A 57671-nucleotide genomic window follows, 5' to 3' on the forward strand; every position below is an offset into this window, starting at 1 on the left:
CTGCTTCCTGTAATTAGATACTGCTGATCTATAGTTGTGGTTACCTGGCTTAAAAAATCCTGTGTAGAGGATTTGATATCTTTTTGCCAAATTACCTCCTGAGCAGACATATTGAAGACTGTGCAAAGAAATAATGCACTTCCGAAGAGCTTTTGCATGTGTTAATAGTTTATATTTATCGGGATCGAAAATATTGGAATATTTTGTATTTTGTAATAACAGAATATTACATTAATAATAATAGATCCTTTAGTAGTGATAACTATGATTAAATACAAACTACTTTTGAATATTTAAGGTAATGATATAATTAAATGAACCAAAAGTAGAAGAGACTAAATTATTGACCCTATCTTAGAGATATTACACTGGACAAATCCTATCATAAAGCTCATCATTAAAGAAGGAATTCAGGGCATTAACGATACATCGTAAGTTCATTATAAAAGTAATCAATAAAGTTCTCACAGAGCGGATAATCTTCTTAAATCTTCCAATAAAGAGTTCGAGTTTTGTACCAGTGAGGTCACCAATCGCCCCTTAAATAGGGGCTTTTTGTTTTTTTTACCCCCGATTTATCCCCTAGGAATTTAAAATGGTAACGATATACTTAAATGTACCAATAGTAGAAGTAGATTAAATTAGAGGTTCTATCTTGGATATATTATGCCATATCTAAAACTCATTTTGTAATCTAGCTAACTGGTGCATTTAAGTATATCATTACCCTTTTTAATGAAGATCTCTTTTGGGGAGATACCAAAGTAGCCAATGAATGGGAAAATGAAGATTTCTCTTTGTTAGATAATATTTCATTTAATGAATATTTACAAAAATGTCTTGAAAAACTACCCCAAAGATGGCTTTTGCTTATTAAATTAACATATCTGGAAGAAAATAAGTTTAAAGAAATACGTCAAAAAGTAGATATATCCGCAGCTAATTATTGGAAAATTTTACAACGATGCCGTTTACAACTTAGGGAATGTATTGAATATAATTGGTTTGAAAATGAAAGATGAGAATCTATAAAAAATATTACACAAACTTATTCTGCCTTGCAATGAGATTACATTTCTAATTGAGAAAAAAATGTTTGAAAAAATTCCTAATCACAAACGAATACAGTTTTTTGTGCACATATTATTATGCAAATGGTGTTTTGTTTACAATAAAAAGGTTCTTTTTCTTGATAAAGCAATCCGGAATTTTGTTAAGAATAGAAAGTAAATATCAGTGTATAATATTGATATAGAAAGTGTTATTGATAGTGTGTCGAAACGGGTCGAAAAATAATTGTATATTTTTTGTCAGGTTTTTAAGTTTTTTAAGACTATACTTAAAAGGGGTTATCATATGATGTTAAGAATATAGTATGATCCAATTAAAGTATAAATAGTAATTAAAAAATAATACAATGAAAAAGCCATTTTTATTCACAATTATGCTAGGTATTTTAACATTGTTTACATCTTGCGATGATAATGATATGGTTGAAGACTCTAGTGAACAAAGATCAATTACGATAGAAAACGTAATAGCAGTGAAAGATTTTGTACAAAGTGGGACATTTCAAGGAACTGGCACTCCTCCGGTTATTCTTCCAGGACAAACTGTTAGTTTTAATTTTAACGCAGCTAAAGGGCAGAGTTTAATGTTTACAACAATGTATGGTGCATCCAAGGACTGGTTTTTTGCTCCTGAAAACCCTGGTCTTAAATTATATCAGGATAACGGAATGCCAATTACGGGCGATGTTTCTTCAAGTATTAAATTATGGGATAATGGATCTAAAAATGATGGAACAGGTACTGCCGAAAATAACCCAATTATGATGGTCCCGGGTGTGAATGCTTCTACATTAATGAAGTTGATTTTATCTTATAATGAAGCAAAATCTGAATTTACTTTAGCTATTACTAATACTTCCGGAGGTACTGCAAATGAAACCCCATTTTCCCCTGGTGTATGGGCAATATCGAATGTTTTGGGTGGCTCGTTAATAAATTCTACGCCTTTCTATAAAGCCGGATCTATAACTAATGCAGAAATTACTGCTGTAGCAGAGACTGGGAATAATGCACCTCTGGCTGCTAAAGTAATTAATAAAACGGGAATCATTACAGGACTTTCTCCCGTTCTCATAGTAGTTTATCGAGGAGATACTAATCCTATTTTTCAAATAGGAGCAAAGGATATGGGAAAGGGGTTGAAAGAACTTGCTCAAATGGGAGATGTATCGAAACTTAAAAGTTCATTAGAGGGAATGCAGGGTATAAGAGGTGTATATGTGGCTGGAAATGGACCAATAGCACCTGGGACAAAAGTAGAGATGAATATTGCTGTTGGATCAGAAGATAAGATTGCTTATGCAACAATGTTTGGTTATTCCAATGATTGGTTTTATGCAAATGAATCAACAATCACATCAGATATGAAAGGTGATTTAACTTCTAAGACCGACCTTTTTGATAATGGAACAGGTGTGGATCAGTATCCAGGTGCTGGGAATAAACAAGTTTTGTTTAACGGAGTTCCAGACCCAGAAAACAAAAATATAGAAAAAGTAGGTAGTCAGGTTCCAATTCCATCAGTATCCTCAGTGCTGAAAATCATATATCAATAAAAAGAGCAATTTTATATTTGAGAGAATTAAGATCTCCGTTCTTGAATAAACTTCAATTTTATAAAATAATATTTTTAGCATTATAAAGTTTTCAATTATATACATTTATTCAACAAAAAGCTCTGCCAGTTTAGTCAAATCCTTCAGCAAAGAGTTCGAGTTTTGTACTTCTGCGTCACTTAAGGAGACAACGTTATTAGTTGTCTTTTTTTTTTATGTGTGCATATTGTTGTTTTTTAAGTGTGTTAACTTTAAAACCTTATAGTTGGATTTTTAAAGCTATAGTCCTTAAAAGTCTAAACAAAATTTTTTGAAAAATGTCCTTATGACTTATCTCATGAGCTTCTTCAGAAGTTCGAATTCTCATTAAGGTTTTGAACCCTCCTTTCTATTGGGTTTCTTGTAGTTCCTTTACATTAGATATAATAATTCTGAATGCAGCTCTGAACAAGCCCTGTTAAACACCTATTACGTTTATATCGATATGAAAAAAGGGATTAAGCTTTCGTCTAATAGAAGGAACGGGAGCTTTATCATTAAAAGATCTAACTAGCTATTACTGATAGTTAGCTGGACAAAATTCCTCGCAGCTCTGGGGAAGGTGTTTATAGGAGAACCGGATAAAAAGATAAATAATTTTAATCAAACAACTTCTTACTGAATATCAGATGATATTATTACTATTTGCATTAGCCTTTTTCTTATTTTAGCACATAAAGAAATAATATTGTTTGATGGCTTACAGCTTCATAACTGTAAAGCTGGTTAGTTATTGTTCAATAATACACCATATTGTACAGCCGCAAAACTACACAGAAGAAATATCACTATCAATCATATACAGCCGAAGAAATGGTGAGAGGATATGAATTTAATTGAACAACTAATTGACTAAGTAGCAGTTCATCCCTATGTATTAGAAGCCTCAATCACTAGAGTTTGCCTGTTATAATCAAGTACAATGTAGAGGTTGCAGAAATTTATCCTGCTTTCAGATGATAACTGATTTTGGTGGGGAAGTCTTTGTTTTTATAAATAAAATTTTGTTATGCAATTACTGGAATACTTACAGAGAGGCGCAGGCCTTTCTACTGAAAAAGCACATATTGTTGATCAGGTTTTTGATTATATAGAATTACCAAAAGGGTATCAATTATTGAGCGAAGGTAAACAATCAAAAAAAATATTTTACGTTGAAAAAGGTATGATGCGCTTATATTACCTTAAAGACGGCAAGGATATTACACACGATTTCTTTGATGAAACTAAATTTTATGCTCCTATTGAAAACATATTTTTAAATCAGCCATACCCATATTATCTTGAAATGTTGGAAAATGGTATCATCAGAACAGCAGATTTTATGAAAGTTGAAAAAATTATGGATACTGACACTGCTCTGCAACGGTTTTCCAGACATGTTTTGGTTAGCACTATTAAACGGCTTGCCGAACAGCTTTATTCTATCCAGTTTCAATCTGCACAAGAGCGTTATCAATTATTAATTAAAAGGCATCCCAATATTCTTCTTCGCTCATCACTTGGGCATATTGCATCCTACCTGGGGATTACCCAATCTACATTAAGTGTAATCAGAGGCGAAAAGTCAAAATAGTTTTTAAGATCTCGTCATTTTTTTAGATATCGAAAAAGTTCCCCAAAAAATGTTGCTGAACTTTGCTATATAAAAAGCAAGGTAATGCAAGAAGATAAAATAGATGACACCAAAGCATATGATATTATAGTATGCGGTTTAGGTCCTGTTGGGTTGCTTACCTGCAACACATTAGGGTTGCGTGGATACCGGGTTTTAGGTGTTGACAGATTTGAAAAAGCATTTAGTTTCCCGAGAGCCATTCATATGGATGAAGAAATTGTTCGCATAGTACAGTCTGTTGGCTTACTGGATGAATTGCTGCCACAATTGAAACCTGCAGACGGTTTAGAACTGATTGATGAGAAATTCAATGTACTGTTTCGTGCCAAAAGCATTTTCCCGGGAGGCTTTTCTTCTGATCATTTTTTATTTCTGCAACCCGAACTGGAAACTATTTTACGAAACGGTTGCAAACGTTTTCCCAATGTGAATCTTGTTTATAAGGACATTACTGATTTTGAACAAAGTAACGAAGAGGTAACCGTTTTTTCAAATGCCGAAAGACTTGCATCTGCAAAATACATGATCGCTTGCGATGGTGCCAACAGTTTTACCCGAAATAAATTAGGCATTGGCTTGGAAAATTTGAAATTCGATAAAGACATTTTGAAAATAGATGCGTTGGAACTGGACCCTACACCAAATCAATATAATACTGTTCAAAAAATATGCAGCCACAAGAAACCCTGGGTAAGGATGAATGGTGTAGGCAACCACAAACGCTGGGAATTGAATTACACAAATGACCTGAGCAGAGAAGAAATTCAAAAGCCCGAAAAAATCAAACAGCTTTTGTCTGAAATAGGTGTGGATACCGCCAACCTGCAAATTCAGCACGGTGTATTATATTCTGTAAAAAGTGTTTTGGCAAAAGAGTGGCAACGTGGAAATATCATTTTGGCAGGTGATGCTGTACACACCACACCGCCTTATACCGGGCAGGGAATGGCAGCAGGTTTCAGGGATGTAATGAACTTCTCCTGGAAATTAGATGCTGTTCTTCAAAAGCAGTGGCCTGATACTATTCTCAAAACTTATCAGACAGAAAGGCATCCGCATGTAAAGTTTCATATCCGGTTGGCAATTTTGGTAGGCTGGATTTTTACTACACGGCTTTGGATGGTGTTGAAAGTGCTGTCAAAAATCCCATTGATCAATAATTGGCTGCTCAATTTTCATCTGCCGAAAAATCCACTGGGAAAAGGCTTCTGGGGTACAGGAAAGGGGAATCGTTACCTGTTTCCGCAAGTAAAAATTAACCAGAACAGTTATTCCGATATGCTTTTAGCGAATGAATGGGCATTGGTATCAATCGGTAAAAACAGAGAACCACATATTGCTGCCCTTTGCGAAAAATTAAAATTGAAATATGTAGTATTTGACAGCGAACCTTATACTGAAGAGTTACGGAAATGGGCAGAAAGAAAAGCACATTATTTCATTATACGCCCCGATCTGTATGTGTTCTCATCAGGTAACAATGCCAAAAAACTGTGCAGGGAATTTCAACTAAAAACGGAAAATATATAATCAACACCAATAAAAAAAGTATGATACCTTCAATCACATACAGCATTGCTTTCATTTTTGGTTTGGCAATGATCAGCAAGTTGGTGGGCAAATCAAAGTCCACTTTTCAAAAGGCAGGTTACAGCACGGCATCTATGTATGTAGTTGCTGTTTTGCAGGTCATGCTTACAGCAGGTTTATTTACGCAATACGCCTTGTGGTCGGCTATTGGTTTGTTGCTTATTATGGCAGGTGTCTTTTATACATTAATCAAAATAAAAAAAACCTGGCAGAGCTATATATTAGCGGTTTTGTCCATTGTTTTATTGGTTGTATTAGTCAGCTTATTAGTAATTAAACAGATTAATAAAATATGAATATAGCAAACAGAAAAGATGTTCAGGAATTTGAGCAGAAGCCATTGCCTGATTTGCCAGACAGCACTTACGAAGCGGTTGCCCGAAATGCCACGAAATATCCAAATCGTGTCGCATTAAAGTTTTTCCTGCAAGGCACTAAGTTCAAACATTCGGCAGAGTGGACATACAAAGAGTTACTCAAAAAAATTAATGCCACAGCCAATATGTTCCGTGATTTGGGCATTGGAGATACCGATGTTGTTTCCTACATTTTACCTAATTCTCCCGAAACCGTTTTTACACTTTTCGGTGCAGAAACCGCAGGCACTGTGAACGCTATAAATCCGTTGTTGCAACCCTCGCAAATGGCGGAGATTATGAATGCAGCAGGTACAAAAGTTTTGGTTACGCTGTCACCATTCCCTAAAACCGATATTTGGGAAAAAGTATCGGGCATTTTTGCCGATGTTCCCACTTTGCAGACAGTTATCACCGTAAACCTTGCCCAATACCTCGATTTCATTCCAAAACAAATTGTACAGCTCACAGTCAAAAAGACCAAAACGTCGCACAACATCCGCCTTTTGGATTTTCACAAAACGGTAAACCAGTATACGGAAGATAACCTTTCTTTTCAGCGTACTATTTCGCCCGATAATATTGCTTCTTACTTTCACACAGGTGGCACAACAGGTAAACCGAAAATAGCACAACATACGCACCGCAACGAGATTGCCAATGCGTGGTCGCTTATGAATTGGGCCGATTTAACCGGCTACAAAACACTTCTTTGTGGTTTACCCTGGTTTCACGTTAATGGCGTTATTGTTACAGGCATCGCGCCGCTTTTAAGTGGCGGCTGCATTTTGTTGGCAACACCGTCAGGCTATCGGGGCGAAGGCGTTATCAAAAACTTTTGGAAAATTGTAGCGCATTACAAAATTTCTTTTTTCAGTTCCGTGCCTACCGTCCTGCAGATGATACTGGAGACACCAATGCAGCGGGAAGACATTCGCAGCCTGGAGTATGCTTTGTGCGGTGCGGCTCTTTTGCCGGTTAAATTGTTCAACGGCTTTGAAGCAAGCACCGGCGTAAAGATCATAGAAGGCTACGGGTTCACAGAAGGTGCCTGCGTTAATTCTGCCAATCCTGCTTTTGGCAAGCGCAAAGTAGGGTCCATTGGTCTGGCATTGCCACACCACCAAATGAAAATTGCAGTTCTGGAGGAAAAAACAGGACAATATATCCGTGATGCCGAAACAGGCGAAATCGGGATCATTATTTGCAAAGGCATTAACATTTTCCCCGGTTACAAAGAAGTCCAGCATAACGAAAATATATGGGTAAATGACGGAAAAGAGGTGTGGTATAACACAGGTGATACAGGCAAACAAGACACAGATGGCTATTTTTGGATAACAGGCCGTAAAAAAGAGCTGATTATTCGTGGAGGACACAACATTGACTCAAAAGCCATTGTCGCAACATCCGGCTGTTGCAATGGCAGCAGCTATCGGCAGTCCCGATAAGAGGGTGGGCGAAATGCCTGTTGTCTTTGTGCAACTCAGACCCAATCAGCAGGTTTCAGCTGAAGAACTGAAAACTTTTGCACAGGAAAATATTGCCGAAAAAGCAGCAATACCAAAAGAAATTTTTATTGTAGAAGCCATTCCGCTTACCGCAGTAGGTAAAATTTTCAAGCCCGAGCTTACACAAATTGAAATAAAAAGAGTGTTCAGCAACGAATTGAAATCTATCAGCGAAATCGAAAACTTTGAAATCAACGTAGACCAGACGCCTCAATGGGGTATGGTGGCACAAATTATCACAACGGGAAAAAATCCTGATATCATTGCCGAAAAGGTAAAGGAAGCGTTAGGAAATTATACTGTTAAATATCAATTAAAGTAAATTGTTATGGGAATATCAATCGTAAAATACAAAAAAAATGGCAACGCTCTGTGGGGTGTTTTATATGGCGAAAAAATTTCGCAACTTGTTCTTCAACCTCCTAATTTGGTGGCAATCATAGAGGCACCACATACTTATCTGATTGACGAAAATTTGGAAAAGGAAACATTTGATTTTCAACAGGTAGAAATCCTTGCACCGGTTTCGAGCCCATTGCGTGTACTTTGCCAGGGCGTAAATTATGCTTCGCACCGCAAAGAATCGGGTTTGAGCGACAAATCCAGCGGAAATGTTTTATTCACAAAAGATTCAAGTTCAATTACCGGAGCTTTCAGTCCTGTGATTAGACCAAAAGACTGCCAATGTTTGGATTATGAAGTGGAGTTAGGTTTAATCATCAGAAAAGATATTACTCAACCTGTAAAAATCACCGAAGCCAACTTACATGAGTACATTGCGGGTTTTGTACTGGCCAATGATTTTTCAGCAAGAGACCTGCAATACAAAGACGATTATGCACAGTGGTATAAAGGCAAAAGTTGCCGCACTCTGTTGCCTTTGGGACCTGTTTTTTATCTGCTGGACAAAGAAGATTTCAATTACCTGAACAATCTTACCATTCAGCTTTGGGTAAACGACCAGCTTCGACAAGAAGCCAATACTGCACAACTTATTTTCAAACCTGCCGAAACACTGACCGAAATTTCAGAATTTCAAGACTTGTCTGCAGGCGACGTTCTTTTAACTGGTACACCGGGCGGAGTTGTAATAAAAGCACCAAGTAAGTTTCTGCAGGGAGTTGCAACGTGGCTGCTGAGTAATGAGAAAAAAGTAAATGTGCTCCATAAAAAGAAAGCTAATTATCTGCAAGACAATGACATCGTAAAAACAAAGATTTATTCGGCTGATGGTAAAATTGATTTAGGCACGCAACTCAATAAAATAATTCCTTATGGTTTCTAAATTACAACACCATGTTTTTTATGTAGAAGATTTGAAGCGTTCAAAAGATTTCTACATGCAGTTATTCGACCTGCAGTTTTCAGCGTTGAATCACCCGGACAGCAGTGCCGCAATGAAAATATCGAAACAGGAAATGCACTTTTTCAGTTTCGGTTTTTACCACCACGATATTTGTATTGTGAAGCACCACAAACTAAAAATGGATAATCATTCTATGCTGCATTATTCAATGATGGTGCGTGATAAAAATGGCTTTGAAAAAATACAGCAACGGGCTGAAGCCATGGGCAGTGTACTTCGACAAGGCAGAATGTTGAAATCGGCGCAAATGCAGCCCGATTGGCAGGCGTTCTGTTTTCAGGATCCTGACAAACACTGGATAGAAATTTTATGGAAACCTTAAATATAAAGAAGATGAGACAAAATGCATACAAACCACCCAATGTTATTTCGCCATTTAAGCAAAAGATTGCGTTTCTGTTGCGTAGAAAATGGGTAAGAGAATTAGTGCTGTTGCCAGGCACTATTACCGGAAAACGGTTTTCCAATAAAACTGCCGATTATGGTGTGTTTAAACCGTCACTGATTTCACATCTAGACCAGCTTTCAATATATGTGCAAAGTATCGATGACAGCCGGAAATGGTACAGTGATCTTGTGGGGTTAAGCACAAGTCGGATAACCGAAACAGAACCGCATCCATTCAAAGAAGGATATACTATACGATGCTGTTATATGAGTGCTGATGAACATGAAGAATGTTTGGTGCTGATTGAGGAACGGAATGAGCAGGGGAAAATTACAATTCCTTCGGGAATGAGCTTTTTTCATTTTGCATTTGAAGTAAGTGGAAACCGCTTTGAAGATGTGATGAATTTTGAAAAACAAGGCAGGGCAAAAGGATATATACCTAATTACGGAACTGTAACTCACAATGATAAACCGCCCATGGGAGATGGTGAAACAGGTGGTAATACTGCTGTTTATTTCTATGATCCTGATTGGAACAATGTAGAGTTCTGCGGAACTATGGATACGATTGAGAATTATAAAAGTAAAAAATATTTTTCAGGTAAACGTGTTTTTTTAGATATCTAAAAAAGACACAGGAAATAAAGATTCATCTTTGCCTTATCAATTAAATTTAAAAAAATAAAAAATGAAAAAACTTATTGTATTAGTATTCTCCATGTTTTTTGCTGCCCTTGCTTTTGCTCAATCTGCAAAAGATGATTTTACAGGAAAATGGAAAACGGAAGATGGCGTTATGATCACTATTTCCAATAATAAAGGGAAATTCTCCGGTGTAGATCCCAAAGGTCGTCCCACACTCTATAATGTACATTTTGAAAAAAATGAATGGAAGGGAAATGTAGAAAATCATGAGACAGGACAGAAAGGAAACTGTGAAATTTACCTGGAAGGGAAAAAGCTGAAAATAGTAGCGCATAAAGGCATTTTTTCAAAAACCATGTACTGGGTAAAACAGTAAACACTAAAATCATTTATTTTAATTAAGTTTATTTATCTCTAATTCAATGGATATGAACATCAAACAACTCACACAAGATGCCGCAATAAAGCTGAAATTGTATTTAGCTACACTTGGCGAACCTTTAGAAAAATCACACGATGTAATTACCGATGCCGATGCCGGACTACGCAGTGGCAACCTTTCGGAACTTACCATTATCACTGACTTAAAACCCGAAGGAGCAAGAAACCTTAAGTTGATATTTGAAACATTAAAAGGCAATCTTACGGGAGCTAAAAAAGTGGGTACACTGCACGATATGCGTTTTGTGTTTCTGGATAATGATACAAAATTGCTTTTCTGCACTTGCTATGATGGCGATTGGGATACTTATATCAATGACTTTGCCACCAAAATACCGGAGATGATGGATTTGATTTTTGGAAATATTGAAGGGTGGCCTGGTATTAAGTCGCCCACAGTAAAAGAATTTATACTCAGCAAACAAATTACGGCTTCTGCCTGGTTTGTAAGCCACCCCAACCTTACCGTTGCCGATGTTACAAGATTAGAAAAAATTGGTGATGGGCTGAACAAACTTTTGGAATTGTAAGTTTCAAAAAAAACGCAATGAAATCAGAATATATTTTGTTTTCAGAAGAAGCCGAAGATTTACCAAAAGATTTTGAACAACACTTAGCCGTAATAAATGCTGATGTAAAAGCATTTGTAGAACGGTCTCGTTCGGTAAGCAATACTAATCACCACACAAGAGACGCCCACGCAAAAGGCTATGCCGCATTGAAAGCAGAGTTTACCATTCTTGATAATCTTCCGGATGAATTGGCGCAAGGTATTTACGCAAATCCCGGAAAGCACGAAGCTGTTGTTCGGTTTTCAAACGGAGCAGCCCGGGTTTCAACGGATAGATTTACTGGCAATGCCCAAGGTTTGGCGATAAAAGTGTTTGATGTACCCGGCAAAAAATTAGCACCCGAAGAAGAAGATTCAACCAATGTAGATTTCAACCTTATCAATCACCCTATTTTCTTTTGCAATTCTTCCAAAGACTATATGTTTATAGACAAACTGTTTCACAAGTTGCACGAATATTTTGGAAAAGGAACCTGGGGAAAAATTGAGTTGGCGTATATGTGGACGACCGAAATGGGAAAGGCATTTCCAAGTAGAAACACGTTGAACGAACTGAAAGCGTTGCTATCTTTTCAAGACATAAAATCACAGAACACTTTGCTTTATAATTTTTATAGTATGGGCGCAGTGCGGCACGGTGACTATATTGCAAAGATAAGAGTGCGTCCTGCCGATGAATCTGTAAAAAATGTAGCGCAAAAAGAGGTGGATATCAATAAGGATGATGAAGCCTATCGAAAATCTATTTTGGAAACCATTCGCAGGCAGGATTTCAAATTTGAATTTCAAATTCAGCTATGTAAAGATTTGAAAAAAATGCATGTAAATGACCTTACTGTGGAATGGCCCCGGGAATTGTCCCCCTTTCAAACGATTGCAGAATTGTATATTCCCCGGCAAGAAGTCGATGATGATGGAAATTTCGAAATAATGGAACATCTTTCCTTCACTCCCTTTCGCTGCTTGGAAGCCAATCGCCCAATGGGTGACCTTCAAATGGCAAGATTGAAGGCATATCAAATTTCATCGGAAACAAGGCATCGGCTCAATGGGAGAGAGCGGAAAGAACCCCAAACGCTGAAAGAACTTTTTGGTTAACATTTCAAATTCTCTAATTTTAATAATCTTATGTTCTTAAAAAATTTATTTAAACGCACTGTTGAAAAAATAGACCTGCAAGATATTCAAGCCATTATATTGCGTGAGAGACCTCTGCCATATCATGGTGTAAATGTTTTTTTAGAGATTCTAAATACTGCTTCTGCCAAAGCATTTTTGAAAGAAATAGTACCTTATGTTACCAATGCCAAAAATTGGTGGGATAATGATGACGCCTGGCTTTCAATTGCATTTACTTACGAAGGACTAAAAAGGTTTGACCTTCCGCAGTCCACTATTGAAAGTTTTCCGGAAGCCTTTAAAAAAGGAATGGCTGCCCGCAGCGAAAAACTAATGGATATTAATGAGAATGCCCCCGAAAAATGGGAGTCCGTTCTTAAAGCAGCCAGTAACCATATTGCCGTTTCCATCGTTGCAAAAAATATAGATGATCTGAACTCCAAAAAAGCACTTGCTCTTCAGGTATTGGAAAAATATCCGGGTGTTAAATTGTGTTTTCAAGCTGATTTTGATACCCCTATAGAAGGCAATTTCAACCATTTTGGTTTTCGTGATGGTATCAGTAACCCGGAAATTGAAGGCAGTGGGGCACAGCAATTAAATTCAAAAGAACGGCCCATAAAGGCAGGTGAATTTATATTAGGATACACTAATGAAGCTGGTAACCAGTATCCTACGCCACAACCAGCTGAATTTGCAAGGAATGGCACGTTTGTCATTTTTAGAAAATATCACAGCCATGTTGCTGCATTCAATAAATATCTAAGCGAACAAGCAAAATCGAAAGATGAGCAGGAATTGTTGGCAGCTAAAATGATAGGCAGATGGCGGAGTGGTGCCCCATTAAATATGTGTCCTTTTAAAGACAATGTCGCATTAGGGGCAGATGTCGCAAAAAATAACGATTTTGATTTCAGTAATGATCAAAATGGTAAGTTAGTACCTTACTCAAGCCACATGCGCCGTATGAACCCACGTAACAGTAAGATGGCTGTCATGTCGGATGTGAACCTGCATCGAATTATACGCAAAGGCGTAGGTTATGGGCCTGCTCTGCCGAATGGCAGCACTAAAGATGACGGGAAGAGTCGGGGACTATATTTTATAGCATTTAGTGCGAAAGCTATGGAAACCCTCGAATTTTTGCAAAAAGAATGGGTGAACAATGGTAACTTTGTCAGCCTCAAAAATGAAAGAGATCCTATGATAGGACTCAACGAAGGCAAAGGAACTTTTACGATGCTTAATGATCCTTTACCAAAACGTTTTATTGGAATGCCGACTTTCAATACATTAAAGGGAGGTATGTACCTTTTTATGCCAGGAATCAATGCCATAAAGTGGATGAGTGAGCTGTAGATGGATGTAAATTTAATTTTAATTGAAACTTTTTAAGTATCATTTATATCACCAAGCATAAATTGATCGATGAGATTTTTATGATGTTATAATAGAAATGAACAGCATAAGATGAAAGATGATAAAACCAAACATAATTACTATCTTAAAGTGAGAACGTTATGATAAAACCATTAAAAGTTTAATCATAGTCAAAATTCTTAACTTAATGAAAATAACTCTTGATTTCTATCTTTCTGAAGAAAGTTATTCCAAAAACATTCAGTTGTTTATAAGTTCTATTTTCTTCTATATTTCCATGTTCATAGCGTTTATCAAGGTTTATAATCCTTTTTAAGCCGGACTTTAGCAAATCTTTCTCATTGATGTATTTTATTAATGATGAATATATATTCATTGTAACTATTTTTCCATTAATTTTTTTAATAAGAGCTTTCTTTATACGATCTGTTATTGTAACATCGCAGATACTGGCTCCGGGATGATATGATATTATTGGAGAAAAACAATCAATAATTAAAAAAAACTCAGAAAGGAAACTTTGATTTTGGTAACAGTGCAGATCTTATCCAGACTTTCATCGAGTTAAAGGAAAATCAGTTATACATACATTAATCATTAATATTCTGGAAAAGCTACTAAGTGCAGGTGATTATTAATATGGGTACATCATAAAATATCATTACCTTAAATTTTAGAAAATATTTATAAAACTTCAGAATTTTTTTGATTTTACGTTTTAGTATCATCCTGTTCGAAGCCTGGTTGATTTTTTTAAGGCAATATTCTGCTGGAATACCCGATAGTTTGGAATATTCATCACTGATGATTTTCATTATTCCCAAATCCGTCGTTAATCTTGCAAAATTTCTGAGCCTTTTGTCAGTTGGAAAAATGGAATGAAAATTCATTCTGTTAAGGTCTACCAAATAGAATTTATAAGTATCATTTTCTTTTTTTAATAAGAAATTTCCGGGAGCATTATCAAGAAACTCTATTCCGTTTTCGTGCAAGTTATACATCAGTGAAGCATATTCTCTGAAAATACTTTCTCTATCAGAAAAATGAGGGTTATAAAGTACTTCCGTCAATGGAACGCAATTTTCCAATTGTTCACTAATATAATAACTGGAAGTTAATCCTATGAAGTCGTGAAACTCAACATATGCAGCTGGATTGGGTGTATGAAAATTTTTACTGAGTAGAAAATTGGCATATTCAAAAGAACGTCTGGCTTTAGATTTCCTATAAAATTTATATACGTGTCTGTTGATTATATTGTGTTGTTTGAAGGATTTGAAGTTATATCTCTTGCCATCAATTTCAAAAATTTTAACCACATTTCTACTTCCAGGACCGATAAGAAGCCCACTGGTTTTGAAGTTTTTTATAATTAATGAGACTTCATTTTTGTATTGAGAAAACAAATCTGAGAAAAACCACTTCATGATTACCAACTTTAAAGTTATTAGTTTAAAGACGTTTTAATTAGTTCTATTACTTTATTATTTTCAATATTATTAGTATTTACAGATAAGCTTTTGTGATTGTAAGGTCTGTACATATTTTCATCAGTCACAGAAAACAATCCAATTGTAGGTGTTTCAGAAGCACTTGCCAAGTGCATAACCCCATTGTCCGCCGCAATAAATACTGTTGTATTGGCAATGAAGCCACCCATCTCACGAACATCTTTGCTGTAAAAACTCTGAATCTTAAAATTTAGTTTTGAGATATTTTCTACAGGCAAAAGCTCAATGATATTGTAGTCTGGAAAAGCTGCGGCTAATTTATCATAAAAAGCTTCCCACCAGGTTTCAGAATAGCATTTGTCTCCAGTTGCGTTGGTAAAAAGACAAATAGTTTTCTTGTCATTTTTTACAAGATCATATAGTTTCATCTTACCATCTTCTATCTCTTCTTTGCTCAATTTCAGGTTTAGAAAAGGAACTTCGGATTTATTTTCTTCAAGACCGATTTGTGAAAGGTAATATCTGAGATTGTAAATGGTATTTTTTGCGATATGATTATAATCAGAATATTTTGATTTTAGCTCTTCAATATCTTCACCAAAAAATTTATAATTTGATTTGGAAAACAATATAGATAACCTCCCTGAAGAAGAGCCTTGAGTAGCATTGATGACCAAATCGTATTTTCTCCCTCTCAGAGAAAACCAGCCACTTATGTATTTCCATAAATTACTGAACGGCTTTTTCGGAAGCTGGATAATTTTATCAACACTTTTATAATTTTTAAAAATAATTGGTGATATACCTCCTTTTACAAACAAATCGATTTTACTATCCGGAAAAGTATTTTCAATCTCCTGAACCAAAGGCGTTAACAAAAGAAGATTTCCAAGCCTGTGATTCGGACGGGAAATCAAAACCCTTTTTACGACAAAATCTCTATTAATTTTTTCTTCAGCGTGAGATCTACCAATGTTTTTGGTTAATCTTTTCATAATAGATCTTCTAACGGCGTTTATTTTTTTCTTCATGCTAATTTATACTTACAAATTTATCGAAAAAATAAACATCTGATTGACTTTAGCAAGTGAATCAATCTATTGTTTTTATTTCATCTAAGGTTGTAAAATTTGGGGATTATTCTTTCCTGTTCAAATAATAATTTCCATTTTGTTTTCAAACTTGCCTTTTTGAGTTAGGTTTATATATCTTTTTAGAAAATTAGCCTCTAAAGCTGAACTAGTTGTAAATTTAAAGTAACGGAATGCACAAGTGGCAGATCATATGGGATGGAAAGTAACCCAATCTTGAACGATCGTTCAAGATTGGGCTAAAAAAATTATAACCTCGCACCTCCGGTCGCATCAATAACCTGACCGGTGATCCAATGAGCCTGTGGAGAGCTTATTAAAGCTACGGCATCAGCCACATCTTCAGGTGAGCCAATTTTATTGAAAACAGATTGGCTTTTGGCAAAAGCTGCGGTTTTTTCATCCTGAAACATTTCCCTGGTCATATCGGTAAGCGTAAAGCCGGGAACAACACTGTTTACGCTGATATTCCTTGTTCCGAAATGCGGAGCCAGTGCCAAGGTAACGTTTTCGAGTGCTGCTTTTGATGCGGCATACGCTACGTGTGAGGGAGCTGCTATTCTTGTAAAACCGGTAGTGATATTCACTATTCTTCCATTTTCTCTAAATAAGTCGTCCAAATTTTGGATCAGAAAAAAAGGTGATTTCAGATTAACATCAATCATGTCCTCAAAATCAGTTTCAGTTGTTTTATCCAATGATAATGCCGATGCAATTCCAGCATTATTAACCAATATATCCAGACCGGGATCTTCTACTTTTTCTTCTAATGCCTTTCTGAATTCCGTGCCGATTTTATCGGTAGACTTTTTGCCTTCTTTCAAATCAGCCTGAATGATAACACCATCACTTCCAAGCTTCCTGATATCGTTCAGTACTTTCTCGGCTGCAGCCTGATTGTTGCTGTAATGGATACCAATAAATGCTACACCCTGCGCTGCAAGTTTGTTTACAATTGCCGCACCAATTCCGCGGCTTCCGCCTGTTACCAGGGCAGTTCTTCCTTTTAATTTTGACATGTTGTATGTATTAAGTTTATAAAATATTCTTGAACAATCATTCAAGAAATGGTTAAAAAAAATCAGCTTGTAATCATGACGATGAGGTTATCTATAATTTTTTCAATTCGTTTCTTTTCTTTAAAAAGAATAAAATTCTGACCAAGACCAGAAAGAGTAGCCGTGATAAGCTGTGCCAATGCAGACGGATCCAGATCTTTACGGACAAGATTATCATTTTGCGCATGGATGATCAATTGTTCCATATTATAAAATGCCTTGTTTGCACTACATTTTAGCAAGCCACAAATTTCTTCATCTGCGGCAGCCATTTCAAAAGATGTTTTTGCAGATAAACAGGCATCCTCACTTAGGCTGCCTCCTGCTACAATACCTTTAATGTAAGATTTCAGCATTTGTAAAGAATTTTTATCTCTTGCTTTTGCCGGGTCAAAATCTTGAACAGGCTGTACATAATTTTTAAGGCATAGTAAAAAAAGGCCGTGCTTGCTTCCAAACGAATTATAAATGCTTCCGGGATTTAATCCGGTTGCCTTAACCAAGTCCTGCATCGAAGTAGCATGATAACCTTTTCTCCAAAACACCTTTTGTGCTTTGATAATAATATCGGTCTCGTCAAATTCAATATTCCTTGCCATGTGATGCAAAGATAATATTTTTGAATGGATATTCAAGAATAAAATCAATTTTTTAAGATTTATAGCTAATCAAGAATTTGAGATCTGTATCGTTTCCCTGATTTCCAGGATAGAATGGATTTAATGCTTTTACTTCTTCCCTCAATATTAAGGATAAAACAAAAGTCGTTTTGGCTAAATCTGCTTTTTAAAACCGCTGCAATTTTGTAATATCAAAAAAGGAGAAAAAATGGAATTTAAAAACACTACAATCCTTATTACCGGGGGAACAAGCGGAATCGGATTAGAGTTTGTAAAACAACTGACTGAACATGGTGCAAAAATCATCATTACGGGGCGTAACCTTGATGCACTGAATAAAACAAAAGCACGTTATCCAAAAGTGCATACTTTTCAAAGTGATGTCAGCAATCCGAAAGACATCGAGCAACTTTACAAAAATATCACATCACAATTTCCCGAACTCAGCATCATCATCAATAACGCAGGGTTGATGAGATTGATAGACTTGCAGGATACGGCTTTGGATCTGGAAGATATCAACCGGGAAATTGCTACCAATCTTTCGGGAACGATCCAAATGGTACATCAGTTTTTACCGCATCTGAGAAAACAGAAAACTTCTGCCATCATCAATATTTCTTCGGCTATTTCATTTATGCCTTATTCTATCGCTCCGGTTTACAGCGCTTCAAAAGCAGGTGTTCACGCTTATACACAGGCACTGCGGCTGCAGCTGCAGGACATGAATGTAAAGGTTTTTGAAGTAATACCACCGGGCGTCAATACCAATCTTCAAAATAATTGGGTTATGCCAACAAACCCGCGTATGATGGATGCGGACAAATTGGTAACCATTGCCATTAACGCTATTTTAAAAGACAATCCGGAACCCAAACCGGTAATGGTTAATATAATAAAAATAGTAAGTCGGATTATACCACATACACTTATAAAATTTGGGCATAAAGAATTCGAAAAATTCAGACAGTTGAACAATAAAAAATACGAGATATGAGATTACTTTGGATAGTCATGGTTCTACTTTTACCAGCCGCAGCTTTTGCACAGAAATTATCACCCGATCAGATCATCGGTGTATGGAAATGTGAAGATTACAAAATAGAAATTTTCAGATCAGGAAATACATATTCCGGCAAGCTTTTATGGGCAAAAGACCTGTTTGAAGCAGATGGGAAAACACCCAAAAAAGACAATAAAAACCCTGATGCAAAACTGAGAAGCCGTTCCAGGCAAGGGATCATTCACATTACAGGATTGATTTACAGAGATGGTGAATATCTTGATGCTAAATTATACAGCGTACAGGACGGAAATACTTACAGCCTGAAGGCCGTTCTTAAAAATATTAATTATTTGGAAACCAGAGGGTATAAAGGTGTGCCGCTGATTGGAAAAACGTTTAAATGGACACGTGTTCAATAAAAAAAGAATATATGCAAAACAATAATAAAAAAGACGAACTGTCAAGGCTTTGGTTTATGATTTCCAATGCTATTCCGCCCATCGGGATTTTCCTGTACTTCAAACACAGAAAATTGTTTCCTAATAAAGCGAAAAGAGCGTTAACGAGTGCTTTAATCGGTATCCCGATTGCCCTGATTGCAGGATATATAATGAATAACTTTATACTTGATTGATGATAAAGAATATAATTTCATTAGTGTTAATGATCGTTTCGGTATCATTAAGCTTTAAACACGGTTGGGATACGTTCAATTACAAAAAAAATCCTGAGTCACTTAAAATGATGGCCGAACTGGGAATCAGTGAATCATTCATTCCATACTTTGGAATTCTGACTTTTGTTGTAGGGACATTACTACTAATCCCTAAAACTTTTTTCTGGGGCAATTTACTTAATGCGATGGCCATCGTGCTGATTATGGCATTGGCTTTACGCGCAGGAAATATTAAAACAGCTTTGATAGAAATTCCGTTTTTGATCATTCCTTTGGTGATGATTTGGTTAAAATATCCGTTTAAAAATTAATAGCTTTACATTATGGCAAATCCAAAACCTTATAGAATACAATCCATTGCGGAGATCCATCGTTTAATGGGACTTCCTAAACCGCAGCATCCACTAGTAGGGATAATTGATTTATCAGGGCTGAAAAATAATCCGGAAATCAATACCGTACTGTTTGATCTGTATGTTATATCAATGAAAAGAGGGTGTGACAAACTCATTTACGGACAGCAGAAATACGATTTTGATGAGGGGCTGATGGCTTTTATGTCGCCTGGACAGATTCTGCGTGGCGAAGAAAACGGCGTGCCTGCCAATCTCGAAGGCTGGATGTTGTTTATTCATCCGGATTTCCTTTGGAATACAGCTTTATCCAAAAGCCTCAAGAAATATGAATATTTTGATTATTCCGTCAATGAAGCATTGTTTCTTTCTGACAAAGAAGAAGCGATTATCAACGGAATTGTCGATAATATCAGAAATGAATACCATTCAAATATCGATCAATTCAGCAGAGAGATCATTATTTCCCATATTGAAAATCTGCTGAGCTATGCGCAGCGTTTTTATAATCGCCAGTTCATCACAAGAGAAAAATCCAATCATCAGATCCTTGAAAGATTGGAAAAACTGCTTTTAGACTATTTCAACAATGATGATCTGGTAACAAAAGGTTTGCCGACAGTACAATATATTTCGGACAATTTAAATGTTTCGTCCACTTATTTGCGGAGTTTACTTAAAACATTGACAGGGCAAAACACACAACAACACATACACGAAAAGCTAATTGAAAAAGCCAAAGAAAAATTATCCACTTCAGACTTATCAGTAAGTGAAATAGCTTATGAATTAGGTTTTGAGCATTTGCAGTCGTTCAGTAAATTGTTTAAGAGTAAAACGAAGGTTTCCCCATTAAAATTCCGTGAGAGTTTTAATTAGTGATTACCATTTTCACTTTTGCCCGCGATTGTTAAAATGTCATCTGTAATTTTGAAAATTCAGTTTTGAGTTTTGATTTAAAATTAGGAAAAGTGACTGCTTTAAAAGGAGAGATTTCTATATAAAAGCTGTACTTCTGAGCCAGCTCCGGTGTCAGCACAAAAAATTTTTTATGTTAATATGGTACAGAATTTTAATTATATTTAACTATTAAAATTCATCCACCAATGACAAAGAAGCTTTTACTAGGCATCATTTTAGTTTTTGTTTACACCGAACATGTTTTTTCACAATCACAAAACATTAAAAAAAGTGATGCATTTTATGCTTTTCAAACCGGAGAACCTGAAGAAGGAGGCTTTTCTTCCTCGAAATTAAGCGTTATTTTTCCCTATGTCCGGGATCATCAGGTAAATGTCCACAGCCTTATGATTATAAGGAATGATAAAATTGTCTTTAATGCCGATTTTTATCCTTATGTCAATGACTTTCAACATGATATCGCATCCTGTACAAAATCAATTATCTCTTTATTGGTAGGTATTGCCATAGATAAAGGATTTATCCGTGACGAAAATGAATTAGTCAAAAATTATTTTCCGGAAATTAAGTCATACAGTAAGAACTTCCAGGTTTTGACGATAAAAGATTTACTTACCATGACTTCGGGCTTAGATTGTGGGTCTGATAATGAGGAGATCTTAATCCCCGGACTTATTAAGGCTTCCGATTGGTCAAAATATATTTTTAACATTCCAAGCACTGATACTCCCGGAAAACACTTTTCTTACTGCAGTTGCAATTTCTATCTGCTTGCGGAGATTCTATACCGCTCTACAAAATTGTCTCCGGAAAAATTTGCGGATAAATACCTGTTTAAACAAATAGGGATTAATAATTTCTATTGGACAAAAAATAATAGGGGTATTAATTACGGATGGGGAGATCTGGCCATCAAGCCATATGATATGGCAAAAATAGGACGTTTATTATTGAATAATGGAAAATGGAATGGCGTTCAGCTTATTTCAGAGGATTATATCAGGAAAGCAACTAATATACAAATCCCTTTTAATGACGGAAAAGGATATGGTTATGGTTTTTGGGTTGATAATGACCATTCTTTTCAGGCTGTTGGCCGGGGTGGACAAAGAATTCATGTTGATAGGTTATATAATGCTATTGTCGTTGCTACCGGCGGTGGTTATAACTGGGATGAAAAAGGAGGATTAGATGAACTTATCGGGCATTCAGTTCAATTGGATGCTTTAAATAAAAATCAACCTGCCGCCGATAGTCTGAAAGTGGCAATTGCCAATGCAGCAAAAATCAACGGCATTCTGTCTGTAGAAAATTTGACAAGCACCCGACAGGATGTTTTGTTCAACCGTACGATGATCCTGGAAAAAAATAGCCTGAATATTTCGAAATTGCGGATCATCACCTCCGATTATGCTGATTCTATATTCAGAATTACCTACTTATCAGGAAAGGTTGTCGATTATCCATTGGGCACAGGAACAGAATATCGTTATTTTAAGGATACTTCTTCGAGCCATGTCTATGCGATCAGAGGCTATTGGAAGTCTCAGGATGACTTCGCGGTAGACTTTAATACATTGACAAAAATTAATAATTATAAAATTGATTTCATGGTAAGAGATAAGGGGATTCAAGTAACCATTAAAGAAGAAACTCAGGGTGTTAACGATACGTTGCAAGTTCACTAGGAGGTAATCTCAACAATCAGATTGGTACACTGCAACAAACTGTTCTTTTTCCTGTAATATTTAGTGTTCTCACAGAGCATATAAACTTCTTAAATCCTGTACTAAAAAAATTCGAAATTTAATTTTATTTCTTAATCCCGTTTGCTGCATGGATTCGTTCCAATGCCTTTTGCGAATCACTGTTCATCGGGTTTAGATGTAAGGACTTGACGTACATTTCCTCTGCTTCCTTAGTTTGTCCGATTTGCTCTAGTGCTTCGCCATAACTGTTCCATGCATTATCGCTGATTGGGAACAGTGTGCAGTTTAATTTAAAAACTGCAATCGCGTTACTATAGAGTTTGTCTCCTAAAAAAGCATATCCGAGGTTGTTCATATCATTCTCAGAAAGCGTGAAATTCACGGTATCCTGTTTATTCGATGCCAACATTTCTGCAGCTATTTTTTCCCCTTTGCTAACCAGCCAGCGGCCATACAGCTTAGCCAGGTTTCGTTTAGCAGGTGTTATTTGCTGGTGGTTTAGAATTCGCATGCCGTTTTGGGCATTTCTGTAAATACCCTCACTTCCTGTATTATCCAAAATGATCACCGTTTGTTTTTTCTCCATGTCATACAGCAATATTGTCACTGCTCCGGCCATACCGCCGGCATGAAATAGCTGACCTTTATTTTCCGAACCCGTAAAAATAAACCATCCGAGCCCGTCTACTGTATTTCCCAGTCCGCCAATATTCATCCAAACTGAGTTGGGTTGTCCGTTTTCAAGTCGTGTACCTTTTATTGCCCTGTTCACTGTTTCGGGTTTTACTAACGATCCATCGAAATAATGATTGGCCAGCTTCAACAGATCTTCACAAGTACTCACAATATTGCTGTGTCCATAAGCCCGTTCCTTATAATCCGCTGCAGTCTGGTCAATACGGATTCTGTCGGTTGCATAAATTTTGGGATAATCATAGTTCTTCGCCTGATATATTTGCTGCGCCTCCGGAGAAGAAAGCAGATAAGTGTTTTTCATACCCGCGGGTTTAAAGATGTGCTGTGTGAGGTACCGGTCAAATGATTTCCCGGATACCTTTTCGACCAGGCAGGCCAGTAATTCATAGCCTAAATTGCTATACCACCACTTCTGACCCGGTGCAAGCTTAAAACTCACCGGATGTCCGGCAAGAAATTGCAACAACTCTGCATTGGTATGGGGATGGCCATTCACTTTTTCAAATGTCGCCAGTGCCTGACCTAAATCCTGATCTGAAACTCCTGAACTGTGTGAAAGGAGCTGACTGATGGTGATCCCGGGATAAGGAAAATTTGGGATATACTTTTTCAGTTCATCATCCAAATTTAGCTTTCGCTGATCTGCCAGTTGCAAGACGGCGATGGCTGTGAAAGGCTTTGAAAGTGAAGCAAGCTGAAATGCAGTCCGCATGTTGTTATCTTTCCTTTCTTCAAAAACGGCAAAGCCAAAAGACTTCTGATAAACTATCTGTCCTCCTTCGGCTATCAGCACATTACCGTTCAGCCTGTCTTCTTTTGCCAGGCCGGTATAAAAGCTGTCCAATTTTGACCTAACATCCTGTGCATTGGATTTAAAGATCATTAACAGTAACAACAAACCAATTAAATGAGTTCTAATCATTTAACAAAATTAATGACATTTAGAATAAAAAAATAGAACAGGATTTGCCTTTACAATTTACGAAAGGCTTTCGGCAATAAACCGGTCTCTGTTTTAAAGGTTCTGATAAAATGGCTTTGATCTGCAAACCCGCAATAGTAACTTATCTCAGAAATTGAAAATTTATCCCGCAACATGGGGATCGCCCGTTCAATTTTAAGCTTTCTGAGGTATTGGCTTAGTGTACATCCAAAGTATTGAGCAAAATACTTGGAGATCGTGGTAGGATGTACACTCACAACAGCTGCAAGTGCATGAAGGCTGGGAATTTCTTGCCAGTTGTCATTCAATAGCTGATGCAGCTCTCTTACCCATTTGGGAGGTACTTTATATTTTTTGTTTAGAGGAGAAATAAGCAACTCAGCAACGTGGTCGGTCAGAGCGTCCTTGTTAAGCTCTGCTTCTTTAAAAACACGTAAAATAAGTGATGCATTGATATTATGAAATTTAATAGCTTCTGCAAACCGTGCTTCAGTGAGTTCATACTTTGCGAAGAACTCTGGTCCGATCTCCAGGTTAATATTCCTTGAAGGAAACAATGTATGGTCGTTTCTGTGTGCCTCATCACTATGATAAAAGATAACCTGACCTGCACCCAGCTGGTATTCGGCACCGCGCCGCTGCTCTCGGTTTCCTCCATCCAGCACTAAAGTAAGGTGAGTGTGCTCATGCGAATGCCAATCGTTTGAAACAACCTGATGGTAGACTGTATCAACGAGTTGGATACCATTGCCTTCATATCGGCTGGTGTTTTCCCCAAGGTAAGTTCCACTGCTTAGTCTGATCATTTTGCTAAGGTATGATTTTAGGTATATTGCTCTCAAAAAATTATGACCTTAAATCTTCAGATTGTGTATCAACAGAAAACCGAACAATGCCAGTCAAGGCTGATCTTTGATTTTAGGCCTGGCCGGTTTGGCTCATACATCAAAGTAAGTACTTTCTTTTCAATGTTATTTTATTACGTATCACGATAAGTTTTGTCTTTTATATTTACAGTATTAATAAATCAACAAATAAGGAAATAATTTTGTTTTTTTTAATAAAATATTTATATTAGCTGTAAACATTTAAGCATAAGTATGAAAATCTTAGAGTATTAAAGCAAATAATTTAAGGTTTGGTAATTATTTGCATATTTGAACAAACCAATCATCATTATTAATAACCTATAAAAACAAATTAAATTTTAAAAAAATGAAAAAAGCTTTTAGTATTTTAGCAATCGTATCTTTATCACTATTTACATCATGTTCAAATAATGATAATAATGTTGATGATAATAATGGGATATCGTCAAAGACCATCTTAGACAATCAATCATCAGTATTAGGTGATTTAACTGAAGAAGAATTGATTAAAGAGTTATCTATGGATCAGAACTTCATAGAATATGGAAGTACAATATTTTCACTTTTTGAGAATATGCCAAATAAAGATAATTTCCGGACTAATTTTAATCAGAATGATTTTGAACAAGGAAAAGAAGCATATTTTACACAATTGACAGGATATTCAAATGATGAGGTATCAATAGCTCTTGATAAAATGAATGAATTGCTGGCAACTCTTTATAATAAATACCCTCAATTAAAATATAACGGACAAAATCAGGAATTTATAGAAAGGGTAATCGAAAAAGCTGATCTTATCGTTGAAGAAAATCTTGCTATGGCTGCAAAGAGAAATCCTGCCTGTCAGGCCTGTGTAAACAAATGGAAACCAAGAATGATTGCTGCTACTATAATTGGAGGAGTTGTTGGTGGTGCTTCAGGAGGCTTTTTCGGAGCTTGGGGTGGTGCCGTAATAGGTTTTGTTGGTGCCGGATGGGGAGCTGTTGATTGTCTTGAAGCTGCAGGTTGCTAAAATATATTATTATGAAAACGCTAAAATTTAAAGATATTGCTATATTAATTACATCATTTATTGGTGTGATGTTTTTCGCCTATATTTGGTTAAGCCCCAATTATAATGATACTTTAAATTATAATTATTTAAAAAACAATTTTGGACAATTTGCTTTTTTTGGATTCCTAATGTTGTTTGTATATAATTTTTTAAAGCTTATCGGGAGAGAAAAATTATTTTTAATATTCATTATCATATCTTTTATTGGTATTTTCATCTTATATCTGTCATCAAAGATATTTTTATGGCCCTTTACAATTGTTCTTGTAATCTCTTTTTTATTTTTCTTATCAAGGAAATGGTTGGATTATAAGAAAGTTTAAAATATTTTTTAACTCTGGTATTGCTTTTACTCTGTATCAGAAACTAAAAAATAATAACAATTTATAAAAATGATTGGCTCTACCACAATATCAAGGTAAAGCCAATCATTCTTATTTTACAGTAGAGTGAAAGTAATTAAGGATTTATAATACTAAATGCCATTGAAAATTAGTATTCTGTCCAAAAATTTTATAAAATAATATTGTTTTGGCTTATATCAAAATCTGTCAAATTCACTTCTTCAAGCATTTCTCTCAATTCAACTTCTAACTGAAAACTAATCTGGGATATTGGGACATCATTAGCACCTCCTTCAAATGGATTTTCGGTATTTTCACCTACCTGCCCTATAGAAGAATATAACCAGGAAATCAAGCAACTGAAAGGAATGATCAGCCAAATCATATTCCCTTTCATAAATCCGCTAACACTTTCATTTAAGTCATTAAAATCTGCCAGCAATCCATACGGCAACAGGAACGAAAACGTTTGAACCAACAGGTTATTAATAATATTGTACTGGCGAGGAAATGGTGAATATTTTATATGCTCACTTTTCCCCTGCAGATTGTAAAATTCTTTAATTGATTTTTCCATGTCAACAAATTGTGTCACGGTGATTTCCTCTTTTACGTAGAGAGATTTCAGAGTTTTACTTTGCAAACTCAAAATTTGGGTTGAAATATTTTTTGCTTTCAGCACATTCTGTAGATCTGCAGGTACCAGGTATTTAGCCAGCTCTTCTTGAAGGTTTGTTTGTTGCTCAGGAATCTTAAAGCGTTTACGATACTTTACATTATTTTTTTTATTTGTTGATTCCCAAGTTTTCAGCTCTCTCATACTATAACGTAAGGCAGTAACCCAGGCTATATGAGTATAAATAAGAGTTTTTGAAATTTCACTACTATTCTGTAAATAATCTTTACTTACCAAACCCCATGCACGACTATTTGATAAAATAGAAGTCCATACATCCTGGGCTTCTAAAGACCGTTTATAGCTTAGGTTATTCTTGAAACCTAAAATAAAGGCAGTGGCAGTTCCCAGCATTGCAATGACAGACCAGGGAATCGCTACCCATTTTATTCCGAATATATGATACAGGCATATTGGAATAAAACCTAACAGGAGCAGGATGTAAATTTTTCCTTTAGTCCATATAACAAATTCAAGGAGGTTGTATGATTTACCTATATACATTTTTCTATTATTAATTTTATTAAAATCGAAGGTTTAAATAAACTGCGATTTTTTGCTTATCGTTATTAATAAAACAAAATTGAGAATAAAAAAAACGTACAATCTTAAACCAGTTTAAGTTTTTGCAAAGGAACTATATCCATTTTTGCAATGTAATAGTCATCGGGGCTATTTGAATTATTTTCTAAAACTTTAAAAATGGATAGCGAAAAATTAATTGAACTGACGAAACAACTCATTTATGAGGCGACACATTTTAATGTTCCTTATGTAAAGCAAATTTACGGGGATAATTTACTCATTGTCAAAGTTGATAAAAATGGAGTAGTGGATACTATGAACAAAGAACAGCTTGTTAGTTTTGTTCAAGGGAATAGTGATACCAAAGCTACACCGTTCTCCACTAAAGCTGAATTTCATTATGCTGTTTGTGATGAAAATATGGGAATGGTGGTGATGACTCGAGATTTGGAATTAAACGGAAAATCAGATCCTAAATTCTTTACACTGATCTGGGAGTACTCATCTGGAAGATGGCAGGTAGTCAAAGAATCTTGTGTTACACTTAATTAAAGAGTGCTTTTCAGGAGTACGTTCTTAAACCAGTGTAATCTTAGACCGGTTTAAGAACGTTTCTTTGCCTTTATCTCACTCAAATATTCCGGGGTCATATTAAGGTATGATGCAAGTATGTGTTGAGGAACTCTTCGGGTAAATTCCGGAAATTTATCATTAAAAAGATAATAAAGTTGTTCACTGGAAAGGGTGTGCAAATATTTAGAACGATGTTGAGTCGCAGCAAAAGCCCTTTGGTAAATCAATCTGAAATAATGTTCAAGCTGAGGGTATTTCTTAAGAAGTTTTTCCTGATTTTTGTAACTGATAGCGAGAACTTCCGTTTTTTCAACAGCTTGTATAATAAACTCTGTTCCGGCTTGATTCTCAAAGGCCAGATAATCTGTTATCCACCAGTTCTCAATCGCAAATTGAATAGTCTGCTCGACACCTTTATCACAAACAAAAAACATGCGTAAACACCCTTTAGTTACAAAAAAATGAAACCTACATTGTGAATTATTATTCATCAAATTACTTTTTTTTGCAAAAATCATGGGTTCAAAATATGATAAAATTGTAGGTTCGTGTTCCGCATTTATTTCAACATATTTTTTAAAGTGGCTTATCAGTTCTTTGCTCATAATCTTATTGGTGTCCGGCGTTACAAAACGCTTTTAACTGTTGGATGTGTAAAACTTAATGTATATCAAGTACAAAATTAGTTTTTTAAAATTATATTCTAACTTTATTACATTTACATTAAAACTGAGCACATTTCTTATCTTCTGATAAATCTTTTTATAAAAATTCTGTTGCGCCAGATACATCATTATGAATTGCTATGGCAGATATTTGTGACCCAGAAAGCCTTTATATCGACATTGGTTTACTAAAAAGTCAAAAATCTAACCTCCTGTGATTTTTTTCGGTGCAGTTTCCCCCATTTCGTCAAGGCAAACATCACTTCTTGTAAAGTGTCAGCGTGTTCGGTAATTTCGTATTCAACAGTAGGAGGAAACGTATCATATACTGTTCGTTTAACCAATAAGTTGGTTTCCAGATTTTTCAATTCTTTAGACAACATCTTATCACTGATACCATCTACTGCTCTGGCAATTTGCCGGAAACGTTTGGCTCCGCCTTTCAATACCAGCAATATAGACAATTTCCAACTTCCGTTTAAAGTTTCCATTGCATCCCGGATAGCCCGGAGCGTACTTGCATCACAAGGTAAATGTTCTTTATTCTTTGTCATACATATTGTTTTACTAACCTCAATGAAAGCACTAACCAAAGGGTTAGTACTTACCAAGGGTTAGCAAATGTACATAATTTTGTAGTCTAATTAATAAAGGAAAAATGAAACAACAACGAACAGTATTGATAACAGGGGCAACAAGCGGAATAGGAAAAGCGACCGCACTTGCGCTCGCAAAACAAAATTACCGGGTGGTAGTACACGGAAGAGATAAAGTAAAAACTGAAACGGTTTGTGAAGAGATTAAAAATCTTTCCGGCAACGAAAAAATTGATTTTATAATCGGGAATTTATTTTTAATGAACGAAGTACAGAAAGTTGCCCAAACGTTTATGAAACGGTACGACCGGTTAGATATTTTAATCAACAATGCCGGAGGAATTATGAGCAAAGAGCGACAAGAAACGGAAGAAGGTGTGGAAACAACCATCGCTGTAAATTTGTTTGCTCCGTTTTTGCTTACTTCGTTGTTATTGGATGTACTGAAAAAGAGTGAAGACGGAAGAATTATCAATGTTTCTTCCAACTCACATAAACTCAACGCAAATCCAGATTTTAATGATTTGGAGCTAAAGAATAATTACAATCCGCTGGTGGCTTATGGTAATGCAAAACTTTTTTTAATTTGGGTTAGCCGGCATCTTTCCGGTAAACTTATTGATGATGATTTCAACAATGTTACCATAAACTGTTTGCATCCCGGTGCCGTTGCGACCAATTTTGGGGTAAACAGCAATTTGGGAGGCTTACTAAATTTCTTCGGGAAACTGGCAAGACCATTCTTTAAAACACCGGAACAAGGAACAGAAACCATTTTATACCTGGCTACATCTGAAGATGTAAAGACAATAAGCGGAAAATATTTTGAGAAAAAGAAAATAAAAACCGCTTCTCAAAAATTTTACAGCCGACAAAACGAACAACTTGTCTGGGATTATTGTAACAAACGAATAAACAATATTAAATGACAAATGATGTGGATAAAAAGAGAACATACCAGATTGAGTCGGAAAGGGAACTAATGTAACAGGCGAAAATACCGATAAATATGGGATTATTGATCATCTTTTCTGAACCATCATTTTCTTAGCTGTGCATCCATTTCCGATAGGTAATCTGACCAGACTTAATCATTCCCGGATGAGAACTGATCGGCATGAAAGCATTTGTATATTATTATTGTGACAATGATTTTTATTATGAATTATCCATTTCTGTCTAACTTGATGAGATGAAGTTTATCTCTGGTTTTTCCTGAGCTTATTGCATATTAATTCTTCTTCTGCTACCTCTGGTGTAAAGATTTAAAAACTATATTTGCTCAGATAACAAGAAAAACCAGACCTCGGTAATTATGAAAACAGTTGATTCTCCTAAAACTAAATCCTATTTGGCTATTTTCATTCTGATAATGGGATCTGTATTTTTTAATCCGGTTTTCGCGAGTAGTAATATGTTTGTCCAAAAGGATTCACTGGTACAAAAATTATCGGTAGCAAACATGCGCGCAGATCTTGTTGTTCTCTGGTCTGCCATAAAGGAAATACATCCGGGCTACGGCTATTATACCTCCAAAGACAGCCTTAAGCTTTCTTATGAACAGACATATTCTTCAATTAAAAAGCCCCTTTATGAAAGTGAATACATAGCCCATATTTATCCGTTTATATGTAAATTAAGATGCGGGCATACACAAATAAAACATTCCTCTTCATATAAAGATATCCCGGGGCTCTATCCGGCGCGATTGCCTTTCAAAGTATTAGTTCATGATGACAGAGTCTTCATCACCAGTCGGCAGACCGATCGGTTACAGACGGGCGATGAAATTATGAGCATCAATAATGTTCCTGCCAGAGAAATCATCAAGCATGGATTCGATCTTTATTCAACAGACGGCTATAATAAAACCTTCAAGGAACTTTTTTTGAGTGAATACGACGGCTTTGAAGATGCATGCAATAAATTTTATCATTGGAAAGGTGCTTATAAAATGAAGGTCAAAAGTAAGAAGGGGGAAATTTCTGAGATCATCATAGACACCGGCAAGAATAGTAAGAACGAATTTTCGAGTACAGATTTTGATAATTACAAAGACTGGACAGACGCCGGAATTCCCGGCAATCTAAAGCTTCACTTTTATAACAATGGATCAACAGCCTTGTTTGAAACCAAACCTTTTTCCTATGAAGATACAATCACATACAAAAATGTCTTCCACCAGGTTCATGCTAAAAATATAAAAAATCTTATTTTGGATATGCGCCATAATTCAGGAGGAGATATCCGGGTTGCTATTCAGTTATTATCTTATCTTGCAGATGCACCGTTTGATATTATTAAAGACGTGAAATCAAGGCTGCCAGATCCTGCTTTAAGTAAATCGGCGGTCTATTTTGACCAAGAGCGTATGAACGGCTTTCGGCAGGGATATAAAATTACCAATAAAGAAGGATTGTGGTATCATGTAGAGACTACTGCTGCAATGGGTACCATATATGGACCTTTGGCATTGGCGAAAGAAGATCATTTTAGTGGTAATTTGTATGTCTTAATTGATGGCGCTACTTTCTCTTCCGGTGCACTTTTTACAGCAGCCCTTAAATCCCGGCGCAGAAATGTAAAGTTTATCGGCAGGGAGACTGCGGGCAGTGAAGAAGGGTGTAACGGTATGGTTATGCAGGAATTGACACTCCCGAATACAAAAATCAGCATCGACTTTCCGTGGATGCGAGTTGAATCAGCAGCATTAAAACCTTCACATGGGCGTGGTATAATGCCTGACTACCATGTGAATTATGAACCTGAAGATATCGTTATAAATAAAGATCGCGATCTGGAAGAGGCTATGAAACAGATCCGTTTGTAATTCAATTAACAGATTTCCACTACTAAGATTTTATCTATAATAGTACAGAATGAATATTTCTAGATTTTCTTACCAGATATGGGCACGACTGCAAGTGAAGATGATTTCCGAAAGCCGGTTTTTTTCTTTTATACTTTAGAATTTCAGATAGATCTGTTTTTACAAAATTGGTTCCCAGACCAATAAGTAAGATCAGTCACAATATTTTCCCCAACCTACAGTCAGGTTTATTTCAGTAGCTATAGATAAAACGTTAGGAAACAGCTATTTCGCCATAGCTAAAACCGTCATGCAGATTTTGGTCTAAAAATAGTCGTTCATTATGGTTTTTACAGATCCATTAAGCGGATAAATTCCGCCTGCAATACTCGTTGTCCGTTGTTAAAATACCTGCAGGGAAAAATTGCAGAAACGGAAAAGTAAAATACTAATAACTAATTATTTACATGCTTTTTATACCTTGTTTTTTTCCCGAAAAAGGCAAGGTGTTATCTTTTTATCCGGCAATAGGAACCTTACTTTTGTCAGGCTTTTAGCAATCGACAACCGGGAAATTTTATCCATGAGTACATGGTATTGCTGACCGAATCATCCAGGCATTTTATAATAAAACATTTAGAATAATATAAAATGAAAAAGCTTCTATTGTCTTTATTAACTCTTTATGGAATTTTCGCCCAAGTTGGTATTAATACTTCTATATCTTCGGAAACCTTTGATGTAACGGCAAAAATTCCAAAAGTTATGGTTTCTAATGCCAATGGAGCAGAGGCTTGGCGCGAGATTACAAGCAGTAATGTTAGTCTTACGAGTAAGATGGCCCGGGTAGGAGCGTACTGTTGCTGCTGTTCCGGGATATTATAAAATTTCAACAGAAAACTTAAAAAATAATTAATACATATATTATGAAAAAAAAATTTCTCCCTTTACTTTTTCTAGCAGTAGGAAATATCTTAGTATCAGGTCAGGTTGGGGTTTTGACCTCCAATCCACAAGGTTCTTTACATATTGATGGTTCAAAGGATAATCCTGCGGCAGGAATTCCTACTGCCAATCAACAGGCAAATGATGTAATAGTAACTTCGGAAGGACGTTTAGGTGTGGGTACTATTGCTCCAGACTCATCTTCTTCTGTTGACGTTAATACAACCAGTAGGGGATTTCTTCCTCCACGAATGACCAACGCTCAAAGGAATGCTATCTCATTACCGGCAACCGGCTTAATGATCTTTTCAACTACAAACAACTGTCTCCAAACCAATATTGGTACACCTGCTTCTCCTGATTGGGGTTGTGTGGCTGTACAGGGCAGTGCTGGTGTCCCGGTTGTGCAGGTAAACTCTTATACCCCAAATACAGCAGCTGGTTCTGTTGCAAGTCAAATCTGTCTTGGAAGTATCTGTGTAAGACACAATGGTGCTGCAGCTGAAGGAAGTATTTTGATAAGAAGTAATACAGGTGCACCAATTCCCACTTCAAGTGTGGCAGGATTTCAGGTTGCAACCAGTGGGATTAACATGGGAGATTCCGAAATTGTTACTTTAACGACAGCCTATACGCAATTTTATAGAGGGGGAGCCAGCGGTGGTGAATTTATTAACTACCAGGTCTGTACGGGAACTGGTGAAAATTACCGGATTTTTTTAACAATGGTGGCAGCATCAGTAGCCAACCCGGGAGCAGGAAACGGTATGTATCTTTTAAATCTTGAAAGAATAAGATAGTATTAAATAAAGTAAGTGGATTCAATTATGACTGAAAAGGTACATCCTTCTACAGATTCCACTATTTATAAAAATCCCACTATACAAAATAATTCCCAGGATAACAGAATGGATTGTTTTTTAAGAGCAGTGAAAATATTTGATGTATGGTTTGGAAAGAAGTCAAGCATAAAACATAACTAGTCCTGAAAAGCCGATACATATTATAGGACAAAAATAAAATAAAAACCGGAGCAAAAACATTTTGCTCCGGTTTTTATTTTTATAGGTTTTCATTTTTATGTTTGTTTGTTTGTTTGTTTGTTTACGCATTTGATTTGATGTTAAATAATGATTTGAAAAATGAGTCCGCAGGTCATTATTGAATCTCTTCATCCTAATAAGGTATATTTCCTTTCCTCAATCTAAGTACCACGTGCTGAATCTGCGGAAGTAAAATAAGTATCAAAATCACGCATACTATTCCTGAAAGCATCCAGTCGTAATAATCGCGGGTAGCGCGGGCCAAAATCTGTTCATGGACCATAGCATTAAGATAGTTTACCGAAGCGCCTTTTGCGGTATACATATCGCTGCCTGCGTTCAGATATTGGTTTTGAATATCCAGTAAAGTAACAGGTAACTGCGGAGTGGTTTCAGCCAACGTTTCCCGGAATTTCTCCCTGACGGCCGATTTGGTAAATAATTGGAGTTCGTTATTGAGTGCCAGACTTGCCGAAAAACCGGTGAACCTGGCCAATATTCCCACAAGTGAGGCATTGATCGCAATCTTTGGTGATGCTGCGGAGACGGTAAATGAAACAATCGGAACAAATAAAATACCTGTCGCTACACCGTAAATAAACATAGGCAGGATAAAATCCACTGTTTCACCCTGTACTGAAACAAAAACCAGCATATACGCATAGTATAACGCCATTACACCAAAACCTAAAATAATGATCCTTATCAGGTTAAAGCCCATTAATATAAAGCGGGAAGTGACAAGCATACTCAGTACAGTTCCTGAAATTACTGCTACCCAAATAGGAATGGTGCTCAGCGGGTCGTTACCTAAAATGACTTCAAGATAACCATAAGCAAGTCCGGTGCTCCCCTTAAAAATATAAAACGTAAAAAGCAATAACAACCCGATTACAAAATTCTTCTCCCTGAATATCTGCAGGTTGATCAATGGACGTTTAAGCTTCGATTCCCTGACGATAAAAAGTGTAAGAATGACTAAATTACTTAAGCTGAGCAAAACAATTAACGGGCTATCATACCAGCCCAGTTGTCGTCCGTATACAAGGATGTAGCCCAGAATCAAAATAAAAGATGCATAAAATAGATAACCTGTCCAATCTACCTGATATAGTGGTATCTTCTTGGAAAACCTTGCTTTACTGTTCATTGTTAATAATACAACTAATGTTAGCAAAATGAGTATGATAATAAGACCATAAAATAGCCAGTTGAAATCATAAAAGTGAAGAACTAAACCGGAATAGATGGAATAGAACGGGACAGCGATTTGTATACTTCCATACAGAAGACTATACGCAATCACTCGGGAACGTGTAGACTCCAATCTTGGAAAAGTGAGCTGCAGGACAATGCCTGACATCAATGCGCAGGTTATCCCTTGTACAAACTGGCAGATCACAAACAACGTCCAATCTTTGGTATGAAAACAGATGACGGAACACAAAGCATTAATGGCAAGCGCCGTCAACAGGTATTTCCGTGGAGCAAAATACTTTACAATACGAAAATCCAGAGCTAAAAAGGCTACGGTTGAGCCATACATAACGATCATACCATATTGAACATCGGTTGCTTGTATGCCGTAAAAACCCATTACCGAGACAGGACTGCTGTAGTAAGCAAAACTAAACAGGCAGGTCATCAGAATGGCAAATATGACAGATCTTGCCACCCATTCGGAAACCCAGGGTTTGAAAACCGGAATTTTATGTGCTTGCATGATTAATCTTTTAAAACGTAAACATTGGCATTCATTCCGGCAGAAAGTTTTGCTAATTTTTCTGATGCATCGGTAAGTTTAATCCGTACAGGAATACGCTGGATGATTTTAACAAAATTGCCGGTGGCATTGTCCGGAGGCAATAATGAATAACGGGAGCCGGTGGTTGGAGAAAGCGATTCGATAATCCCGCTGAATTTTTCACCCGGGAAAGCATCAACTTCTACCGTTACGTGCTGCCTAATCCTGAAGCTGCCGATCTGTGTTTCCTTGAAATTGGCCGTCACCCATTTTTCTTCTGCTTTGTTGACCAAGAATGCAAGCGTCTGGCCGGGCTGTATCAATTGCCCTTCCTGAATGGTCTTCTTACCGATTTGTCCGTCAAATGGGGCGGTAATTACTGTATATTTAATATCAAGTTCCTGCCGTTTAAGCAGTGCTTCTTTAATCTTTATTTCTGCTGTTATTGCATTCCGCTGTGCCCGAAGGTCATTGAGCTTTGATTCTGCAACCTGCAAAGAAGCTTTTGCCTGTTCATAATCAGATTGAGTGATAGCCAAAGATGTACTGACATTGTCGAATTTCTGTTGTGTGGTCGATTCATCAGCGAGTAGATTTTTATACCGCCCGAATTCTTTTTCCTGCTGGCTGAGCCTTGCTTTTGCTCCGGCCAGTTGTGCCTTGATGACTTCGATGCTCTTTATCTGTGTGTCTTCATTAGCTGCCAGAATAGGCAATTTGGCATGCGAACTCATCAGTTCTGCTGATGCGGCTTCTTTTTTTAGTCCATATTCATCAAACTCTATAATCATAAGAGTATCTCCTTTGTGAACCTGCTGATTATCTCTGTAGCATATTTTACGGATATATCCGCCCACCTTTGCATTGATAGGTGACAGATACGCATCCACCTGCGCATCATTGGTCTGTTCATAGCGGTATCCTTTTAAGAAATACAGGACTCCCCAAATAATGATTCCCGTTAATAGTGCGGCTCCTAACCATTGGGTTAGGTTTACAATTAGTTTATCTGTTTTATTTTTATTCATGACTAATAATGGTATTAAAGAATTCCTACGATTGCCAGTAATCGGATATGGTTGAGTTTTACACTTGTTTGGGCGGTTGTTAAATTAAATTTTGCTTCCAGTACGGCATTCTCTGCTTCCAGGAGATCAGTCAGGAGTGATTCCTGATGGAGATAACTGTTCCTGATCACCCGAAGTGTTTCGGTCGTTTTTAGGATGTTTTTCTCTGCGGTTTCTACACTTTCCAAAGCCTGTTGCTGTTGCAGATAAGCTTCTTTTACCTGAAGGGAAATTTCATCCTTTTTAATGTTGGCCTTTTCTTTTGCCTGAATGTTTACGATCCGGGCACGAGCAATGGAATGCTTGCTTTTATATAAATTATCTATTGAAAACTGCACTTTGATTCCCGTTTGCCCAAATCCCCATAAGTCATTGGAGTAAGGATAAAAGGAAATCTGCGGATAGGTATAATTGTAAGTTGAATACAGGGAAACTTTAGGTAAGCGTGTAGCGCTGATCTGCCTGATATTTAATTCACTCCATTTAATATCGCTGTCAGCCATCTTAAATTCAGGCGATTGATTGAGCGCAATATCCATGTAATCGGCAAAATCGCCATTCTGGATGGTTTCCGGCTGGAAGTCACATTTATAATCGATTGCTATTGGCTGCCCCTGATCTCTTCCCATCAATATATTCAGGCGTTCTTTGCTGATGTCGATTTTCTTTTCAATATCAGACAGGTTTAGCTCCAGCCGGGATAATTTTACTGAGGTTCGCAGTACATCACTTTTTAGGACAACACCGTTTTGATGCAGGCTTTCGATGAGTGACAACTGCTTGTTCTCCGCTGCAATTTCTGCTGAGAGAAAATCACGGAAGTTCAGAAATTTACTCAGGTCAAAATACGCTACAGCAATACTGTATTTTACACTATGCTTCTGCAGGTTACCTTCATATTGCCGGTGTGCCTCTTCTTCCTGCTTCATTTTGATATTTCTTCTGTCTCTGCCACCGTTGAAAAGATTAAAATTTAAGCTGTATCCTGCTCCATAACCGTAGCTTTTTACTGGTACATCCTGCGGAGAGGAGAATAGCCCATCATCGTAAATAAGAAATCTGGAATTGAGTTTGATGTCTCCAACCAGCGAAATTTCCGGTAGCAGGCGGTCCTTAGCTTCAAGTACTTCTAATTTGCTTTGCTGAAGATTTAAATCTGAAAGTTTCAGTTGACGGTTATTCATTTCGGCAGTTTTCCATATTTCTTCCAGGCTTATTATAGGATCGGTTTCTACATCCTGGGCGTGGAGAGATGGGGTGAATAGAAGCGACATTGCTCCCATTATTGCCATTGATTTATAGATTTTCATAAATTCTCTTTTTATTAGTCTGTATATTCTCTTTTTTAAGCCAGCCTTTTACCATCTTTCTTAATTCATCAAAGGCAATGGTTAAATCGATCATAGGCATGAACGGATAGGAATAAGAAAACCGGTAGAAATTGAGCAGGTCAATTTTTTCTGCAGGATAGCATGCCGTATCATCACAAATTTGATCATCTGTTAAATGGTCAGTGACTTTATCAGAGGTTGCGATTTTATGTTTCATAATGACTCTGTTAATATTTATTAGCGAAATTATTCATTAAGGAAAATTCTCTTTTTATATAATTAGCCTAATATTTGTTATATTTGGCCAAATGAAACTCCTTGATCAATTGTTAGAAAATGTAGACCAAAATCCTGAATCTATCCTGGTCGTACGACAGCAGACTGAACAGCAGCTGCCCTCACATCAGCATGATAAGGCTCAGCTGCTATTGGTTTTTGGAGGGATTGCATATCTGCAAACAGATGAAAAGGATTTCTATATCCCGGCCAATCATTATATCTGGATACCCAAAAAATATCCCCATAACCTGATGTTCAATACACAGGATCTGTTTATTATCAATATCTATTTTCCGGAAGAAAGCTCTGAGGATTTTTATAATGAATTGGGCATCTACCCGGTGAGCAGGCTACTGTCAGAAATGCTTACTTTCAGCGAAAAATGGCAGGGAGATTATTATAAAGGTTCCTGGGAATTTGAATTTATGACAACATTGAAGAATCTGCTGCCCAAAGAAAATCTTAAAAAGTTTTCGATCCAACTTCCTACAACAGATGATCAGCGGCTCAATGCTATTATTGATGATTTTAGAAGCCGGTTAAATGAAAACCTTACGTTAGAAGAGGCCGCGAAACGATCAGGAATGAGCGTAAGAAGTCTGACGAGATTATTTCAGACAAAACTTCACATCACTTTTATTCAGTATGTAAAAATGGTGAAAATTATTCAGGCGATGGAATTGATTAAGGATACCGACCTGAATATGACAGAGATTGCCTATGAGGTTGGGTACTCGAATATATCTGCATTCAGTAATAATTTTTACCAATTGACAAACATGAGGCCTACTCATTTTAAGGTATTGTCTTCGTAAGAATACAACAGCATCTCAGATGTTGTTTTCTGGGTTGTATCTTTTACCGATTTATTAAGGTGGTTCACATGTACGGACATTTGTCTGGCAAATTCTGAAGCACTTTTCAACGGAATTCCATCTACGGTGTTTTTTATAAGGAACTAACTGGCTCTCCAGCAATTCCATAAATAATGCTGTAATCCTTTTGGCTGCATTTGCTTTTTCCGGAATTATATTTGTGGAAGGTCGCATTTTAGTACGCTGCAACAGATTATGCAGGTACACTTAAGGAAGTTTGACGCTATGATTAAATGGGGGCAGAACGATAGGAAAACCATCACATCCAGGTAGATAATTTTACTTTGTTTAATATATTAAATAGTAAGGCTGCTTTCCAATCAGTAGGATTTGCATTTCTTTACTTCATAAATCCATTTTTTATGATTGGATTTAAATTTATAGATAGACAAGTTGTTAAAACTGAGCCTAATCATAACTCCTAACTGATTGATAATATGTTGTATAATTTGAGTTATCATAAAATAAAGTTTATAATATATTGAAAATCAAAATATTGAATATTATTCAAATAAACCATATTATTCCATAAGATATAATAAAATTAATTTGTAACTTCTCTCCATTGTTCATGATTGTATCTGATTGTGATTTAATACAATACGTGTTTTTTAGATGTGAATGATCATTTTATAAGATTGTACATATTCAAATAAAACGATGTATGATTTTAAAACCAACAACCATTAAAACATAAAATCATGAGTAATGAGAATTTTAACACCCTTGAACTTCTTCACAGAAAATTCAGGTACCCGTTCCCAACCTTAAAAAACCCTCATGCGGATCAGCTGCAGGAGATTACCGAGAATGAATGGATAGACGGAGAGTATTTCTGGCTCTATAAAGACAACCCTGATCTGCGTAAAAAGTACAAGAAAACCAAAACAGCCCATATTGCAGCCCAATGGTTTCCCACGGCTTCAATTGAACGTTTCAGGCCTGTCTGCAGACTGATGCTCTGGACCCTGTACAACGATGATCTGTATGAGGAAAGTGAACCTGATGACATTGATTATGTACATACCCAGTCGATTGCCATACTAAATGGTGAAATCACTGCCACACAATCTACAATACCATTGGGTTCTATGCTGGCCTCACTAAGGCAGGAACTGCTGCCGTTCATTCCACAGGAATCAATTTCCCGTTTCGCCCGAATGATCAGCAGGTACTTTACAGGACTGAAAACAGAACTGAAGTATAAAAAAAACAAAACGTTTCCAACGGTATCAGAGTGTATTGCCTTAAGAGAAGACTCTATTTGCCTGTATCCTTTCCTGCAGCTTACAGAAGTGGAAACCGGAATCATTTTACCCTCAGAAATACATGAGCACCCGGTAATCTGTCGTTTGCAGGCATTAGCGTGTCATCTGGTGACTTTTTTCAACGAAGTGCAGTCTGTAGTAAAAGACGAAGCTACAGGAAGCATTTATTATAATATTGTAAAAGTAATCCAGAACGAACGCCATATTTCATTAGAAGAGGCCTGCCTGGAAGATCTCCGGCTTCATAACGAAGACCTGAAAGAATTTGTAACACTGCAGGCTACGCTTCCTGATTTCGGGATCTGGCATGAAGCTGTGATCAACTGGGTACATTACATGAGCATGGTACTGAGCGGCTGGAAAAATATATCCACTAAGCTGGACCGTTATAATAATATGGAATTTCCTAACGCAATGGAACTCAAAAAAAAATTAAGCCAGATATAATTAAGGCAATTATATACTATTTTACACTCATCATTTTTTAATTAACGCAAAGCTTTTTAAATCCGATTGCTATATTTTAAGAAAAGCAGCAAAGCTGCCATGAAGCATTCTTTTAAAAATCTATTTTAATAGATTAAAAAACTTTGCTCATCTTAATAAGTCTGATTCATCATTTTCTATGCGATAAAAACGATCAAAGAAGCAAGAAAAAATAAGTGTAGAATAGTATATAGTTACTATAATTAATTATCAATTAACAGGTATTTTCCAATATGCTTATCACGGTAATGATTGGGAAATGGACCTGTTGAATAGGATTACAAACTTTCATCATTTAAAAAACTAAATACTATGAACAAGCAATTTAATGTACCCATGCCGGTATATCCCTGGGAAACCCTTCAAAGCCCTTTCGCCGGAACCTTCTATGAGGAAGAAATTAACTGGTATGACCAGGATTATCAATTTTTATCAAAAGAGGCAATGATAAGATATAAAAAGATGCGGTTAGTAGATGTAGGTCCCTTTATGGTTCCTGCTGCTACTGAAAAGGAGAGGGTTCTTCATGCAACACGTTTTGCAATTTATATGACGGTAACTGACGATTACGCGGAACTATTACCGGTAAAGGAAATAGCAGCTTTCAGAGACCGGATTTTTGAGGTAATGATGGGAGATGATCCCCGGCCGGAAGAAAAAGGAATATTCCGTCAGATGCAAACCAACAGAAAAGAATGGATTGCACTGGGCATGCCTGAATTCTGGCTTGAACGGATAGCCACGAATTATAAATACCGTTTCGTTACGGATGGAATTATGGAAGAATCACCATATAAAATAAGTAACGACATTCCTCCGATTCCTCTTTTTCATTTGATCCGTGCCAATTCTATAGGGATGATTCCGTTTGTTGACCTGATTTGTCCCTCAACAGGGTTTGCTTTACCGGATTACATTTATAAACATACCGTTATCCAGCGCATGATTATGCTGCAGGCAATCATTGTTGCTCTTCAAAATGATTTTGCAACGATCGGTAAAGAGCTGGCGATAGAATCAGAGATGTTCAATATCATCAAACTGCTGCAGCACCACAATAAAATATCTTTTGATGAAGCTTATGCGGAAGGAATGAAGATTCACGATGAGTTTGTAAACGAATTTGTAACCCTGTCCAACCATCTGCCGGATTTTAGTCCATATCAAAAAGAGACAGAGGAATTTATTTACTATATAAAACAAATGATCAGTGGTTTAAATGATTTTTATTATAAAAGCGGAACTAAACGCTATGAACCGGATGGATTTGCCGTGCCACCCAATGGAAAAGGGGAAACCGTAAACAGGGTAGAAATTAAGTATTTCTAAACCTGATGGTCAGCATTATCATCGGGCAAAATGATATTCATTTTTACCGGAAGAATTAGCCAAAGGAAGAAAAAATTTTTAATATAATTTTGGTGCTTCAGCACATGCTTTTTATTTAATTATGGAAAGAGTATCAAAATTATATTAAAAATTTTTTCTTCCATTTGGTAATTGTATTTCTGCTGAGTTCAAAATGTTTTGCTAACTGAGAATTGTTCATGTTTTTCTTCTTTTGGTAATCCAATATTTTTAATATATCTGACTTGTTATAGCAGCGATGTCTTTGGTTAAATATTTCAGTCGATTTATCCGGTGTTCCGAAAATTTTTCTGTTTAATTCAATAATATCTAAGAAAGTAAGTTTTTCCTTATCCAGCAAATTATTGCATTGTTGTTTTTTATCCGGGTATTTTTTGTCAAGGATATCTCTGTAGATACGCTTGTAATCTGGAGCAATATCTTCCATTGGGTATTTATTCATGAACCTTTCAGCCATATGGTTATTATAGGTCTGGTTTTGTTAAATCTGTTGATTTTGCATTGCATTAAAAATTACTTTTAATGATTAGTATTCTTTATATTTACTCAGCCATTTGTAAAGCGTTGTTTTAGGGATTTTGTATTCTAACGTAATTTGTTGTTTTGTCTTTTCCCCCGTTGAGATTAATTCTAAAATAAAATCGATCACTTCTTTGGTATAGATATTTTTGCGGAAAGTAGGAAGGGCTGATATTTTGCTTTGGTCAATATGATTATAGGAGGTAGATCCCTGGGGCGCAAATAATATCAGATGTTGTGTATATATTCTAAAAAAATCATACTCCAGAAGTTTGCTCCATTTTAGAATAAGCCCGCTATCCAGAGTCTCAGCTTTGTACATTTTTGTAAGCTGATCTTCCGAGCATTTGAAAAAATTGCAAATACGGTCTGCTTCTATTCCGAACTCTGTGACTCTTTTATATATAATTGAACCGATATGGATCTCTTTAAAATTCATTCTTCTTATTTTCTGTTTTTTATATGGGGAATGTTTTTTTACGTTTTTACAATGTTAAATCTGGAATAGTTTAAATTTTAGAGATCAGCATCATAACTGCTTTACTGAACATAAGCCGTGTAGCGCAAGTGATCATCGACCATACTTAAATTATATTATTGTCCTAAATAAACAAAAAAATTAGTGTTTAATGCTGCCGGTTGGATGTTTACCGGGGTTGCCGTTCCTCCGGTGCTCACTGTATAGGTATGATTATGCCCAATTGATGAAGAACTGATACTGTAAAGTCCTCCGCCGCCAACTACTGTGCCGGCCAGCCAGTACACATGGATATTATTTCCACCACCAAATACAGTCGTAGTCCTGATTCTTTGATAGGTCATTGTGTGGGAATGGCCTGCTTCTGCATCTGTAGTATAATTAAGGTTCACATTGGGTAGGTTTGCTCTGGTCAGAGTTACCGTACTGCTTCCTGAAACAACGCCGGTAGCTGCTGTGGTTCCCATGGAATAACGACCTGTCGCATTGGGCAGCAATGTGGTTATTCCTAATATACCCAATGCATTATTTTGGGCTGTTTGAGGAAGGGCAGTAATATCTCTTCCATCCAGCAGATACCATCCATCATGGTCTGATGTAGCAAATGAAGGTTTTACATCTCCTACATCAAAAAAGTCGTCATTATTCATAAGCACTCCCTGTGCACTGGATATAACGGCAGCTACCTTATTAAGAGGCTGAATTCTGACATTACCATTTACATCAATGGTTTGGGTAGGAGAAGTAGTGAGTACTCCTGCAGCTGACGAGGCTCCATCCAGATAAAGCAGTCCGGGACCTATATTAAGTTGTTTTCCATCCTGGTTAACTTGTCGGTTTGAGGTTAATGTTCCATTTATGGTATAAATGTTTTCATTATTACTACTGTCTCCGGTAAGAGGAAACCAGGTTCCTGAACGGAAATACCAGAATCCTTTTCTTGTGATAATCATTCCATTATCTGTTAACGAATAAGCCAGCTCTGATTCATCAGGATTTTGCATACTTTCAATCTGAAAAGCGGTTTGACGGGGAATCAGGATTCCGTTATTTCTGGAAACCACCTCCAATACTGCTTGAGGATTTGCTGTCCCTATTCCCACTAATTGCTTTTGCGCCGGTGATGGCACAGGTAGTCCCAAAGAGAAAATAAATAATATAATTGTTCTTTTCATTGATTTAATTTTTATTGTCCTAAGTAAATAAAATAGCTGTATGATATATTTTGTGGAACAATAGTAAGGGGAGTTCCGCTTCCGCCTGTATTCACCGTTCCTGAGTGGCTGTGGGCACCCGCAGCGGGTAGGGTTATGGCTGTAGTGCCGGATACCGTTCCTCTTCCTGCTCTGAAAACATAAGCATTGCCAGCCGCGTTTTGAGCAAAATTGTAACCTCCTGCTGTCAACGAATGTGTATGTGCTGCTGTTGTTGAAGTTACTCCTGTTAAATTAACATTCGGAAGATTGGCTCTGATCAGTGTAGTTGTATCAGAACCGCCGATGGTGAACGGCGTTCCTTGTTTTATCAGTCTGCCATTGGTATTTACCAGTGTACCGCTAAGCCCAATTGCTGTAGCATTGCTTTGGGCAATGGCAGGCAGTGTAGTAATAGCCCGGCCGTTCAGCTTATACCAGCCGTTGTGATCAGTTGTACGCAGAGATTCTTTAACGGTACCATAAGCTACTTTGGGACCTATAGCTAAAGTTCCGTCTGAAAGGGCTTTTACATTTCCACCTGTTAGATTTCTTACACGAATATTTCCATTTACATCTACTGTGTAAGAAGGTGTATTGCTTCCTATTCCTATTTTTTGTTCCACAGAATGAATGGAAAGCTTATCTGTGTCAAATGATAAATTGTGGCCGCTCATTGTTACGGTACGATCGGAAGTCAGAGTACCATTATTGTTGTAGATGTTGATAACTGGCTGGGTGCTGCCTCCAAAGGGTCTCCAAACAGCGCCATCATAATACCAGAAGCCTGTCTTATTGATAGCAGTACCATTGTTGGTCATTACATAAACCAATTCTCCCGTAGAAGGATTTGTGATTGCTTCAGCCTGTAAGGCGGTCATTCTGGGGATGAGTATGCCTTGTGTAGTAGAGCTGATATCCAATGCTGCATTGGGATTAGTTGTTCCAATACCTACACGCTGTGCATTAATGGGAAGAAAAAGAAAAAGACTGAATATGGATATGATTTTAGTTAAAGTTTTACTTAACATAATTTAATTTTTAAATTCCTAAATAAATAAAGTAATTAAACTGAACGTATTCGGGAGTCAGCGCAATAGCAGTCCCGGTTCCTCCCGTCGGTATTGTTACAGTGTGATTATGCGATCCCGATGCTGAGCTTGTATAAGTTCCTTCAGAAAGTATTGATCCGGGGATTGCTCCCCCTGCCAACTGCCATGAATTGGCATTACCATTAACGGTTTGCAGAATATCTGTTCCTCTTACCTGGGCACTGCCCGGACTTACCAGAGGATGAGTATGATACAACGTTGATGTATTTCCGCTAAGAGCAAAATTGGGTAAGTTGGCCCGGGAAAGAACTACACTCGCCGCTCCACTCAGCGTTCCGGGAGCTCCCTGTTTAATATATCTTCCTGCAGCATTGGGAAGGTTTCCTGCTATTCCGAGAGCTGTGGCCCTTGATTGAACACTTATTGATAATGTACTGAGAGCTCTTCCGTTAAGTAAATACCAGCCTTCATGATCTGCCGGAAGATAAGAGTATTGGATATCCCCATAATGATTAATCAGTCCGGTGTCAAAAGAAAGTACACCATCCGCTGTGGTTATCACATTTCCTTTAGGCAGGCTACGGACTCTCATTCCTCCGTTAGCGTCTAATTTTTCTGTTGGAAGATTGGTATTAACTCCGATATTACCTGTACTTCCGGATATAAACAGTTTATCGGGCCCAATATTCACATCATAATTGTTAAGGCTGACAATTCTATTTCCGGTAAGCGTGCCATTGGAGTTATAAATATTTTCACCCGCTGCATTATTGGCAGCAATAGGGTTCCAGGTAGTGCCGTCAAAATACCAAAATCCGATAGAGTTGATTATACTGCCTGTATTGGTTGTACTAAAAACCAGTTCTCCTTCGCCTGGTGTATTGATCTGTTCTATTTGAGTGGCGGTCATTCTGGGAATTAATATTCCGCTCTTATCTGATGCAATGTCCAGGGCCGCATTGGGCTTATCTGTATTGATTCCTATTTGTGCGGAAGTGAAGGATACCGTAGTAAGGATTCCCAGCGTAATCAATAAATTTTTCATGCTTAGTCTTTGTATGTATGTTTATAGTGTTAAATAATAGCTAACCTGGAAATAAGAATATATCTTTTACCCTCATTCTGTTATTGGCTCATTTATAGTCAAAATAGTTCTAAATACAGTGAGAGAAAATGTTTAAAAGCGGAGCAAAAGTAAATGAGAATATGACTGTTAAAAAGTTAATATCTTATCGTTTTCAGGAAAATGACATACGTTGAATTGAGTTTAAATTATTGATTATCAGTATTTATAAGGTCTGTTTTTGAATTTTTTTCTGCAGGTTTACAACTAATTTCGGAAGTGATTCCAATTGTATTCATGATTATTCCGCACTTCAATTTTCCAATGCAATTCGTATAAATACAATGTTCGTTTGTTTTTAAAAATTGTTAATATTTTATTATCAGAGTTTTATGTTGTGATTAATGCATTCTTTCTTTTGCAGATTACTGTAGTCATATTCCCGAATATGATAAGATTTAAACTTTAAATGGCTCGATTTAAAATATACCTTACGGCGGTTAAAGTGAAATAGGTAAGTGGCAACTACAGCAGTAAAAAGAATGGGGGCAACCTGAAGAAATTGCCAACATGGTACTATTTTTTAGCTTCTGATAATGCAAGCTTTATTACAGGAAGTGAGTTTGTAGTTGACGGCGGAATGACAAACTATGCACTGAAATAAACTCATCAAGCTGCATTAAACCGGCAATAAAATGTATCCGCGATTATTATATCAGGAACTATAGCTATTACCGGTAATTTTAGATGGCGAAAGCTTACCGTTTTTTCCAGTGAGCTCAATTGATTACTGTATCGTATAATCCTTTACATCCACTTCGGATAGTCTGAAATATCCATAAGCGAAGTTGGCGGAATGAGTCTGATTGATGATGTTTCCTCTCACCGAACCTGGTGTTGTCTGGAACGGACCGGCATCAGCTCCGGATGCTGCCAGCAATTTTCTGAAATAATCATAATATCTCCTGGAAATTCCGTACAGCCTGATGTTGACCATATCCCCGGCCTTCAGGTCTTTGTCAGAAAAATATTCCTGCATCAGATTGCCCTGACTGTTCTCGTCATCCTGAGCTTTATAATCCGGAAATGTTGATACAGGCGATACAATCCGGTGAAGATAATAATTTTCCTGGCTGCCATTATCCTGATAGTAGTATTTGATTTCCACTTCATCACCTCCAAAACCGCCGGAATTACTCTGTTCAATCGTATTTTCAATATCCGGCACGCCGATGAAGGTTTCGGTTGCGGTATAAATCTCGCCATTTAAAACGACTTTTAATGTATAGGTTTCCCCGATAACCGGATGGAAATCGGAACAGATATATTCTCCCGTACTGGGATTTTCTGTAAAACTAAAAACGGTATTTGCTGAATTGGTTATAACGATATCCGCCCCTGAAACTGTTGGAAATATCGTACTGTAATATCCGGTTGTGGTAGAGAGTCTGACTTTCTGCTCATTGCCCGTCGTACCTTTTACCCAGTCAATCGATGCGTCAATTACCAATTTTGGTTCTGCTGTTTCCAAATCCACTTCTATTACTTTGGTACAGGACAGAAGGAAAAAACAAAATAAAACAATCACGTATTTAAATATATTTTTCATTTTTATAGTATTAAGATTAAAATCTGAAATTGTAAGCTACCCCGGGAACGATGCCAAAAATCGATATCCTTTTTGCTTCGCTCACCCCTGTTTCCCTGTTTTGCTCGAACATAACTGATGCGGCGTTCCCTCTGTTGTAAACATTATAAATACTGAACACCCATTCACTTTTCCACCTTTTTTTGCTGTTAGGCTTTGGCGTGTAGGTTGCCGATAAATCGAGATGATGATAAGCAGGAAGCGAATGGGCATTTCGCGCTCCGTAATCCGCGATTGTAATTCCCTGATACTGATATTTACCGATGGGATAGGTTGCTGCTTTTCCCGTTTGATAAGTAAAAATGCCGCCAAAACTCCATTTTTTTGTCAGTTGATAAGCAGCTGTAAGAGAAAGGTTATGCCTTTTATCGTAATTGGCTCGGTACCATTCGCTATTGTTAATACCGGTTTCTTCTGCATTTCTTCCCGGTGTGCGCTGCTCTGCTTTAGAAAGGGTATAAGAAAGCCAGCCGGTCAGTTTTCCTGTATTTTTCTTGAGCATCACCTCAAGTCCGTAAGCCCTTGCTTCCCCGTTTAGCAATACCTGTTCAATGGCTCTGTTGGCAATCAGTTCGGCACCGTCAATATAATCAGCTTTGTTTTTAGTTTTCTTATAAAAAGCTTCTGTTTCCAGAGAATATTTTCCGTTGCTGAAATTTCTGAAATAGCCTAATGCGACCTGGTCAAGGATTTCGGGTTTCAGATATTGATCGCTCGGTGCCCAGATATCGAGTGGCGAAACGGAAGCTGTGTTGGAAATTAAATGGATATACTGGCTCATCCGGTTATAGCTCGCCTTAATGGATTGATCGTCATTGATGGCAAAAGAAACTGCTAAACGGGGCTCTAAATTTCCAAAACCAATAATCTTTTTGTTTTTATTGTAATGGGTGATGCCTGTAGGTGTTCCTTCTTCATAGATTTGTAATTCAGGATTGAAAATTACGGCCTGGTTATTGGCATAATTATTTACATTCTGTTCCCCCAACCGTAAAAAATGGCTGTATCGTAATCCATAGTTCAATGATATTTTATTTCCAAGCTTTTGCTCGGCACTGATATACAATGCATTTTCCCAGGCATATTTTTTTTCAATCTGGTCGGCATTGACGGGCGATGCATCATCCATAGGTTTTATGGTACCCGGATTGAATTGATAGTAAATAGAATTGACACCGTAATTCAAAACCAGCTTATCAGACAGACTGTGGCTGAAATTGTATTTGAAATTATAATTACGGATATCTGATGCCCAATCAATTCCGACATTTTTTATCTTCAGTCCATAATCATACTTACTGTAAATGACCGATGCATTGGAAAATAGATTGTCGGAAAAGATATGATTCCAACGAAGATTAAAAAAAGAATTCGAATAATTGTTGCTGAAAAAATTGCTGAAATCCATTTTATCCTTACCAAAATATCCTGAAAGGAAAATCCTGTTGTTATCACTGATCTTATAATTCAGTTTGGCATTCAGATCATAAAAAGATACAGAATTGGGGTTGTCAGCCAGTTTCAGAAATAAATGAGCATAAGAAGTACGACCGGCAACCACAAACGAACCTTTATCTTTTACAATCGGGCCTTCTGCCAATAATCTGCTTGAAACCGCCCCGATTCCACCCGCTATATGGTATTCCCTATTGTTCCCTTCTTTCTGATAAATATCCAAAACAGAGGAAGTACGCCCACCGAATTGAGCAGGTATGCCGCCTTTATACAATTTCAGATCTTTAATCACATCCGCATTAAAAACGGAAAAAAAGCCGAACAGATGTGATGTATTATAGACAACAGCTTCATCTAACAATACCAAATTACCGTCAACCGAACCACCTCTCACATTAAAGCCTGTTGCACCTTCCTGTGCATTGGAAACTCCGGGAAGTTGCAGAATAGCTTTCAAAATATCAACTTCACCCATTACTGCCGGCATTTTTTTGATAGTGGAGACAGAGAGCTTGTTCACACTCATTTCCGGATTCCGGATGTTGCTTGAACCATTGTGTTTGATCACTACTTCATCTATAGTTTTGCTTTTTTCAAGCATTGCAAAATCTTTTCTGGTGTTTTCGGTCAGAATAATATGTTCTTCAATATTCTCAAATCCCCCATAGTTTATTATGATCGTGTATTCTCCTTTGGGCAGGGTGATGGAATAAAATCCATACGCATTGGTAACTGTTGATACCTTTGCTTCAGGAATGAAAATGGTTGCGCCGAGTATCGTTTCGGTGGTTGTTTTTATGGTGATTATTCCACTCAATGTAATTTTTTCCTGTGAATAAACCCAGAATGAAATGGTTATAAACAGCAGTGTATAAATGATCTTGCATCTCATCTTAAAAATAGATTTCAATTGTAATTTGAACACAAAACTATTTCTTTGGGTAACCGTCTTTTTTTGTAATTATACCAAACGTAATATCTTTTATAGCAAACGATACCGGGGTGCTACAAAATATATTTCCTGTTCGGTGCGTTTTTATAATACTTTCTGCTTTTGTATAAAAAGCGCATACTTTCGTATAAAAGCAGACCAGACCGGAGCCTTAAATGTTAAGTTTGTTCTATACAATTTTATAAATGAATGATTTTACCCATCGACAGCTAATTAGTGAAAACGTTTTTTTTCATTTCCTGATTTCACCTGACCGCAGAATATACCGGCATCTGCTGTTCATTGCTTTTATCGGGATCGTATTGTACAACAGTGCTTCCGTTATTGACAATCCGGTAGTGATATTTGTATATTTCATTACCTTATTCTATGTCAATATGTATGTGCTGGTGCCAAAACTTTTGTTCAGGAATAAAAATATTGAATACTGCTTTTCTGTAATCAGCATCCTTGTTATAGTGGCTGTTTGCGGTTATTTTTTTAATCCTTTTAATAAAGAGCATGGGCTGAATATCCCACTTTTTTCCTTCCTTACTGCGTTGCTGTTGGCGGCTTCCTCTTCTATAAAGCTGTTTCAGAAGGGGATGATGGACAAGCAGTTGATCTACGACCTGGAACAGTCGAAAACTTATGCAGAATTGGAACAGCTGAAAAACCAGATCAACCCGCATTTTTTGTTTAATATGCTGAACAATGCCAATGTTCTGACGAAGAAAGACCCAGAAAAAGCCTCGCAGGTTTTAATGAAGTTGAGTGATTTACTCCGGTATCAGCTTTATGACAGTACAAGAGACAAAGTGCTGTTGACTTCGGATATTCATTTCCTGGAAGATTTTTTAAATTTGGAGAAAGTAAGGCGGGACAGTTTTGATTTTCTGATTTCGAAAGAGGGAAATCTGAGCGGGGTGCAAATTCCTCCCTTGCTGTTCATCCCGTTTGTGGAAAATGCCGTGAAGCACAATAATGATGCAACAAAACTGTCGTATGTGAATTTGTATTTCAATGTTAAAAACGATGAACTTTCCTTTAAATGCATCAACTCCAAACCTGTACTTAAATCCGTCAGTAATACAGGCGGCCTGGGGCTGACAAATGTTAAACGAAGACTGGAACTTTTGTTCCCGGCAACCTACAGCTTAATGATCGAAGATGACCCGGAAAGGTATTGCGTAACCTTAACTATAAAATTATGAACTGTATTATTATAGATGATGAACCGTTGGCTAGAGAAGCCATAGAGATGTTAGTAAACCAAACGGCTGATCTAGATTTGATCGGTTCGTTCAACAGCCCTGAAAATGCTGCAAATTTTATAGAACGAAATAAAGTTGAGCTTATCTTTCTTGACATACAAATGCCGGGAATTAACGGTATTGAATTTGCCCGCACCATTCCGAAAGAAACCTTTGTGATTTTTACAACCGCCTATTCTGAATTTGCCACCGACAGCTACGAAGTAGACGCGATTGATTACCTGATAAAACCCGTAAAATTAGAACGTTTTCAAAAAGCTGTTGAAAAAGCCCATATCTACTCCAAATTATTCAAAGCAGATTACGTGAATAATAATATCGAGCAGGTAACAGATGATTTTTTCTTTGTGAAGGCAGACCGGAAAATTTTTAAAGTGTATTTCAATAACATCCTTTTTATTCAGGGTTTAAAAGATTATGTCGTGATGCACAGCGAAAATCAGAAAGTAATTACGGCAATGAATATCAAAACAATCCACGATCAATTACCAAAAGATACATTTGTGAGAGTAAGCAAATCCTATATCATTAATGTTAAGCATATCGGTTCTGTGGATAACAACACAGTGTACATAGGTACAAACGAGATCCCTATCGGAAGTATTTACAGGGATTTCTTTTTCAACGAATTTGTAACCAAAAAGATTGTGGGCAGGTAGTATAAATTATTAAAAAGGGTTTGTATCGCTACAGTCATCAATGAAAACAGTATTGCCCTTTTTATTACAGTTTATAGTTGTTTACAGCAGCATACAGACGTGTTTGTCAGATTTCCTGAATGTCAGTTGGATATTCCTATTTTTAATTTTCTTTTGTAAGCAATAAAACTTTCGCGTATTTTTGAGCAGGAACCAATGTGATTAATTGGAAATTATTAATACTATGCTTGGATTCTTTCAGGATACAAACCTGTAAGCTTTAATTTCACAAACAAACAAATTAAGATAAATATTCTTAGAAGAGCAATTAAAAAAACACTTTGATGTACACCTTTTTTCAACCTTTGCTATGTTTTATTTAGCCGGTATCTTTATAGCTGTTTTTTCTTCATTTCTTATTTTAGGTAAGAAAAGAAAAGGGACTGCCGATTATATATTGGCCGTATGGTTTTTGATCATAGGAGTACATCTCACCTTGTTTTTCTTGAATTTTACCGGAAGTTATTTTAGAAATCCTGATTTTCTGGGACTCGAAATACCACTTCCATTAATTCATGGTCCCTTACTTTATGCCTATATCTTAAGTCTTACAGGTCAAAATTCCAAAAAGTATAAACTGCTTCTGCATTTTGTACCCATAATTATTGTTTATTTCATGCTATGGGATTTCTTCATTTTACCTCCGGAAAAAAGAATATTTATTTATCAGAATGGAGGCGGGAAGTATATCAGTTTCAGGCAAAACATTAATGCGCTGGTTATTGTATCAGGAGTTTTGTATGTAAGTTTAAGCCTTTTGTCATTGAGGAAATATAAAAAAGAAATATCGGGACAGTATTCCAATACCGAAAAGATCAATTTAAACTGGGTATATTATCTTATTGCAGGCATTGCCATCATATGGTTTTGCATCGTCTTCACCGGTGATATTATTACTTTCATTTCAGTAGTTCTTTTTGTTGTGTTTGCGGCTTATTTTGGAATCACCAAAGCAGGAATTTTAAACCTGACCGAAATAAAAAACGACAATACTACCGAGGAAGATAATATTACCGTTTCTCCTGTTTCTGTAAAATACCAGAAATCATTGCTGAATGATGAAACCATCCGGTCAATCTATACGGATCTCGTTGAAAAAATGGAGACCGAAAAAATTTTTAAGGACCCTGACCTGAATCTTGACAATGTCGCCTCACTTTTGGGAATTCATCCCAATGCACTTTCACAGACCATCAATACCATTGAAAATAAAAATTTCTACGACTATATCAACAGACAAAGAATTGAAGAATTTAAAAGACTGTCTGTTTTGCCGGAAAACCAGAAATTTACTATTCTTTCCTTAGCCTTTGAAAGCGGATTCAATTCGAAGACCTCTTTCAACAGAAACTTTAAAAAATACATGAACTGCTCACCCAGAGAATTTTTAAAGAACCAGAATTCAGATCTGAAATAAATATTTTAAGTTTTGATTTTCAAGTAAACCAAAACAATTTATAAATAATCAGTGCAAAATACGGATGAATTCGCACCAACCTTGTGTTTTGGAACCATTTGTAACTATCAATTTTCTATTTTTGCGGCGACTTTACCAATCTTTGATTTATGAAAAAAAATCAAAATATATTATTGCAACACTAAAGAATATAATCATCAAATCTAATAATTAATTATGTTAAAAATCAATCATTATCTAAAACAACGTGTCTTTGGCATTTTAGTTTTTTTATTTGTTTTTTCTATTGTAAAGGCACAAAAAAAGACCGAATACGTCCTCCCTACATCTGCTTTTGTTAAAGAGGAAGCTTATACAATGCTTGAAGAAGGGAATAACAGCATTCAGGGCCGTATTTCACTGAAAAAAAGAGGTTATGTAAATTATCCAAGTTATAGAGATAAGGTTCTTCTTTATCCTGTAACGCCTCATCTTTTGGAATATATAGAGCTTAAAAAGAAATACAATAGCAGGAAAAAACAGGCGGCCATGACAAAAGAAGCTTCTATGGCCCGCATTGAAACGAAGACTATAGATGATAAGGGTAATTTTGTATTTACAGATTTAAAGCCGGGTAAATACTATATTGTGAGTTGGGTGACGTGGGAAAAAGTAACAGGTTCGCAGGTTCAGTCAGGACCTGTTCAGGCCAATTATAATATGCTTGGGATACAAATGGGTGGCGGTTATGTTCCCACCGAAACCCGTTATGATGCAACAGCCTATGAAAAAGAAATTGGTGAATACATCGAGGTTACCGGAAATGGTAAAATAACTACCGTAGACATAGCCAGATAATCAGTTTTTAGCAGACCAACCTTGTTTTTAATTTATAAAAAAATAATACTTATGAAATTAATATATACTTTCCTGACCAGTTTATTATTGGGTTATAGTATTACTCTTATAAAAGCCCAAACCATTTCTTTTCCTGATGAAAACTTCAAAGAAGCTTTGATTGCTCAGGGTCTTGACACCAATAAAGATGGCAAAATTCAAAAATCAGAAGTTGTAAATGTTCAAAAACTGCATGTAAATAGCTCTAACATTTCGTCAGTGGTAGGCATCAAGAATTTTACAAATCTTGAAAATTTTGCTTTTCTCGATAATCATTTAAAAACTGTTGACCTTGAGGGGATGAAGAACCTGAAATTCGTTTATGGTAATAATAATCAGATCACAGAACTGAAACTGAAAGGCTGCACAATGCTGGAAGTAATTTTTATGGATAATAACCAATTGTCTACTGTTGATCTTACAGGACTTACAGAGTTACGGGACATACGTATCAATGCGAATAATCTGCAAAGGATGGACTTTAGCAATAAACCTAAACTGGAAAAAATACAACTTTTTAGAAATAAACTAACCGAATTGAAAGTTCGTGGATCCCTGGAACTGAAAGATATAGACCTCTCTAATAATTTAATAGTTGAAATTGATCTGAGACCCTTCACTAAACTCATTTCAGTTGATTTCACTAACAATCCGTTAAGAAAAATTAATGTTACAGGCCTGACTAAGCTTGAAACACTCTATTGTGAACCAATATCCCAACAGAGTTATATTAATCAATTAAATACTTCAGGGCTTATTAGTCTTAAAGAATACAAATGGTAAGGAATAAAAAACAGTCTGCTGCTTATAGCAGGCTGTTTTGTTTTTAGCATTATAGTAATTCAATTGACTTTTATTTCTTTTCAGAGGTGAATTTTTCTATTGATTCCTTTGTTACAGGAGTAAAAAAGTTAGGTAATTATACGCCAGTTTACACCAAAGGTATAAATTGAAAACAAAACAACAAAGACCAACTATTAAATTAGTAGGTCTTTTTTTATTAATCTTAAAAATTTACAATATGAATTGGAAAAATTTAAATACAAACAAAAGTTCATATCACAAAAATGAAAGATATGATATGGGAGTTAAAATTAATTGTAATGGGTCTGAATTAAAGTTGTCAATATATTGGCTAATTCCTTATTATCAACAAACTGAGGTAATTCTTCAATATTAGGAAGGTTTTCGTTAACAAATAATACTCTAGCTTGTCCCATTGTAGCTTGAGTAATAGCAACCAAAATGTCAAAATTAGGAGAAGATATTAAATTAGGATTAATTTCAAAATCTACATTGTGCCAAATGGATACAGAACGATGTTCTACATGTTTATTATCTTTAAGATTGTTGTAGTAAATAATTCTTACTTTCAATATTTTTTCTTCTACATGGGGTTTGAATTCAATCCCAACAGAATTTTTTACGACACCTTCTCTTACTATATTACCGTCTTGGTGAAGAGAATTAAGAATGATTTTGCTCATAATTTTTATGATTTTAGTTTATCCAAATATAGTGAAAAAGGTATAATTTTTGTATTTTTGTAGGAATATTTATCGAATAAGAAAGCGTTAAGCTATTTTAATCTGGGTTCTGAAATCTGACAGTTTCTACACTTTGCCCCACACGATTAAAGTAACTGAAGCTCACTCCATATGGTGTGGGTTATATGTTGCTATTTATCATTGGGGCAGGTTTTGTCAGAACCTCAGAACAGGATTAGTAGTCTACAAAGCCCACGCCTTTCTATTTTAACCTCAAAAATATTTCTACTTTGGGTTTTGAGTGGATTAGAAAATTCACTTATGAAAAAAATTATCTTTTCCTTATTTATGTTAATGGGAACTTTTTGCTTTTCCCAAACTGTAACTAAAAAGTATAACTCATATTATAACAGATATGATTATTTCGATTCTTCATCAAACCTCATAGGTTATGAAAAATACAATAGTTACTCTGGAAGATGGGAGTATTATAGCTTAAAAAGCTCTCAACAATCAAGGCAACCTTATCAGTATAAAGATCCTGAACAATTAGATATTTCTAATTTGGGGAACGCTGCAACCACTTTGCAGAACAGATATAATAGCAATCAAAAAAATGCTCAATCTGTTGTAGATGATATTCTTTATAAAATAAAGTCTTTAGATATATCTGATGATCGTAAAAACAGGATCATTGAATCTTTTAACAAGACTGTTATTAATAATATGGAAAGCCTTTATAGAGGTAATGTTAATTGGCTTTATGATGCTGCTAATACAATCATTAAGAATACAAATTAGGAAATATGTTTAACACCAACATAAAATCAGTATTTGAATTAACTCAAACCTTTTCAACAGAACAGAATTGCATTGATTATTTG

At 36.4% G+C, this 57671-nt stretch carries 58 protein-coding genes (1 of these 58 running past the window's edge); 37 read left to right on the forward strand and 21 right to left on the reverse strand.

Annotation, left to right across the window (positions count from 1 at the left end; genetic code table 11):
• The first annotated feature begins 1417 nt into the window (after positions 1-1417).
• From AB8P06_RS13200 to AB8P06_RS13260, 13 genes are all read left to right on the forward strand, one after another.
• Positions 1418-2626 carry a spondin domain-containing protein gene (locus AB8P06_RS13200; protein ID WP_369842424.1) on the forward strand — a complete coding sequence of 403 codons (1209 nt, stop codon included), beginning with the start codon at positions 1418-1420 and terminating at the stop codon, positions 2624-2626.
• 1048 nt (positions 2627-3674) lie between these two features.
• Positions 3675-4241, forward strand: a complete 567-nt coding sequence (locus AB8P06_RS13205) for a Crp/Fnr family transcriptional regulator (RefSeq protein ID WP_369842426.1) — start codon at positions 3675-3677, stop codon at positions 4239-4241.
• An 84-nt stretch (positions 4242-4325) separates the two neighbouring features.
• Positions 4326-5813: an FAD-dependent monooxygenase gene (locus tag AB8P06_RS13210; RefSeq protein WP_369842428.1), complete on the forward strand. Its 1488-nt coding sequence runs from the start codon at positions 4326-4328 to the stop codon at positions 5811-5813.
• Positions 5814-5833: 20 nt separating this feature from the next.
• On the forward strand, positions 5834-6169 hold the full coding sequence (locus AB8P06_RS13215; protein ID WP_369842430.1) for a hypothetical protein: 336 nt from the start codon (positions 5834-5836) through the stop codon (positions 6167-6169).
• Complete coding sequence (locus tag AB8P06_RS13220) at positions 6166-7680, forward strand: acyl-CoA synthetase (RefSeq protein ID WP_369842432.1); 1515 nt, start codon at positions 6166-6168, stop codon at positions 7678-7680. The genes AB8P06_RS13215 and AB8P06_RS13220 overlap by 4 nt, the downstream gene beginning before the upstream one ends.
• Positions 7652-8062: an AMP-binding enzyme gene (locus AB8P06_RS13225; RefSeq protein ID WP_369842433.1), complete on the forward strand. Its 411-nt coding sequence runs from the start codon at positions 7652-7654 to the stop codon at positions 8060-8062. The genes AB8P06_RS13220 and AB8P06_RS13225 overlap by 29 nt, the downstream gene beginning before the upstream one ends.
• 6 nt (positions 8063-8068) lie before the next feature.
• A complete protein-coding gene (locus AB8P06_RS13230) occupies positions 8069-9025 on the forward strand; it encodes a fumarylacetoacetate hydrolase family protein (RefSeq protein ID WP_369842434.1) in 957 nt (318 codons plus the stop codon).
• On the forward strand, positions 9015-9428 hold the full coding sequence (locus AB8P06_RS13235) for a VOC family protein (protein ID WP_369842435.1): 414 nt from the start codon (positions 9015-9017) through the stop codon (positions 9426-9428). The genes AB8P06_RS13230 and AB8P06_RS13235 overlap by 11 nt, the downstream gene beginning before the upstream one ends.
• 11 nt (positions 9429-9439) lie before the next feature.
• Positions 9440-10123, forward strand: coding sequence for a VOC family protein (locus AB8P06_RS13240; RefSeq protein WP_369842436.1), 684 nt, complete (start codon positions 9440-9442; stop codon positions 10121-10123).
• A gap of 61 nt (positions 10124-10184) precedes the next feature.
• Positions 10185-10517, forward strand: a complete 333-nt coding sequence (locus AB8P06_RS13245) for a DUF2147 domain-containing protein (RefSeq protein WP_369842438.1) — start codon at positions 10185-10187, stop codon at positions 10515-10517.
• A 52-nt stretch (positions 10518-10569) separates the two neighbouring features.
• Positions 10570-11112 (forward strand): hypothetical protein, encoded by a 543-nt coding sequence (locus AB8P06_RS13250; RefSeq protein ID WP_369842439.1) that lies wholly within the window; start codon positions 10570-10572, stop codon positions 11110-11112.
• Between the two features lie 17 nt (positions 11113-11129).
• Positions 11130-12251, forward strand: coding sequence for a catalase family protein (locus tag AB8P06_RS13255; RefSeq protein ID WP_369842440.1), 1122 nt, complete (start codon positions 11130-11132; stop codon positions 12249-12251).
• 30 nt (positions 12252-12281) lie between these two features.
• Positions 12282-13631, forward strand: coding sequence for a Dyp-type peroxidase (locus AB8P06_RS13260; protein ID WP_369842442.1), 1350 nt, complete (start codon positions 12282-12284; stop codon positions 13629-13631).
• A 638-nt stretch (positions 13632-14269) separates the two neighbouring features.
• Here AB8P06_RS13260 and AB8P06_RS13265 read toward each other — a convergent pair.
• The 4 genes from AB8P06_RS13265 to AB8P06_RS13280 form a co-directional block, all read right to left on the reverse strand.
• Positions 14270-15079, reverse strand: a complete 810-nt coding sequence (locus tag AB8P06_RS13265) for a lipopolysaccharide kinase InaA family protein (RefSeq protein ID WP_369842444.1) — start codon at positions 15077-15079, stop codon at positions 14270-14272.
• A gap of 20 nt (positions 15080-15099) precedes the next feature.
• The gene (locus AB8P06_RS13270; RefSeq protein ID WP_369842445.1) at positions 15100-16098 is read right to left on the reverse strand and encodes a glycosyltransferase family 9 protein; all 999 of its coding nucleotides are present in this window, start codon (positions 16096-16098) and stop codon (positions 15100-15102) included.
• Positions 16099-16442: 344 nt separating this feature from the next.
• A complete protein-coding gene (locus AB8P06_RS13275; RefSeq protein WP_369842447.1) occupies positions 16443-17213 on the reverse strand; it encodes an SDR family NAD(P)-dependent oxidoreductase in 771 nt (256 codons plus the stop codon).
• Positions 17214-17275: 62 nt separating this feature from the next.
• Positions 17276-17851 carry a TetR/AcrR family transcriptional regulator gene (locus tag AB8P06_RS13280; protein ID WP_369842449.1) on the reverse strand — a complete coding sequence of 192 codons (576 nt, stop codon included), beginning with the start codon at positions 17849-17851 and terminating at the stop codon, positions 17276-17278.
• Between the two features lie 229 nt (positions 17852-18080).
• On the opposite strand from AB8P06_RS13280, the gene AB8P06_RS13285 reads away from it, so the two are divergent.
• The 6 genes from AB8P06_RS13285 to AB8P06_RS13310 all read left to right on the forward strand — a co-directional run bounded on the left by AB8P06_RS13285 (position 18081) and on the right by AB8P06_RS13310 (position 22516).
• Positions 18081-18869: an SDR family oxidoreductase gene (locus AB8P06_RS13285; protein WP_369842451.1), complete on the forward strand. Its 789-nt coding sequence runs from the start codon at positions 18081-18083 to the stop codon at positions 18867-18869.
• The gene (locus tag AB8P06_RS13290) at positions 18866-19297 is read left to right on the forward strand and encodes a DUF2147 domain-containing protein (RefSeq protein WP_369842452.1); all 432 of its coding nucleotides are present in this window, start codon (positions 18866-18868) and stop codon (positions 19295-19297) included. Before AB8P06_RS13285 ends, AB8P06_RS13290 begins: the two co-directional genes overlap by 4 nt.
• Positions 19298-19308: 11 nt before the next feature.
• Entirely contained in the window at positions 19309-19512 is a 204-nt protein-coding gene (locus AB8P06_RS13295) for a hypothetical protein (protein ID WP_369842453.1), read from the forward strand.
• Complete coding sequence (locus AB8P06_RS13300) at positions 19512-19865, forward strand: hypothetical protein (protein WP_369842455.1); 354 nt, start codon at positions 19512-19514, stop codon at positions 19863-19865. The genes AB8P06_RS13295 and AB8P06_RS13300 overlap by 1 nt, the downstream gene beginning before the upstream one ends.
• Before the next feature lie 12 nt (positions 19866-19877).
• Positions 19878-20786, forward strand: coding sequence for a helix-turn-helix domain-containing protein (locus AB8P06_RS13305; RefSeq protein ID WP_369842456.1), 909 nt, complete (start codon positions 19878-19880; stop codon positions 20784-20786).
• Positions 20787-21013: 227 nt separating this feature from the next.
• Positions 21014-22516, forward strand: a complete 1503-nt coding sequence (locus tag AB8P06_RS13310) for a serine hydrolase domain-containing protein (RefSeq protein ID WP_369842457.1) — start codon at positions 21014-21016, stop codon at positions 22514-22516.
• A gap of 124 nt (positions 22517-22640) precedes the next feature.
• Here the strand turns inward: AB8P06_RS13310 and AB8P06_RS13315 are convergent, their stop codons facing one another.
• Positions 22641-24155, reverse strand: coding sequence for a serine hydrolase (locus AB8P06_RS13315; RefSeq protein WP_369842458.1), 1515 nt, complete (start codon positions 24153-24155; stop codon positions 22641-22643).
• A 50-nt stretch (positions 24156-24205) separates the two neighbouring features.
• Positions 24206-24982, reverse strand: coding sequence for a helix-turn-helix domain-containing protein (locus tag AB8P06_RS13320; RefSeq protein WP_369842459.1), 777 nt, complete (start codon positions 24980-24982; stop codon positions 24206-24208).
• 409 nt (positions 24983-25391) lie between these two features.
• On the opposite strand from AB8P06_RS13320, the gene AB8P06_RS13325 reads away from it, so the two are divergent.
• Positions 25392-26060 carry a hypothetical protein gene (locus tag AB8P06_RS13325; protein ID WP_369842460.1) on the forward strand — a complete coding sequence of 223 codons (669 nt, stop codon included), beginning with the start codon at positions 25392-25394 and terminating at the stop codon, positions 26058-26060.
• A 555-nt stretch (positions 26061-26615) separates the two neighbouring features.
• On the opposite strand, the gene AB8P06_RS13330 is transcribed toward AB8P06_RS13325, so the two are convergent.
• Positions 26616-27626: a bestrophin family protein gene (locus tag AB8P06_RS13330; protein ID WP_369842461.1), complete on the reverse strand. Its 1011-nt coding sequence runs from the start codon at positions 27624-27626 to the stop codon at positions 26616-26618.
• Between the two features lie 198 nt (positions 27627-27824).
• Here AB8P06_RS13330 and AB8P06_RS13335 point away from each other — a divergent pair, with 198 nt between their 5' ends.
• Positions 27825-28199: a hypothetical protein gene (locus AB8P06_RS13335; protein WP_369842463.1), complete on the forward strand. Its 375-nt coding sequence runs from the start codon at positions 27825-27827 to the stop codon at positions 28197-28199.
• Between the two features lie 50 nt (positions 28200-28249).
• Here AB8P06_RS13335 and AB8P06_RS13340 read toward each other — a convergent pair whose 3' ends face one another.
• Entirely contained in the window at positions 28250-28825 is a 576-nt protein-coding gene (locus AB8P06_RS13340; protein ID WP_369842464.1) for a Crp/Fnr family transcriptional regulator, read from the reverse strand.
• Between the two features lie 248 nt (positions 28826-29073).
• The gene (locus AB8P06_RS13345; protein ID WP_369842466.1) at positions 29074-29439 is read right to left on the reverse strand and encodes a winged helix-turn-helix transcriptional regulator; all 366 of its coding nucleotides are present in this window, start codon (positions 29437-29439) and stop codon (positions 29074-29076) included.
• Positions 29440-29543: 104 nt separating this feature from the next.
• Between AB8P06_RS13345 and AB8P06_RS13350 the strand changes: the two genes are divergently transcribed.
• The 5 genes from AB8P06_RS13350 (at position 29544) to AB8P06_RS13370 (ending at position 34218) form a co-directional block, all read left to right on the forward strand.
• Positions 29544-30410, forward strand: a complete 867-nt coding sequence (locus tag AB8P06_RS13350; protein ID WP_369842468.1) for an SDR family NAD(P)-dependent oxidoreductase — start codon at positions 29544-29546, stop codon at positions 30408-30410.
• Positions 30411-30943: 533 nt separating this feature from the next.
• Positions 30944-32311, forward strand: coding sequence for a S41 family peptidase (locus tag AB8P06_RS13355; RefSeq protein WP_369842469.1), 1368 nt, complete (start codon positions 30944-30946; stop codon positions 32309-32311).
• A 630-nt stretch (positions 32312-32941) separates the two neighbouring features.
• Positions 32942-33175, forward strand: coding sequence for a hypothetical protein (locus AB8P06_RS13360; protein ID WP_369842471.1), 234 nt, complete (start codon positions 32942-32944; stop codon positions 33173-33175).
• A gap of 41 nt (positions 33176-33216) precedes the next feature.
• Entirely contained in the window at positions 33217-34035 is an 819-nt protein-coding gene (locus AB8P06_RS13365; protein ID WP_369842472.1) for a phage tail-like protein, read from the forward strand.
• A 27-nt stretch (positions 34036-34062) separates the two neighbouring features.
• On the forward strand, positions 34063-34218 hold the full coding sequence (locus tag AB8P06_RS13370) for a hypothetical protein (RefSeq protein ID WP_369842473.1): 156 nt from the start codon (positions 34063-34065) through the stop codon (positions 34216-34218).
• A 193-nt stretch (positions 34219-34411) separates the two neighbouring features.
• On the opposite strand, the gene AB8P06_RS13375 is transcribed toward AB8P06_RS13370, so the two are convergent.
• The 4 genes from AB8P06_RS13375 to AB8P06_RS13390 are packed head-to-tail and all read right to left on the reverse strand — an operon-like array spanning position 34412 to position 38637.
• Positions 34412-36001, reverse strand: a complete 1590-nt coding sequence (locus AB8P06_RS13375) for an MFS transporter (protein ID WP_369842474.1) — start codon at positions 35999-36001, stop codon at positions 34412-34414.
• 2 nt (positions 36002-36003) lie between these two features.
• A complete protein-coding gene (locus tag AB8P06_RS13380; protein ID WP_369842476.1) occupies positions 36004-37050 on the reverse strand; it encodes an HlyD family secretion protein in 1047 nt (348 codons plus the stop codon).
• Between the two features lie 14 nt (positions 37051-37064).
• Complete coding sequence (locus tag AB8P06_RS13385; RefSeq protein ID WP_369842478.1) at positions 37065-38399, reverse strand: TolC family protein; 1335 nt, start codon at positions 38397-38399, stop codon at positions 37065-37067.
• A complete protein-coding gene (locus tag AB8P06_RS13390) occupies positions 38386-38637 on the reverse strand; it encodes a hypothetical protein (RefSeq protein ID WP_369842479.1) in 252 nt (83 codons plus the stop codon). Before AB8P06_RS13390 ends, AB8P06_RS13385 begins: the two co-directional genes overlap by 14 nt.
• Positions 38638-38728: 91 nt before the next feature.
• On the opposite strand from AB8P06_RS13390, the gene AB8P06_RS13395 reads away from it, so the two are divergent.
• The 3 genes from AB8P06_RS13395 to AB8P06_RS13405 all read left to right on the forward strand — a co-directional run bounded on the left by AB8P06_RS13395 (position 38729) and on the right by AB8P06_RS13405 (position 42657).
• Positions 38729-39514, forward strand: coding sequence for a helix-turn-helix domain-containing protein (locus AB8P06_RS13395; RefSeq protein ID WP_369842480.1), 786 nt, complete (start codon positions 38729-38731; stop codon positions 39512-39514).
• Positions 39515-40275: 761 nt separating this feature from the next.
• Entirely contained in the window at positions 40276-41289 is a 1014-nt protein-coding gene (locus AB8P06_RS13400) for a terpene synthase family protein (RefSeq protein WP_369842482.1), read from the forward strand.
• A 351-nt stretch (positions 41290-41640) separates the two neighbouring features.
• The gene (locus tag AB8P06_RS13405) at positions 41641-42657 is read left to right on the forward strand and encodes a terpene synthase family protein (protein WP_369842483.1); all 1017 of its coding nucleotides are present in this window, start codon (positions 41641-41643) and stop codon (positions 42655-42657) included.
• Between the two features lie 139 nt (positions 42658-42796).
• Here AB8P06_RS13405 and AB8P06_RS13410 read toward each other — a convergent pair whose 3' ends face one another.
• From AB8P06_RS13410 to AB8P06_RS13430, 5 genes are all read right to left on the reverse strand, one after another.
• The gene (locus tag AB8P06_RS13410; RefSeq protein ID WP_369842484.1) at positions 42797-43153 is read right to left on the reverse strand and encodes a helix-turn-helix domain-containing protein; all 357 of its coding nucleotides are present in this window, start codon (positions 43151-43153) and stop codon (positions 42797-42799) included.
• 69 nt (positions 43154-43222) lie between these two features.
• Positions 43223-43654, reverse strand: coding sequence for a transposase (locus AB8P06_RS13415; protein ID WP_369842485.1), 432 nt, complete (start codon positions 43652-43654; stop codon positions 43223-43225).
• Positions 43655-43809: 155 nt separating this feature from the next.
• On the reverse strand, positions 43810-44868 hold the full coding sequence (locus AB8P06_RS13420; RefSeq protein WP_369842486.1) for a phage tail-like protein: 1059 nt from the start codon (positions 44866-44868) through the stop codon (positions 43810-43812).
• Positions 44869-44879: 11 nt separating this feature from the next.
• Positions 44880-45917: a phage tail-like protein gene (locus AB8P06_RS13425; RefSeq protein WP_369842488.1), complete on the reverse strand. Its 1038-nt coding sequence runs from the start codon at positions 45915-45917 to the stop codon at positions 44880-44882.
• 10 nt (positions 45918-45927) lie between these two features.
• A complete protein-coding gene (locus AB8P06_RS13430; RefSeq protein WP_369842489.1) occupies positions 45928-46983 on the reverse strand; it encodes a phage tail-like protein in 1056 nt (351 codons plus the stop codon).
• A 580-nt stretch (positions 46984-47563) separates the two neighbouring features.
• Between AB8P06_RS13430 and AB8P06_RS13435 the strand changes: the two genes are divergently transcribed.
• On the forward strand, positions 47564-47665 hold the full coding sequence (locus tag AB8P06_RS13435) for an SDR family oxidoreductase (protein WP_369842491.1): 102 nt from the start codon (positions 47564-47566) through the stop codon (positions 47663-47665).
• A 123-nt stretch (positions 47666-47788) separates the two neighbouring features.
• Here the strand turns inward: AB8P06_RS13435 and AB8P06_RS13440 are convergent, their stop codons facing one another.
• Both AB8P06_RS13440 and AB8P06_RS13445 read right to left on the reverse strand, forming a co-directional pair.
• On the reverse strand, positions 47789-48610 hold the full coding sequence (locus AB8P06_RS13440; RefSeq protein ID WP_369842493.1) for a DUF4249 domain-containing protein: 822 nt from the start codon (positions 48608-48610) through the stop codon (positions 47789-47791).
• A 16-nt stretch (positions 48611-48626) separates the two neighbouring features.
• Positions 48627-50996 (reverse strand): TonB-dependent receptor, encoded by a 2370-nt coding sequence (locus tag AB8P06_RS13445; RefSeq protein ID WP_369842494.1) that lies wholly within the window; start codon positions 50994-50996, stop codon positions 48627-48629.
• Between the two features lie 245 nt (positions 50997-51241).
• On the opposite strand from AB8P06_RS13445, the gene AB8P06_RS13450 reads away from it, so the two are divergent.
• From AB8P06_RS13450 to AB8P06_RS13470, 5 genes are all read left to right on the forward strand, one after another.
• On the forward strand, positions 51242-52249 hold the full coding sequence (locus AB8P06_RS13450; RefSeq protein WP_369842496.1) for a sensor histidine kinase: 1008 nt from the start codon (positions 51242-51244) through the stop codon (positions 52247-52249).
• Positions 52246-52968 (forward strand): LytR/AlgR family response regulator transcription factor, encoded by a 723-nt coding sequence (locus AB8P06_RS13455; RefSeq protein ID WP_369842498.1) that lies wholly within the window; start codon positions 52246-52248, stop codon positions 52966-52968. Before AB8P06_RS13450 ends, AB8P06_RS13455 begins: the two co-directional genes overlap by 4 nt.
• A gap of 349 nt (positions 52969-53317) precedes the next feature.
• Complete coding sequence (locus tag AB8P06_RS13460; RefSeq protein WP_369842499.1) at positions 53318-54424, forward strand: helix-turn-helix domain-containing protein; 1107 nt, start codon at positions 53318-53320, stop codon at positions 54422-54424.
• 216 nt (positions 54425-54640) lie between these two features.
• The gene (locus AB8P06_RS13465; protein WP_369842501.1) at positions 54641-55261 is read left to right on the forward strand and encodes a hypothetical protein; all 621 of its coding nucleotides are present in this window, start codon (positions 54641-54643) and stop codon (positions 55259-55261) included.
• Positions 55262-55312: 51 nt separating this feature from the next.
• Positions 55313-56083 (forward strand): leucine-rich repeat domain-containing protein, encoded by a 771-nt coding sequence (locus tag AB8P06_RS13470; protein WP_369842502.1) that lies wholly within the window; start codon positions 55313-55315, stop codon positions 56081-56083.
• A gap of 311 nt (positions 56084-56394) precedes the next feature.
• Here AB8P06_RS13470 and AB8P06_RS13475 read toward each other — a convergent pair whose 3' ends face one another.
• On the reverse strand, positions 56395-56787 hold the full coding sequence (locus AB8P06_RS13475) for a hypothetical protein (protein WP_369842504.1): 393 nt from the start codon (positions 56785-56787) through the stop codon (positions 56395-56397).
• A 321-nt stretch (positions 56788-57108) separates the two neighbouring features.
• Here AB8P06_RS13475 and AB8P06_RS13480 point away from each other — a divergent pair, with 321 nt between their 5' ends.
• Positions 57109-57588 (forward strand): hypothetical protein, encoded by a 480-nt coding sequence (locus AB8P06_RS13480; RefSeq protein WP_369842506.1) that lies wholly within the window; start codon positions 57109-57111, stop codon positions 57586-57588.
• Positions 57589-57593: 5 nt separating this feature from the next.
• Positions 57594-57671 carry the 5' portion of an IS1595 family transposase gene (locus tag AB8P06_RS13485; RefSeq protein WP_369842508.1) on the forward strand. The gene runs 849 nt beyond the window's last position, so the window shows 78 of its 927 coding nt (coding positions 1-78); the start codon lies at positions 57594-57596; its stop codon lies off the right edge, out of view.

Source organism: Chryseobacterium tongliaonense (assembly GCF_041224435.1).
Lineage (GTDB): Bacteria > Bacteroidota > Bacteroidia > Flavobacteriales > Weeksellaceae > Chryseobacterium > Chryseobacterium tongliaoense.

What these genes read in the sequence shown, in the direction of transcription:
- AB8P06_RS13200 (WP_369842424.1), top strand. Translation starts at nt 1,418, where the DNA reads ATGAAAAAGCCATTTTTATTCACAATTATGCTAGGTATTTTAACATTG.
- AB8P06_RS13205 (WP_369842426.1), top strand. Translation starts at nt 3,675, where the DNA reads ATGCAATTACTGGAATACTTACAGAGAGGCGCAGGCCTTTCTACTGAA.
- AB8P06_RS13210 (WP_369842428.1), top strand. Translation starts at nt 4,326, where the DNA reads ATGCAAGAAGATAAAATAGATGACACCAAAGCATATGATATTATAGTA.
- AB8P06_RS13215 (WP_369842430.1), top strand. Translation starts at nt 5,834, where the DNA reads ATGATACCTTCAATCACATACAGCATTGCTTTCATTTTTGGTTTGGCA.
- AB8P06_RS13220 (WP_369842432.1), top strand. Translation starts at nt 6,166, where the DNA reads ATGAATATAGCAAACAGAAAAGATGTTCAGGAATTTGAGCAGAAGCCA.
- AB8P06_RS13225 (WP_369842433.1), top strand. Translation starts at nt 7,652, where the DNA reads ATGGCAGCAGCTATCGGCAGTCCCGATAAGAGGGTGGGCGAAATGCCT.
- AB8P06_RS13230 (WP_369842434.1), top strand. Translation starts at nt 8,069, where the DNA reads ATGGGAATATCAATCGTAAAATACAAAAAAAATGGCAACGCTCTGTGG.
- AB8P06_RS13235 (WP_369842435.1), top strand. Translation starts at nt 9,015, where the DNA reads ATGGTTTCTAAATTACAACACCATGTTTTTTATGTAGAAGATTTGAAG.
- AB8P06_RS13240 (WP_369842436.1), top strand. Translation starts at nt 9,440, where the DNA reads ATGAGACAAAATGCATACAAACCACCCAATGTTATTTCGCCATTTAAG.
- AB8P06_RS13245 (WP_369842438.1), top strand. Translation starts at nt 10,185, where the DNA reads ATGAAAAAACTTATTGTATTAGTATTCTCCATGTTTTTTGCTGCCCTT.
- AB8P06_RS13250 (WP_369842439.1), top strand. Translation starts at nt 10,570, where the DNA reads ATGAACATCAAACAACTCACACAAGATGCCGCAATAAAGCTGAAATTG.
- AB8P06_RS13255 (WP_369842440.1), top strand. Translation starts at nt 11,130, where the DNA reads ATGAAATCAGAATATATTTTGTTTTCAGAAGAAGCCGAAGATTTACCA.
- AB8P06_RS13260 (WP_369842442.1), top strand. Translation starts at nt 12,282, where the DNA reads ATGTTCTTAAAAAATTTATTTAAACGCACTGTTGAAAAAATAGACCTG.
- AB8P06_RS13265 (WP_369842444.1), bottom strand. Translation starts at nt 15,079, where the DNA reads ATGAAGTGGTTTTTCTCAGATTTGTTTTCTCAATACAAAAATGAAGTC.
- AB8P06_RS13270 (WP_369842445.1), bottom strand. Translation starts at nt 16,098, where the DNA reads ATGAAAAGATTAACCAAAAACATTGGTAGATCTCACGCTGAAGAAAAA.
- AB8P06_RS13275 (WP_369842447.1), bottom strand. Translation starts at nt 17,213, where the DNA reads ATGTCAAAATTAAAAGGAAGAACTGCCCTGGTAACAGGCGGAAGCCGC.
- AB8P06_RS13280 (WP_369842449.1), bottom strand. Translation starts at nt 17,851, where the DNA reads ATGGCAAGGAATATTGAATTTGACGAGACCGATATTATTATCAAAGCA.
- AB8P06_RS13285 (WP_369842451.1), top strand. Translation starts at nt 18,081, where the DNA reads ATGGAATTTAAAAACACTACAATCCTTATTACCGGGGGAACAAGCGGA.
- AB8P06_RS13290 (WP_369842452.1), top strand. Translation starts at nt 18,866, where the DNA reads ATGAGATTACTTTGGATAGTCATGGTTCTACTTTTACCAGCCGCAGCT.
- AB8P06_RS13295 (WP_369842453.1), top strand. Translation starts at nt 19,309, where the DNA reads ATGCAAAACAATAATAAAAAAGACGAACTGTCAAGGCTTTGGTTTATG.
- AB8P06_RS13300 (WP_369842455.1), top strand. Translation starts at nt 19,512, where the DNA reads ATGATAAAGAATATAATTTCATTAGTGTTAATGATCGTTTCGGTATCA.
- AB8P06_RS13305 (WP_369842456.1), top strand. Translation starts at nt 19,878, where the DNA reads ATGGCAAATCCAAAACCTTATAGAATACAATCCATTGCGGAGATCCAT.
- AB8P06_RS13310 (WP_369842457.1), top strand. Translation starts at nt 21,014, where the DNA reads ATGACAAAGAAGCTTTTACTAGGCATCATTTTAGTTTTTGTTTACACC.
- AB8P06_RS13315 (WP_369842458.1), bottom strand. Translation starts at nt 24,155, where the DNA reads ATGATTAGAACTCATTTAATTGGTTTGTTGTTACTGTTAATGATCTTT.
- AB8P06_RS13320 (WP_369842459.1), bottom strand. Translation starts at nt 24,982, where the DNA reads ATGATCAGACTAAGCAGTGGAACTTACCTTGGGGAAAACACCAGCCGA.
- AB8P06_RS13325 (WP_369842460.1), top strand. Translation starts at nt 25,392, where the DNA reads ATGAAAAAAGCTTTTAGTATTTTAGCAATCGTATCTTTATCACTATTT.
- AB8P06_RS13330 (WP_369842461.1), bottom strand. Translation starts at nt 27,626, where the DNA reads ATGTATATAGGTAAATCATACAACCTCCTTGAATTTGTTATATGGACT.
- AB8P06_RS13335 (WP_369842463.1), top strand. Translation starts at nt 27,825, where the DNA reads ATGGATAGCGAAAAATTAATTGAACTGACGAAACAACTCATTTATGAG.
- AB8P06_RS13340 (WP_369842464.1), bottom strand. Translation starts at nt 28,825, where the DNA reads ATGAGCAAAGAACTGATAAGCCACTTTAAAAAATATGTTGAAATAAAT.
- AB8P06_RS13345 (WP_369842466.1), bottom strand. Translation starts at nt 29,439, where the DNA reads ATGACAAAGAATAAAGAACATTTACCTTGTGATGCAAGTACGCTCCGG.
- AB8P06_RS13350 (WP_369842468.1), top strand. Translation starts at nt 29,544, where the DNA reads ATGAAACAACAACGAACAGTATTGATAACAGGGGCAACAAGCGGAATA.
- AB8P06_RS13355 (WP_369842469.1), top strand. Translation starts at nt 30,944, where the DNA reads ATGCGCGCAGATCTTGTTGTTCTCTGGTCTGCCATAAAGGAAATACAT.
- AB8P06_RS13360 (WP_369842471.1), top strand. Translation starts at nt 32,942, where the DNA reads ATGAAAAAGCTTCTATTGTCTTTATTAACTCTTTATGGAATTTTCGCC.
- AB8P06_RS13365 (WP_369842472.1), top strand. Translation starts at nt 33,217, where the DNA reads ATGAAAAAAAAATTTCTCCCTTTACTTTTTCTAGCAGTAGGAAATATC.
- AB8P06_RS13370 (WP_369842473.1), top strand. Translation starts at nt 34,063, where the DNA reads ATGACTGAAAAGGTACATCCTTCTACAGATTCCACTATTTATAAAAAT.
- AB8P06_RS13375 (WP_369842474.1), bottom strand. Translation starts at nt 36,001, where the DNA reads ATGCAAGCACATAAAATTCCGGTTTTCAAACCCTGGGTTTCCGAATGG.
- AB8P06_RS13380 (WP_369842476.1), bottom strand. Translation starts at nt 37,050, where the DNA reads ATGAATAAAAATAAAACAGATAAACTAATTGTAAACCTAACCCAATGG.
- AB8P06_RS13385 (WP_369842478.1), bottom strand. Translation starts at nt 38,399, where the DNA reads ATGAAAATCTATAAATCAATGGCAATAATGGGAGCAATGTCGCTTCTA.
- AB8P06_RS13390 (WP_369842479.1), bottom strand. Translation starts at nt 38,637, where the DNA reads ATGAAACATAAAATCGCAACCTCTGATAAAGTCACTGACCATTTAACA.
- AB8P06_RS13395 (WP_369842480.1), top strand. Translation starts at nt 38,729, where the DNA reads ATGAAACTCCTTGATCAATTGTTAGAAAATGTAGACCAAAATCCTGAA.
- AB8P06_RS13400 (WP_369842482.1), top strand. Translation starts at nt 40,276, where the DNA reads ATGAGTAATGAGAATTTTAACACCCTTGAACTTCTTCACAGAAAATTC.
- AB8P06_RS13405 (WP_369842483.1), top strand. Translation starts at nt 41,641, where the DNA reads ATGAACAAGCAATTTAATGTACCCATGCCGGTATATCCCTGGGAAACC.
- AB8P06_RS13410 (WP_369842484.1), bottom strand. Translation starts at nt 43,153, where the DNA reads ATGGCTGAAAGGTTCATGAATAAATACCCAATGGAAGATATTGCTCCA.
- AB8P06_RS13415 (WP_369842485.1), bottom strand. Translation starts at nt 43,654, where the DNA reads ATGAATTTTAAAGAGATCCATATCGGTTCAATTATATATAAAAGAGTC.
- AB8P06_RS13420 (WP_369842486.1), bottom strand. Translation starts at nt 44,868, where the DNA reads ATGAAAAGAACAATTATATTATTTATTTTCTCTTTGGGACTACCTGTG.
- AB8P06_RS13425 (WP_369842488.1), bottom strand. Translation starts at nt 45,917, where the DNA reads ATGTTAAGTAAAACTTTAACTAAAATCATATCCATATTCAGTCTTTTT.
- AB8P06_RS13430 (WP_369842489.1), bottom strand. Translation starts at nt 46,983, where the DNA reads ATGAAAAATTTATTGATTACGCTGGGAATCCTTACTACGGTATCCTTC.
- AB8P06_RS13440 (WP_369842493.1), bottom strand. Translation starts at nt 48,610, where the DNA reads ATGAAAAATATATTTAAATACGTGATTGTTTTATTTTGTTTTTTCCTT.
- AB8P06_RS13445 (WP_369842494.1), bottom strand. Translation starts at nt 50,996, where the DNA reads ATGAGATGCAAGATCATTTATACACTGCTGTTTATAACCATTTCATTC.
- AB8P06_RS13450 (WP_369842496.1), top strand. Translation starts at nt 51,242, where the DNA reads ATGAATGATTTTACCCATCGACAGCTAATTAGTGAAAACGTTTTTTTT.
- AB8P06_RS13455 (WP_369842498.1), top strand. Translation starts at nt 52,246, where the DNA reads ATGAACTGTATTATTATAGATGATGAACCGTTGGCTAGAGAAGCCATA.
- AB8P06_RS13460 (WP_369842499.1), top strand. Translation starts at nt 53,318, where the DNA reads ATGTTTTATTTAGCCGGTATCTTTATAGCTGTTTTTTCTTCATTTCTT.
- AB8P06_RS13465 (WP_369842501.1), top strand. Translation starts at nt 54,641, where the DNA reads ATGTTAAAAATCAATCATTATCTAAAACAACGTGTCTTTGGCATTTTA.
- AB8P06_RS13470 (WP_369842502.1), top strand. Translation starts at nt 55,313, where the DNA reads ATGAAATTAATATATACTTTCCTGACCAGTTTATTATTGGGTTATAGT.
- AB8P06_RS13475 (WP_369842504.1), bottom strand. Translation starts at nt 56,787, where the DNA reads ATGAGCAAAATCATTCTTAATTCTCTTCACCAAGACGGTAATATAGTA.
- AB8P06_RS13480 (WP_369842506.1), top strand. Translation starts at nt 57,109, where the DNA reads ATGAAAAAAATTATCTTTTCCTTATTTATGTTAATGGGAACTTTTTGC.